Source organism: Pseudomonas sp. NPDC089741 (assembly GCF_044748825.1).
Taxonomy (GTDB): Bacteria; Pseudomonadota; Gammaproteobacteria; order Pseudomonadales; family Pseudomonadaceae; genus Aquipseudomonas; species Aquipseudomonas helmanticensis.
This window is the reverse complement of record NZ_JBIVGT010000001.1, coordinates 56761-112918: the sequence shown is the minus strand read 5'-3', so window position 1 is coordinate 112918 and position 56158 is coordinate 56761. Positions and strand designations below refer to the sequence as shown.

General features: G+C 57.5%; 56 protein-coding genes, 1 pseudogene and 1 riboswitch (2 of these 58 running past the window's edge). Of the genes and pseudogenes, 39 read left to right on the top strand and 18 right to left on the bottom strand.

The features are described from left to right. Both ACIPZE_RS00560 and sseB read left to right on the top strand, forming a co-directional pair. Positions 1-131, top strand: the 3' portion of a protein-coding gene (locus ACIPZE_RS00560; protein WP_283436286.1) for a hypothetical protein. 430 nt of this gene lie to the left of the window's left edge; only the last 131 of its 561 coding nucleotides appear in the window; its start codon lies off the left edge, out of view; its stop codon occupies positions 129-131. A 173-nt stretch (positions 132-304) separates the two neighbouring features. Then, positions 305-1105 carry an enhanced serine sensitivity protein SseB gene (sseB, locus tag ACIPZE_RS00555; protein WP_400770521.1) on the top strand — a complete coding sequence of 267 codons (801 nt, stop codon included), beginning with the start codon at positions 305-307 and terminating at the stop codon, positions 1103-1105. A gap of 233 nt (positions 1106-1338) precedes the next feature. Here sseB and ACIPZE_RS00550 read toward each other — a convergent pair whose 3' ends face one another. From ACIPZE_RS00550 to ACIPZE_RS00540, 3 genes are all read right to left on the bottom strand, one after another. Continuing rightward, the gene (locus ACIPZE_RS00550; protein ID WP_400770519.1) at positions 1339-1722 is read right to left on the bottom strand and encodes a DUF6124 family protein; all 384 of its coding nucleotides are present in this window, start codon (positions 1720-1722) and stop codon (positions 1339-1341) included. A gap of 193 nt (positions 1723-1915) precedes the next feature. Further along, on the bottom strand, positions 1916-2281 hold the full coding sequence (locus tag ACIPZE_RS00545; RefSeq protein WP_400770517.1) for a DUF6124 family protein: 366 nt from the start codon (positions 2279-2281) through the stop codon (positions 1916-1918). 971 nt (positions 2282-3252) lie between these two features. Beyond that, positions 3253-3597 (bottom strand): hypothetical protein, encoded by a 345-nt coding sequence (locus ACIPZE_RS00540; RefSeq protein WP_400771019.1) that lies wholly within the window; start codon positions 3595-3597, stop codon positions 3253-3255. A 560-nt stretch (positions 3598-4157) separates the two neighbouring features. Here ACIPZE_RS00540 and ACIPZE_RS00535 point away from each other — a divergent pair. Both ACIPZE_RS00535 and ACIPZE_RS00530 read left to right on the top strand, forming a co-directional pair. After that, positions 4158-5399 carry an AAA family ATPase gene (locus ACIPZE_RS00535; RefSeq protein ID WP_400770515.1) on the top strand — a complete coding sequence of 414 codons (1242 nt, stop codon included), beginning with the start codon at positions 4158-4160 and terminating at the stop codon, positions 5397-5399. Further along, complete coding sequence (locus tag ACIPZE_RS00530; RefSeq protein WP_400770513.1) at positions 5392-6051, top strand: HNH endonuclease; 660 nt, start codon at positions 5392-5394, stop codon at positions 6049-6051. The genes ACIPZE_RS00535 and ACIPZE_RS00530 overlap by 8 nt, the downstream gene beginning before the upstream one ends. A gap of 160 nt (positions 6052-6211) precedes the next feature. Here ACIPZE_RS00530 and ACIPZE_RS00525 read toward each other — a convergent pair whose 3' ends face one another. Beyond that, the gene (locus ACIPZE_RS00525; RefSeq protein ID WP_400770511.1) at positions 6212-8257 is read right to left on the bottom strand and encodes a P-loop ATPase, Sll1717 family; all 2046 of its coding nucleotides are present in this window, start codon (positions 8255-8257) and stop codon (positions 6212-6214) included. A gap of 300 nt (positions 8258-8557) precedes the next feature. Beyond that, a complete protein-coding gene (locus tag ACIPZE_RS00520) occupies positions 8558-9361 on the bottom strand; it encodes a 2OG-Fe(II) oxygenase (RefSeq protein WP_400770509.1) in 804 nt (267 codons plus the stop codon). Positions 9362-9628: 267 nt separating this feature from the next. Between ACIPZE_RS00520 and ACIPZE_RS00515 the strand changes: the two genes are divergently transcribed. Then, entirely contained in the window at positions 9629-10600 is a 972-nt protein-coding gene (locus ACIPZE_RS00515) for an AraC family transcriptional regulator (protein WP_400770507.1), read from the top strand. Between the two features lie 405 nt (positions 10601-11005). On the opposite strand, the gene ACIPZE_RS00510 is transcribed toward ACIPZE_RS00515, so the two are convergent. Then, the gene (locus ACIPZE_RS00510; protein WP_400770505.1) at positions 11006-12925 is read right to left on the bottom strand and encodes a tyrosine-protein phosphatase; all 1920 of its coding nucleotides are present in this window, start codon (positions 12923-12925) and stop codon (positions 11006-11008) included. Between the two features lie 732 nt (positions 12926-13657). Here ACIPZE_RS00510 and ACIPZE_RS00505 point away from each other — a divergent pair. Further along, entirely contained in the window at positions 13658-15172 is a 1515-nt protein-coding gene (locus tag ACIPZE_RS00505) for an EAL domain-containing protein (RefSeq protein WP_400770503.1), read from the top strand. Between the two features lie 112 nt (positions 15173-15284). Here the strand turns inward: ACIPZE_RS00505 and ACIPZE_RS00500 are convergent, their stop codons facing one another. Continuing rightward, entirely contained in the window at positions 15285-15521 is a 237-nt protein-coding gene (locus ACIPZE_RS00500) for a hypothetical protein (RefSeq protein WP_400770501.1), read from the bottom strand. A 179-nt stretch (positions 15522-15700) separates the two neighbouring features. Between ACIPZE_RS00500 and ACIPZE_RS00495 the strand changes: the two genes are divergently transcribed. Both ACIPZE_RS00495 and ACIPZE_RS00490 read left to right on the top strand, forming a co-directional pair. Further along, positions 15701-16141: a TspO/MBR family protein gene (locus tag ACIPZE_RS00495; protein ID WP_129394199.1), complete on the top strand. Its 441-nt coding sequence runs from the start codon at positions 15701-15703 to the stop codon at positions 16139-16141. Then, positions 16141-17121 (top strand): alpha/beta hydrolase, encoded by a 981-nt coding sequence (locus ACIPZE_RS00490; RefSeq protein WP_400770499.1) that lies wholly within the window; start codon positions 16141-16143, stop codon positions 17119-17121. The genes ACIPZE_RS00495 and ACIPZE_RS00490 overlap by 1 nt, the downstream gene beginning before the upstream one ends. Here ACIPZE_RS00490 and ACIPZE_RS00485 read toward each other — a convergent pair. Beyond that, positions 17108-17731 (bottom strand): TetR/AcrR family transcriptional regulator, encoded by a 624-nt coding sequence (locus ACIPZE_RS00485; RefSeq protein ID WP_283436271.1) that lies wholly within the window; start codon positions 17729-17731, stop codon positions 17108-17110. The genes ACIPZE_RS00490 and ACIPZE_RS00485 overlap by 14 nt on opposite strands. A 268-nt stretch (positions 17732-17999) precedes the next feature. On the opposite strand from ACIPZE_RS00485, the gene ACIPZE_RS00480 reads away from it, so the two are divergent. From ACIPZE_RS00480 to ACIPZE_RS00460, 5 genes are all read left to right on the top strand, one after another. Next, a complete protein-coding gene (locus ACIPZE_RS00480; RefSeq protein ID WP_129394202.1) occupies positions 18000-19136 on the top strand; it encodes an HlyD family secretion protein in 1137 nt (378 codons plus the stop codon). Continuing rightward, positions 19136-20599 (top strand): DHA2 family efflux MFS transporter permease subunit, encoded by a 1464-nt coding sequence (locus ACIPZE_RS00475; protein ID WP_400770497.1) that lies wholly within the window; start codon positions 19136-19138, stop codon positions 20597-20599. The genes ACIPZE_RS00480 and ACIPZE_RS00475 overlap by 1 nt, the downstream gene beginning before the upstream one ends. A gap of 19 nt (positions 20600-20618) precedes the next feature. Further along, the gene (locus ACIPZE_RS00470) at positions 20619-22085 is read left to right on the top strand and encodes an efflux transporter outer membrane subunit (protein ID WP_283436268.1); all 1467 of its coding nucleotides are present in this window, start codon (positions 20619-20621) and stop codon (positions 22083-22085) included. 21 nt (positions 22086-22106) lie between these two features. Beyond that, positions 22107-23057, top strand: coding sequence for an aldo/keto reductase (locus ACIPZE_RS00465; RefSeq protein WP_283436267.1), 951 nt, complete (start codon positions 22107-22109; stop codon positions 23055-23057). 85 nt (positions 23058-23142) lie between these two features. Further along, positions 23143-24078 carry a LysR family transcriptional regulator gene (locus tag ACIPZE_RS00460; RefSeq protein ID WP_283438616.1) on the top strand — a complete coding sequence of 312 codons (936 nt, stop codon included), beginning with the start codon at positions 23143-23145 and terminating at the stop codon, positions 24076-24078. Positions 24079-24122: 44 nt separating this feature from the next. Here ACIPZE_RS00460 and ACIPZE_RS00455 read toward each other — a convergent pair whose 3' ends face one another. Next, positions 24123-24380, bottom strand: coding sequence for a DUF2790 domain-containing protein (locus ACIPZE_RS00455; protein ID WP_400770494.1), 258 nt, complete (start codon positions 24378-24380; stop codon positions 24123-24125). A gap of 309 nt (positions 24381-24689) precedes the next feature. Between ACIPZE_RS00455 and ACIPZE_RS00450 the strand changes: the two genes are divergently transcribed. Then, positions 24690-25136 (top strand): thiol-disulfide oxidoreductase DCC family protein, encoded by a 447-nt coding sequence (locus ACIPZE_RS00450; RefSeq protein WP_283436265.1) that lies wholly within the window; start codon positions 24690-24692, stop codon positions 25134-25136. Positions 25137-25173: 37 nt separating this feature from the next. Here the strand turns inward: ACIPZE_RS00450 and ACIPZE_RS00445 are convergent, their stop codons facing one another. Beyond that, a complete protein-coding gene (locus tag ACIPZE_RS00445; protein ID WP_283436264.1) occupies positions 25174-25665 on the bottom strand; it encodes a DUF2269 domain-containing protein in 492 nt (163 codons plus the stop codon). A 1-nt stretch (position 25666) separates the two neighbouring features. Continuing rightward, positions 25667-26794, bottom strand: a complete 1128-nt coding sequence (locus ACIPZE_RS00440) for a saccharopine dehydrogenase family protein (protein WP_400770492.1) — start codon at positions 26792-26794, stop codon at positions 25667-25669. Between the two features lie 99 nt (positions 26795-26893). On the opposite strand from ACIPZE_RS00440, the gene ACIPZE_RS00435 reads away from it, so the two are divergent. Then, positions 26894-27472 carry an NUDIX domain-containing protein gene (locus ACIPZE_RS00435; protein ID WP_400770490.1) on the top strand — a complete coding sequence of 193 codons (579 nt, stop codon included), beginning with the start codon at positions 26894-26896 and terminating at the stop codon, positions 27470-27472. Positions 27473-27622: 150 nt separating this feature from the next. On the opposite strand, the gene ACIPZE_RS00430 is transcribed toward ACIPZE_RS00435, so the two are convergent. Continuing rightward, complete coding sequence (locus ACIPZE_RS00430; RefSeq protein WP_400770488.1) at positions 27623-29626, bottom strand: hypothetical protein; 2004 nt, start codon at positions 29624-29626, stop codon at positions 27623-27625. A gap of 15 nt (positions 29627-29641) precedes the next feature. Continuing rightward, positions 29642-30010, bottom strand: a complete 369-nt coding sequence (locus ACIPZE_RS00425) for a hypothetical protein (protein WP_283436260.1) — start codon at positions 30008-30010, stop codon at positions 29642-29644. A 157-nt stretch (positions 30011-30167) separates the two neighbouring features. Continuing rightward, positions 30168-30374, top strand: a riboswitch (cobalamin riboswitch). A 93-nt stretch (positions 30375-30467) separates the two neighbouring features. On the opposite strand from ACIPZE_RS00425, the gene ACIPZE_RS00420 reads away from it, so the two are divergent. From ACIPZE_RS00420 to ACIPZE_RS00395, 6 genes are all read left to right on the top strand, one after another. Further along, complete coding sequence (locus ACIPZE_RS00420; protein WP_400770486.1) at positions 30468-32405, top strand: TonB-dependent receptor plug domain-containing protein; 1938 nt, start codon at positions 30468-30470, stop codon at positions 32403-32405. Continuing rightward, complete coding sequence (locus ACIPZE_RS00415; RefSeq protein WP_129394214.1) at positions 32405-32764, top strand: ferredoxin; 360 nt, start codon at positions 32405-32407, stop codon at positions 32762-32764. Before ACIPZE_RS00420 ends, ACIPZE_RS00415 begins: the two co-directional genes overlap by 1 nt. Further along, the gene (locus ACIPZE_RS00410; RefSeq protein WP_400770484.1) at positions 32761-33681 is read left to right on the top strand and encodes an ABC transporter substrate-binding protein; all 921 of its coding nucleotides are present in this window, start codon (positions 32761-32763) and stop codon (positions 33679-33681) included. The genes ACIPZE_RS00415 and ACIPZE_RS00410 overlap by 4 nt, the downstream gene beginning before the upstream one ends. A gap of 50 nt (positions 33682-33731) precedes the next feature. Beyond that, positions 33732-33947, top strand: coding sequence for a PLD nuclease N-terminal domain-containing protein (locus ACIPZE_RS00405; RefSeq protein ID WP_129394216.1), 216 nt, complete (start codon positions 33732-33734; stop codon positions 33945-33947). Positions 33948-34028: 81 nt separating this feature from the next. Then, positions 34029-35126, top strand: a complete 1098-nt coding sequence (locus tag ACIPZE_RS00400) for an NAD(P)/FAD-dependent oxidoreductase (protein WP_400771016.1) — start codon at positions 34029-34031, stop codon at positions 35124-35126. 138 nt (positions 35127-35264) lie between these two features. Beyond that, positions 35265-36659, top strand: a complete 1395-nt coding sequence (locus ACIPZE_RS00395; RefSeq protein ID WP_400770482.1) for a PLP-dependent aminotransferase family protein — start codon at positions 35265-35267, stop codon at positions 36657-36659. Positions 36660-36665: 6 nt separating this feature from the next. Here the strand turns inward: ACIPZE_RS00395 and panB are convergent, their stop codons facing one another. Then, a complete protein-coding gene (gene panB, locus ACIPZE_RS00390; protein ID WP_129394219.1) occupies positions 36666-37481 on the bottom strand; it encodes a 3-methyl-2-oxobutanoate hydroxymethyltransferase in 816 nt (271 codons plus the stop codon). A gap of 283 nt (positions 37482-37764) precedes the next feature. Between panB and ACIPZE_RS00385 the strand changes: the two genes are divergently transcribed. The 6 genes and pseudogenes from ACIPZE_RS00385 to ACIPZE_RS00360 all read left to right on the top strand — a co-directional run. Continuing rightward, positions 37765-38250, top strand: a complete 486-nt coding sequence (locus ACIPZE_RS00385) for a GNAT family N-acetyltransferase (protein ID WP_400770480.1) — start codon at positions 37765-37767, stop codon at positions 38248-38250. Between the two features lie 112 nt (positions 38251-38362). Further along, complete coding sequence (locus ACIPZE_RS00380) at positions 38363-39904, top strand: class I SAM-dependent methyltransferase (protein WP_283436249.1); 1542 nt, start codon at positions 38363-38365, stop codon at positions 39902-39904. A 322-nt stretch (positions 39905-40226) separates the two neighbouring features. Next, complete coding sequence (locus ACIPZE_RS00375; RefSeq protein ID WP_283436248.1) at positions 40227-41135, top strand: alpha/beta fold hydrolase; 909 nt, start codon at positions 40227-40229, stop codon at positions 41133-41135. A gap of 67 nt (positions 41136-41202) precedes the next feature. Further along, a complete protein-coding gene (locus ACIPZE_RS00370) occupies positions 41203-41526 on the top strand; it encodes a gamma-glutamylcyclotransferase (RefSeq protein WP_283436247.1) in 324 nt (107 codons plus the stop codon). Positions 41527-41559: 33 nt separating this feature from the next. Then, complete coding sequence (locus tag ACIPZE_RS00365) at positions 41560-41709, top strand: DUF2986 domain-containing protein (RefSeq protein WP_129394224.1); 150 nt, start codon at positions 41560-41562, stop codon at positions 41707-41709. Then, positions 41693-41799: pseudogene (locus tag ACIPZE_RS00360) on the top strand (VOC family protein); the annotation flags it as partial. The gene ACIPZE_RS00365 and the pseudogene ACIPZE_RS00360, both read left to right, overlap by 17 nt. A 645-nt stretch (positions 41800-42444) precedes the next feature. Here the strand turns inward: ACIPZE_RS00360 and ACIPZE_RS00355 are convergent. Further along, entirely contained in the window at positions 42445-42846 is a 402-nt protein-coding gene (locus tag ACIPZE_RS00355) for a hypothetical protein (RefSeq protein WP_400770477.1), read from the bottom strand. Between the two features lie 264 nt (positions 42847-43110). Here ACIPZE_RS00355 and ACIPZE_RS00350 point away from each other — a divergent pair, with 264 nt between their 5' ends. Further along, positions 43111-43650 carry an AAA family ATPase gene (locus ACIPZE_RS00350; RefSeq protein WP_400770475.1) on the top strand — a complete coding sequence of 180 codons (540 nt, stop codon included), beginning with the start codon at positions 43111-43113 and terminating at the stop codon, positions 43648-43650. 168 nt (positions 43651-43818) lie between these two features. On the opposite strand, the gene ACIPZE_RS00345 is transcribed toward ACIPZE_RS00350, so the two are convergent. Beyond that, positions 43819-44271: an Lrp/AsnC family transcriptional regulator gene (locus ACIPZE_RS00345; RefSeq protein WP_129394228.1), complete on the bottom strand. Its 453-nt coding sequence runs from the start codon at positions 44269-44271 to the stop codon at positions 43819-43821. Positions 44272-44420: 149 nt separating this feature from the next. Here ACIPZE_RS00345 and ACIPZE_RS00340 point away from each other — a divergent pair, with 149 nt between their 5' ends. The 7 genes from ACIPZE_RS00340 (at position 44421) to ACIPZE_RS00310 (ending at position 52003) form a co-directional block, all read left to right on the top strand. Beyond that, entirely contained in the window at positions 44421-45038 is a 618-nt protein-coding gene (locus ACIPZE_RS00340) for a LysE family translocator (RefSeq protein WP_400770473.1), read from the top strand. Positions 45039-45079: 41 nt separating this feature from the next. Continuing rightward, on the top strand, positions 45080-45202 hold the full coding sequence (locus tag ACIPZE_RS00335; RefSeq protein WP_400770471.1) for a hypothetical protein: 123 nt from the start codon (positions 45080-45082) through the stop codon (positions 45200-45202). 245 nt (positions 45203-45447) lie between these two features. Continuing rightward, the gene (locus ACIPZE_RS00330; RefSeq protein ID WP_400771014.1) at positions 45448-46446 is read left to right on the top strand and encodes an ABC transporter substrate-binding protein; all 999 of its coding nucleotides are present in this window, start codon (positions 45448-45450) and stop codon (positions 46444-46446) included. 15 nt (positions 46447-46461) lie between these two features. After that, positions 46462-47079, top strand: a complete 618-nt coding sequence (locus ACIPZE_RS00325; RefSeq protein ID WP_400770469.1) for a glutathione S-transferase C-terminal domain-containing protein — start codon at positions 46462-46464, stop codon at positions 47077-47079. A 42-nt stretch (positions 47080-47121) separates the two neighbouring features. After that, positions 47122-48195 (top strand): AraC family transcriptional regulator, encoded by a 1074-nt coding sequence (locus ACIPZE_RS00320; protein ID WP_400770467.1) that lies wholly within the window; start codon positions 47122-47124, stop codon positions 48193-48195. Between the two features lie 129 nt (positions 48196-48324). Beyond that, entirely contained in the window at positions 48325-50670 is a 2346-nt protein-coding gene (locus ACIPZE_RS00315; protein ID WP_400770465.1) for a TonB-dependent receptor, read from the top strand. A gap of 7 nt (positions 50671-50677) precedes the next feature. Next, positions 50678-52003: an LLM class flavin-dependent oxidoreductase gene (locus ACIPZE_RS00310; protein ID WP_400770463.1), complete on the top strand. Its 1326-nt coding sequence runs from the start codon at positions 50678-50680 to the stop codon at positions 52001-52003. Between the two features lie 71 nt (positions 52004-52074). On the opposite strand, the gene ACIPZE_RS00305 is transcribed toward ACIPZE_RS00310, so the two are convergent. After that, entirely contained in the window at positions 52075-52731 is a 657-nt protein-coding gene (locus tag ACIPZE_RS00305; RefSeq protein WP_400770461.1) for an O-methyltransferase, read from the bottom strand. A gap of 112 nt (positions 52732-52843) precedes the next feature. On the opposite strand from ACIPZE_RS00305, the gene ACIPZE_RS00300 reads away from it, so the two are divergent. From ACIPZE_RS00300 to ACIPZE_RS00290, 3 genes are all read left to right on the top strand, one after another. Then, on the top strand, positions 52844-53485 hold the full coding sequence (locus tag ACIPZE_RS00300) for a TetR family transcriptional regulator (RefSeq protein WP_400770459.1): 642 nt from the start codon (positions 52844-52846) through the stop codon (positions 53483-53485). A gap of 149 nt (positions 53486-53634) precedes the next feature. Continuing rightward, positions 53635-54072, top strand: a complete 438-nt coding sequence (locus tag ACIPZE_RS00295) for a GNAT family acetyltransferase (protein WP_129394239.1) — start codon at positions 53635-53637, stop codon at positions 54070-54072. Positions 54073-54107: 35 nt separating this feature from the next. After that, complete coding sequence (locus ACIPZE_RS00290; RefSeq protein WP_400770457.1) at positions 54108-54569, top strand: hypothetical protein; 462 nt, start codon at positions 54108-54110, stop codon at positions 54567-54569. 74 nt (positions 54570-54643) lie between these two features. Here the strand turns inward: ACIPZE_RS00290 and msrA are convergent, their stop codons facing one another. Beyond that, a complete protein-coding gene (msrA, locus tag ACIPZE_RS00285) occupies positions 54644-55147 on the bottom strand; it encodes a peptide-methionine (S)-S-oxide reductase MsrA (RefSeq protein ID WP_400770455.1) in 504 nt (167 codons plus the stop codon). A 149-nt stretch (positions 55148-55296) separates the two neighbouring features. Here msrA and chrA point away from each other — a divergent pair, with 149 nt between their 5' ends. After that, a protein-coding gene (chrA, locus tag ACIPZE_RS00280; RefSeq protein ID WP_283436234.1) for a chromate efflux transporter crosses the window boundary here: on the top strand, positions 55297-56158 show its 5' portion. 338 nt of this gene lie beyond the right edge of the window; 862 of the gene's 1200 nt are visible here — the first part of the coding sequence; the start codon lies at positions 55297-55299; the stop codon falls past the right edge of the window.

Genomic DNA, 56158 nt, shown 5'->3' with positions numbered 1-56158 from the left:
TGCTCGACGTGATCATGATTGCCTTGCCGATCTGCGCATTTGTGGCGCGCTCGCGCAAAGCCTATGCGACCATTACTCTGCTCTACGTGCCCATCAACATCCTCGACACGCTTGTTTCGCTTGCCACTTGACCCTGCCGCCAATCAAAAACAATCCCGGTTCCAAGGGTTTAACCCGTTTGCGCTTTATTCGACTGCCGTTCCCGACGTACACGCGCGAGGCAAGCGCTGGATTCTGCTAGGGTGCAGCAGCGACTGACCTGCTCTGCACCATTCACTTACTGTCTGTTTTTATGGAACGATCGATGGACATCACCAATACCCAGGAAGAAAACGCCCTCGAGCACTCACTGCGCCTGGCGGCAGACGAGCCCGCGCACCGACCCGAGTTTTTCAAAGCCCTGTTGAGCTCGACCATCTACGTGCTCGGCACCACCGGCACCGGCGAGGGCCCGGCCCACCTTGAGGCGGGCAGCAACATCAGCATCGCCCATTGGCAAAAACCCGACGGTTCCCCGGTCATCCCGTTTTTCTCTTCACTGCAAACCCTGCAAAAGTCCATCGACAGCGAAGAGTCCTACATAGAAATTCCGGCCAAAGCGCTGTTTGAAATCACCTTGGGCGCGCAGCTTTTCCTCAACCCAAAGTCGCCTTACGGCAAAGAGTTTTTCCCGGAAGAAGTGCGCAACCTGCTCTCCGATGCGATCGGCCAAAAACCGACACAACGCACCGTCGAAAAAGACACCCAAGTGCTGCTCGGCCAGCCGTCGCAATACCCGACGCAGATGATCAACTCGCTCACGCAACTGCTCGCCAAACATCGCAACGTAAAACGTGCATTTCTCGCATTGATGCATGACGCCTCTACAGATCAAAAGCCTCACTTGATCATCGGCATCGAAGCGGACGGCGACATTGAATTGGTCATGCGCGAAGCCGGTAACGTCGCCGGGGACACCGCGCCGGATGGCGAGCCTGTTGATCTGTGCCGCGTCAGCGAAGGTGAAACCGGCCTGAGCGATTACTTTCTCAAGCAAACCGTGGCCTTCTATGAGCGGAAGTCGGCAGGCTGGCTGCGTTCATTGTTTGGTTTTGGCAAAGCATGACCGAGTTCAACACCGAACCAAGCGCAGATCAGGCGTGCGCAATCTGATGCCGGTGAAGCCGTCGTCATCGGCGTCGAAACCTGGCACATCGAAGCGGTGCTGAAGGCAGTGCGCAAGCGATTGAGCTGAGGGATTGCGCACGGGCGCCATCCCTCATTGAGTGGTCAAGGGCCGCTGCTCTTCAGAGCACGCGCAAGCTCCCTCGGCACACCTTGCTTTTCAACCATGCTGTTTCAACCCGACACAAGCCCCGGTGCCGGTTGCTTCAATTCGACGTTATCCAACGCCTTGTTCACCGCCAACTCCCCCAACATCACCACCTGCGCAATCCCCAACAACGTATTGCGATTCGGTCCTTCCAGCATCCCGGCAAAATCCCCCAGCATCACCGTCGCCGAGGCCAAAGACTCACAGGCATTGACCAGCAAGGTTTCGGTATCGGATTGCGGGTTAACCATGAACAAAGTGCTGGGGCTGTACGGCGTCGCCATGATCTTCTCAGGCGCAAGATAATGATCGAGCGCCCGCTCTGCCGCCGCGTGAAGCTTTCTCGAATCGAATGATTCATACGGCGACGCCGGATCTGTCACCGGCGGACTATTAGTGGTTTCAAACATCAACTGATACTCCAGCAAGCACCCATCAAGGCACTCCAAAAGAAATAACCACCGCAAAATGCCCCCCTGTAGGAGCTGCCGCAGGCTGCGATCCGTTGATCTGCTCTTCAACAATCAAAAACAGAATCAAAAGATCGCAGCCTACGGCAGCTCCTACACGGCGTTCGCGGTGCAACCGTGCATGGAGCCGCAACTAGTGCGGCAAGCGGCGTCCATCCAAGACTCGATTGACCATCAGCTCACTCAGCATGATCACCTGATGCAGCATCAGCATGGCCCGGCGCTGTGAGTGGTCAACGACATCGCCAATATCACGCGCCATGTCACTGGCAGCGGCTAACGACTCGCAGGCTTCGACGAGCAAGGTTTCTTCGTCCACGGCGGGATCGACGAGGAAGATTTTGCTGGTTTTGCGGATCGGGATTGAGAGCTTCAGTGAGCCGGGGTTGAGATAGAAATTGATGGCGCGGTCGGTCGCCTCTTTTATCTTTTGAGGTTCGAGCGATGGGTCGTACGGGATCGGATCGGTGTCCGGTGGGTTTGGTGTTGGTTTGAACATAGAGGACTCGCTACCTTATAAGAAATAAAGAGCCGTCACTCTCGCTACCAAACGATGGGTGGCGGCCATGCGTGGGTTGGTAGACCGGTCAAGATAGCAAACCCCGGCGCTCACGAATGAGCCCCACGCATGGCCACCATAAAAGCTGAGCCTCAAAATCGAGACGGCATAAGGTGTCGTCATACGGCTATCAAGAAGCGGGCTACCAAACCCGATCACTGTTTTGCAGTGACAGGCAAACGATATAGCCCGCCCCATAGCCGCGTATGCCGGCGGATTCTGTAGTAGGCGTAGGCAACGGCGCAAGGCGTTGTAGCCTTTGTGGCGTAACGGTTTGTGTAATTTAAACGCGTTTGTAGGGTTATGTTTACCCGTGGGAAATGCCCTAGCCCTAAATGGTGCTTTTCTACAAATTCAGCACGAACCACTTCGACCCAATGTAGCTCTTTGGAACCGCCCAATGCCAGAAACCTTGGTCACACCTAGGTTTCGATGTAACTAACTAAGCGCATGACGTCGCTCATATTTTTGAGCCGGACAGTGAACTCTCCGGACTTATTCTCTTTTGCGCAGGGAAATCTTCCAACAATTTCATCACGCGAAAATTTTGGTAGACGGAGGCATGGCTTCCTGAAATAGAACAACATCCACTTTTGGTTCGGAATGAACGCAAAATCGCAGTCATTGCCACGCAAGAAACGAAAATCCTTGATGTGTCCATGTGAGCTTGGGCAGCAGTTATAGCCTTTCAGCGTTGATGCCCAACCAACCATGTACAAGAACGCGTGTTTAGCTTCGGGAGTACGCAGGATCTCGTAGTATTCCCGGTAAACCTCACCGCTCTCAGCTCCGCGCAGCATCTCGCAATCTCCCAGTTTTCAGATAAATGCTGCCGTTTAGTGTGGAGAAGCAGCTGTAGTTGTCACCAGCCTTCAAGCTTCAGCGAGCCAAGCCACGTCAACCTCTTTTGCTCACAACCTACTGACGATTTCCTTCCAGATGTAGGCATAGTTGTATTTCAGCCAGCGCACCAGCACTTTGTCGAACTGCCGGCGAAACCAATTACGCTGTCTCGCGGCCAGCCTTTCCTCTATCGACTCTCTAAGTATTTCAGGGTCGAAGCTCGTCCACACCGGAGGTACAGCGGCCACAAGATTGGTGAAACACACAGGTGCGACCTCTGAATAGAGGATTTCGTAAAGGATTTCAGGATCGACGCCTCTGACCTTTCTCGCGACGTAGTCGTATTCGACGGGGAAGTCGTTGAATGGCTCCGAGAGCGCGGCTCTTACCTTGGTCAGTTCTGGCTCTGTCAAACGTCCCAATGCGAAAAATTCCTCCGTCTGTCATCCAATGAGCCTGCAACTGTTTTGACTGCGACACCGTCTGCGATTGTTGCGGTGATGAACAGCACTATCACGCAAATTAGCGCGGCAGGGACGCAAATATGCGGCCCCTCATCCGCAACTGCCGCCACCGGCAATGATGCCTTAGCGCGCCTCTCTCTTGAGGCAACCGGGCACAAATTCATTCTTAGAAAATAAATCCGTCCCCTTTGCGCTCCTTTGCGCTCCAAAACCTATTTTCAAGGTTCGCATTGGTTCGTTTGCGGTCCTTCCCGACAGGCAGAAATCGGCCAATTGCCGCCAATCGGCACCTGAAGAGTTTGGCTATAAATCATTGACAGTCGTGCGTGACTTATGGCTACTATTCCTGCAATTTAGGTCAGGTTTTACAAGAGGATCAGATGTTTATAACTATGAGGCCTTGCCGTATTTGACCAAGAGGGAAGACATGTGTTTTTTACGGTAAAAATAATAAATAGTGCTATTTTATTTGATGAGCACATAGCAAAGCCAAATTGGAGGGCTGAGGATTGACAAATAATTATCCAAATGTAACAACCATAAATGCGACGATCCCTGGAACAGAGAAAAAGTGCACAATCCATGCTAACGGCCGCAGCATTATCATTACAGGGATAAATGGTTCGGGTAAAACTCAGCTGCTTAAAAGCCTGCACAAATACTGTGAGCAACTTCTATCCGGCGAGGAGTCACTAGAGTCATTACAATCGCAGGTGGTCTACATAAATAATTTTTTAGCAACCAATTCACCCGCACATGCTAATTACGAATCTCATCTAGTGGCGCGAGAATTTGCCGAAAAAAAAATTGCGAATTTGAAGATGCCCCCTTTAGTGTTCACCAGCCAGAAAAAGCTCATAGAAGATTATAAGGCGGGTAAGGCCGTACTTGTTTTTTTTGAAGCTACTCGTCAGGCCAGCTTTAGGGAGGCTGCCTCTGCCACAAGTAAAGCAAAACTGATTCAACAAGCAGCAAGCACTCCTGAGGCATCCGGTCTATTTGAAGAATATCTCGTAAGCCAAATCACGCTACAGGCTTATGCTGAATCGCCTAATATAGGAAACGATCCGCTTTCAGCTAAAACCATCGTGAACTGGTTTGAAAAACTGGAGGGCGATTTTAGAAGTCTCTTTGAAGACCCAACTCTCCTCATACGGTTTGATTCAAATAAGCAATGCTTCTTTATTTACCAAGATCAAAAGACACCCTATCGTTTTCAGAATTTATCATCTGGCTTTTCCTCTTTGTTAATTATCTATGCTAATCTAATTATGAAGATTGAATTGCGTGACATTCCTCCTTCAGAATTATATGGCTTAGTTTTTATTGATGAGATTGATGCCCATCTCCACGTATCATTACAGCGAAAAGTCCTTTCGTTCTTGATGAATGCTTTCCCAAATATTCAATTCATAATTACAACCCATTCTCCCTTTGTCGTGTCCTCGGTAAGCAATGCTGTTATCTATGATATATCTACACTTGAGCAGATAGATGATTTATCAATGTATTCATATGAGTCAATCTTAAAAGGGTTATTCGATACGCCGCCCGTTTCACATATCGTGACAGGCAAGGTTGATCGTATTTTCGCTATTATAGAAAATAAATCCCCCGATCTCGAAGAACTTCAGAAGCTTCTGAAAATAGTTAGCAAGCATGAATCTGATTTGGACTCGGAGTCCGCAATGCATATTAAGAGAGCCAGGATAATTTTGAACAAAAGTTTAAGTGGTGATCGTAGTGTTTAATGCCACCCGAACTTATCCCGCTCCTGCATCGCTCGCACAAGAAAGATCGTATGATAGTGCCGATGTTTATACTGAACTGAGAAAAGTATTTTTTGATAAGTGCTATATCTGTGAAACAAACGATCCACATGACATAAATATCGAGCATTTTTTTGCACACGAGGGCGATGTTGGCTTGAAGTACGATTGGAATAATCTGTACTTTGCCTGCAGCAGATGCAATAACATTAAAAGCAATGCTTTCAATGAAATTATCGATTGTTGTGATCCGGAATACGATGCCTTTCGTTCCATCAAGCTTCTTCCCCCGATGACTCCACGCGGAAAGTCGGTAATGGTTAGCCCAACAAATCAAGATCCTCGGACCATTAAAACCTCAGAGCTGCTTGTAAAAGTATTCAATAGCGATCATACAGTAAATAAACGTATTTCTAGCGAATTCTTAAGAGACAAGGTTTTCAAGCAGTACAATTTACTTTTGGATCAAATGGATTCTTATTTCGATCCGTTAGCAATGGCAGATGATAAAAATAAATCTATTGATCGCATGCGAATGCTGATTCAGAAAAGGATGCCATATTCGGCTTTCATTCGCTGGTGCATTCTTGAAGACAATATTCTTGGCCCTCTTTTAGTAGATGACATGGATTAACAGATCTGCTAAGCACAGCGCGGCGAACGCGAATTGAGCGAAAAAACGACGAACGCGATAAAGTGAAGAAAACATCTCCCGTGCTAGAGAAAAATAGAATTGATCATTTGTCTGGGCTGTTAAAATAGGCCAACACCAAAAGTAGCCCTCACATCACAAGCTAAGATATCTGTCTAATAGTTTGATCATACTTATCCTGCAAGTGTGATTCTTTAAATGCCCCTTTTATTGCCTGCCTGAGAAAAACCTCTAAATCTTTTTGTGTTAGCACCACCACCATGCCTGATCTGTTCCGATTTATGATGTTCGATATATGGCGATAGTAGTTGGCCCTCATATCCTCGCCCCGAAACGCGATTATCCCAAATCTACCAAACGTATCATTTAAATAGTAATTTATTTGATGGAAGTCATCTGACTTCAACACATCATAATTCTTGCATTCCCAGACTATTTGAGTGGATCCGTACTTATTTCTTATCACCTCCCAAAATCCTTCAGGTGCTCGGTTTGACGCTACCCAGTCTCTGATCGTAGTTCCTTCAAGATCTCTCTCTCTCGGTTGAACATTCGTTAGTGATCGAAAAAAACATAATTTTATGATGCTTCCAACAATTTCTTCGAACTCCTTGGAGCCCGCATGTCCCTTGGGAAGGGTCCTTAAATTATCAAGAGTGTTTTGAAGTGCCTCTTTGTATTCGTCTCTATTAAAAGCATCTGGCAGATCTTCCAGAATGCCTTCGTTTTTTAACTGCGTTTCATCTCTTAGGTCTTTCAGTAAGAGCGGCTGCAGGTTCAGTGCTTCGTGGTATGTGGGATGGATATAGAAAGTAGAGCTATTATCGAATGATGGCTTTGCATTGGAATCTTTTCCTGACTCTTTGTATTCAACCTCTTTCTTCCTACGAATCCCCAAAAAACCTATCCCATATAAGACCTCAACAAATCTAAAGGGAGTTGTGTGATCGTAAAACCATGAGTTACAGTATTTGTTAATTGATTCTGTAACCAGTAATTTCTGTATAAAGTCTTCAATAGCTACTAAGGTATATTCGTTCCCAAGTCCAAAAAAATATTCCAAAACCAGGCTGATATTGGGGTAGTTTTCAGAGTATTCATCCCCCAAATCCTTTAGGCGACTTGTGCTATAACGTTTTGAGGCAACATCCATGTCGGCATCTTTGACTTTTTGGTTGCCGTGATTAATTGCTGAGTCGATGGCGTAACTCGCCAGCATCAAAATATCTCTAGGGCGATTTTGACAAAGACTCATTACCGAAAATGCACTCGTTTTCAAACCTTCAGAATCAAAGAAACACTCCCAAGCTTCCCCGCCTAACTTTGGTTTGGTTGTGAACGGCTTGACCAATCGACGCTCAACCAGTTCTGTCAATTTTTCAGAAGACCAATCCAAGAAAACTACAGATGTTTCTAGTCGAGAGAATTCATTGTCGAGCGAGCGTATTCGATCATAAATGTTTTCTCGAATAAATACATACGGTTTTATATGCTTTGTTGACGCTATTAGCCTAACTGTGGCATGCATTAACGCCATGAGGCAAATAATTGCTGAATTCGATCCGTCCCACGATTCATCTAATCGATCAATCAGTAATACATAATTTAACGGGCCGGTCGCAGATATTTGGTTTATTTCAGTGAGCAGATTTTTGCTGCGACTAATTTGCCGAAGCCAAAGCTTGTCATTGTCCTTGGTGTAAGCGTCAAATATTTCCTCGGTCAAGTTAAGCACCCGCTGATCGAAATCACAGTCTTCGATCAAACCTCTCTCCCGCCGAATCGTATCAGAGGTTTTGTCAAAGCTAAGAGCTCCCTCCGCTACCCATATCTTGATAACTTCATCAATCAACGCTCTCTCCATAGAGTGCATTAACGATTTGAAAGGACGCTGTCGTGTATCTAGAAACTGTTCGTGGTCTAAGGGTAATTTGAGAAGGTCGAATATTTGAGGGACGATATTTATCGTCCGTGAAAAACGGCGTTCCACCTCAAAGGTAATTGCAGTCTTTCCCGCGCCTCTCCGACCTACAAAAAAACAATTCGAGCTGTCCAAGTTTAACGCTGACAATGTAGCTGGCGTCGTGACAAATAGTTCATGGTCATTCCTAATGATGTCGTACTCAGCAAATGCCTGGCCGAGCTTGATCCGCTGTAACGCATCCTTAGGTAACTGAATTTTCGCCATGGTGAACTTCCCTTTGACAACCTGAGCAGCGCCTTTGCTGGAGTGAAGCTATCAAGAGGCTAGCTTCGATTTTGAAAGCGTCAAACCTGCTGCATTGATAAGTCATAGGGAGCAATGTCAGTCGTTACCTTACAATTGAAAAATATCCGTTTGGGCCGGTAGCTATCGCTCTGGAATGTCCGCGTTTGGCCGAAAGCCGCCCTTCGAGCATGGCCGCTTCTGACCGAAAGCAGCAGACCTAACTCAATCAACCCGCTCATCATCCAATACGCAAGAAAACTGAATTTACGAGTGCAAACCTCACCCCTTCTTCCTAAACACCTTACTCACGTAATACCCCAAACTCCAACGATCCTTCGGCCTCGGCTTATAATGCGTTTTATTCCTCTGCCCCAGCTCCCCACCCACCCCACTCGCCGTGTAGTAATAAAGCGCAATCGACCGCCGCGTAATCCCCTCCGGCGTAGTCAACGGCTCCGGGTGCCCGTGGTTACTGTCCTTGTCCGTATTAAAAATCACACACCGGTTATAAACCGGCAGCACCTTCTTCAGGCACTTCTTCATCCCCACATCCCAAAGCTCCAGGTTGCCGCCGTACGCCTCCTGCCAGTCCTCGGTCAGGTAAATAATCACGTTCAGCCGCCTCTCGACATTGAGCTTTTTGTTCAGCCGAAAATCCGAATGCACGCCCAGGAAGCCGCCGTTTTTGGTTTCGTGCAGGCCGCCGCCGGCGAAATAAGGATCGGGGATGAGCCCTTGTATGCCGGTGAGTTTTTCGAGGAATTCGAGCATGGGTGCGGAGTTGAAGGTGTTGAAGACGTTCTTCAGGTACGGGCTGCAGGCGTTGGGGCTGATCTGGCGTTTGAGTTGGCCTTTGTAGCCGCGCTCGTAGATTTGTTCGTTGTTGGTGGGTTCGACCGGGAAGTGTTCGCGGATGCTGGCGATGACGTCGGCTTCCAGGAAGTTGTCGATGACGATGTGCGGGAATGGCGTGGCTTGGGTGTATTCGGTGGTCAGCGATTCGCCGAAAGCGCTGGCGGCGTTTTGGTCGAAGTCGAGTTCCGGGGTCAGGGTGATGGGGAGTGTTTGCGTGTTGGCTTGCATTGCCGCTCCAATGATCTTCAGGACTTTCAGGGCGGGTCAAACAGGGCCTGGGGCTTGGCGCGGGGCCTGTGTTTGCTCGCTGAGTACAGTGGCGTGCAGGTTGCCATGTCGGCCATGGCCTGCCGAGTGTCCTTTGCTTAAACGTGGCCCGGCGGTGTTACGGCATGTTTCAGGCTGTCACAAACGCGTCATATTTCCTCTGCTAGTCTTCTCGGCGCGCTGCCCCACCCCCCTGTCCTAGAGCCCCCAACCGAAGGTGCCGCCAAGGTGTTTCCGTCTCCTGTTCGCCAGCAAATTATTCTGCGCTCCGACAATCTGCGTTCGGACGACTTCGGTGCACTTTTTTCGAAGTTGTTTGGTAATCGCTATGCGGACAATCCGCCGCTGCCGTCGAACATCATCATTGGTGGGGTTTATGGGCGGCATGAGGGTGTGAGTTTTCGGCGGATGCATTATCGCGGAGATTTCACCGTTGCCTTTCCCGACCCACAGGATGAGATCACGTTCGTCATCCCCACGGCGGGCAAGATTGTCTTCAACCACGCGACCGAGGCCATCGGCGTTTGCCAGGTTGGTTTGGCGATCGATAAGGCTGACATCCGCACGATGCGCTTTTTTGATGGTCACGCGCATCACGGGATGTCGATCAGTCGGCATCAGTTGACGGAGCGGTTGGCAACGCTGTTGGGTAAACCGATTCTGGAAAGGATTGTGTTTGAGCCGAGTGTGAATCTGGATTCGGCGGCGTTTCAGGGGATCAAGGCGTTGATTGATCTGGCGACGGGGACGGAGTTTGATTTGTTGATCAACAGCGGGACGTTGATGCCGTCGCGGTTGCGCGAGATGTTGATTGATGCGGTGCTGGAGGCGTGGCCGCATAACTTTTCCGAGGCGTTGCGGCGGCCGACGGCGATGGTTGCGCCGCGACATGTGAAGTTGGCGGTGGAGTTTATTCAGGCGCATCCGGAGCAGTTGGTGAGCGGTGTGGATCTGGCGCGGTTGAGCAATGTGAGTCAGCGGGCGTTGCAGGAGGGGTTTCGGCGGTTTGTCGGGACGTCGATTGTGGGGTATCAGCGGCAGGTGCGGCTGGAGCGGGCTTATGAGGTGCTGGCGCGGCGGGATTCGGGGTCGGTGACGGAGGTGGCGTTAAGGTTTGGGTTTAGTAATGTGGGGCGGTTTTGTCAGTATTTTCAGGGGGCTTATGGGGTGAGTCCGGCGGAGTTTCGGGCTCGGGAGTGATTGGGTAACAGGTTTGCCAGGTAACGTGTGGTGAGAAGATTTAGCTAAACGTCGCACCGCGCCGACGGGTCGCGAAGCGTGGGGATGGCACGCCGGCGCGGTTGATCGAGGAGTGGGCACGGAGGCGTTTGACCGAGTTCGCCAGTTGATTTTGCGGTGACTGCTTTCCCCTCACCCTAGCCCTCTCCCTAAGGAGAGGGAACCGAGCCGGGGATATTGAAGATCTACACCGACCTGAGCGTCTTGCTTTGAATCCATAATCGCCTCGATCTTTCAGGTCGATGCATGACGCAAGACGCCTCGGTCAGTCCCCTCTCCCTTCGGGAGAGGGTTAGGGTGAGGGGTTTTTGATTTGGGTTTTGGGGTGTTTGTTGGATTGGGGTCTTCCTTGACCCCGTGTGTTTCTTAGAAGGCGTAGCTGGCTTTTAGGCCGCCGTTGAAGCCGTGGCTGTCACCGCCGCCATTGGCGCCGACTTCTGCGCCCAGGCTCAGGGCGCCGAGGCTGGCCATGACGTTGACGCCGCCGCTGAACTGATCGCGATTATCAAAAGCCGCGCGCTGTTCGATGTCGAGGCCCAGCAGGTGGCTTTGGTTATCGACTTCGTTGTCGCCAAGTGCGCGTTCGTATCCCACTTGTACACCCGGCACCAGTTGCCAGGCGCCCATCGCCACCGGGGCGAAGGCGACGTTGAGGTTGGCGACGGCGCTGCGGCGGGTGGCGGTGTTGTCGTCGACGTCGAGTGAGAGTTCGCTGCCCTTCTCTGTGAAGCCGTTGAGGTCGAGGTGGCTGATGCGAAAGCCCAGGCTCGGCTCGAAGGTCATGCCGTTGACCGGGGCGCGGTAGCCGAGGGCGACGGTGGCGCCGGTGAGGTTGCCGTGGCTGTTGCCTTTCGCGGTGCCGAGGCCGCCGCCGAGGTCGCGTTTGCTGTCGTAATCGACGTAGCCGGCGCTGGCGTTGGCGTCGAGGAACAGGCCTTGTTCGAGGCTGGTGAAGCCGTAGCGGGCGCCGACATTGAGGAAGGTGAAGTCGGTGTCGGCTTCGCCGCCCGCACCGCCGACCGTGCCTTTGCTGTAGCCGAAACCGCCGCGCGCACTGAGTTGTTCGCTGAAGCGTTGGGTGATGCCGACCATCAGGCCTTGGCTGTGTTCGTTGCTGCTGTCGGCGTGGGATGAGCCGTCGGTGCCGAGGTAGCCGGCGAGCGCGGTGGTCCAGAGGCGGTATTGACCGACTTTGAGGTCGCTGCCGCTGGCGAACGGTGCGGCGGCTTGTTCGATCATCGCGTTCTGGCGCAGCAGGTAGCTGGCGGCGTCGGCGTGAACCTGGCCGCCGACCTGAGATTCGACACCGCCGAGGGTGCCGGCGTCGATGGCCGATTGCAGGTAGTAGTTGTAAGCGCTGTAGGTGCCGGACAGCTTGGTGTTTTGCAATTGGCGGAGCAATTCGGCGCCGGCAGCGGCGTTGCCGATCAGTCCGGCCTGGCCTGGCAGGCTGTTGTATTCGACGAGTTTGCCGCGCAGGACGTAGATGGTTTCCTGCGAGAGGCCGAGGCCTTGTTTGAGGTAGCTGTCCATGCTGCCGTATTGCGCGGTGACTTCGTCGAGGCCGGCTTGCAGGTAACTGGCCTGGACGCCGAGCAACGGGCCGTAGACGGACGCCATGCTGGCGGGCATCGCTTTCAACGTGGCGGCGACGCGGGCGGCGGTGTAGTCGTTGGTCGCGAGGTAGTTGGCCATGATGGTCGCGTTGTCGACGCCGGCGATGCTCTGCAATACGGCGGCGGTCCAGCCGGTGCGGTCCTTGCCGGCAGTGCAGTGGAACAGTTGCGCGCCGTCGGTGGTCGCCAGTTCGTTGAACAGCTTGCCGAACTGGCCGCGCATGCCGGCGTCGCTGACGAAGGCACGGTTGGTCTGCTCCATCATCGCGACGGCTTCAGCGGCGCTTTTGAAAGAGGTTGTGGTGATGTTCGCGCCGGAGGTGGTGCTGCCGATGATGTCAATGTTCTGCCAGGTGGCGCCGGTGATCATGGTGTCTGGTGTGCCGGCGATTTCGCTGGGCGTGCGCAGGTCGTAGACGGCTTTGATGCCGAGGCCGTTGAGGATGGCCAGATCCGACGCCGTCGGGGTCAGCGCGTTGGAGCGATAGAACACTCCGGCGCGCATGCTGCCGTCGTGGGCCGTGGAATACGCGGTGGTGATGCCGGCGACGTCACGGAAGTTGTCGATGCCTTTCAGGCGTGGGGTGTCGAGCGGGACGGACTCGGCAGCGTGGGCGGCGGCGATGGACAGACTCAATACGGACAGCGAACACACAAGACGTTGAAACACAGTGCAGCCTCATTCGGTAAGCGTTGGGCTGCCTACTATCTGCACTGAATTGAGACTGAATATGACAAATTCGCTGAGAGTGAAAATGCCTGCGCGAATGGGCCGTGGAGTGCGTGAATTGTCCATCTGCCTCTGGGTGGCGTGGGTGCGGAATCTGGTTTGAATGGACTATGGGATTTGGCTGGCAATATTGTGGGAGTGAATTTGTTCGCAAGTGCGGTGGGTCAGATTGAGATGGTGTTGGCTGGCAGTCCGCTATCGCGAGCAGGCTCACTCCTACAGGAGTTTTGGGGTGGCCCAAGGTCTCGTTGCTCACACAAAACCTGTAGGAGTGAGCCTGCTCGCGATGGCGTTGTGTCAGGCAACTGGTTGGCTATATGACCCACCGCATTCGCGAGCAAGCCCGCTCCCACAGGGATCTCGGCGTTGCTGGAGATCTCGGTCTTCACATAGAAACCTGTGGGAGCTGGCTTGCCAGCGATGGCGTCGTGTCAGGCAACGGTTGGGCTATCGCGAGCAGGCTCACTCCTACAGGGGATCGTGGGTCGGCAGTTATGTTGATCTGCGGCAATATTTGCCCGCCGCCGCAGCCTTATTCTGGTGTGGCTGGAAACAGCCGTGCTGTGCGCACGTCACAGGCCTTTTGGCCAAGGTGGCGCCATGAACAAAAAACGCATTGTCTGGGGGAGCATTCTCCTGGGCCTTCCGTGTGTCTTGCTTCCGGTACTTTTGATGGGTTATGTCGCCTGGATGTTGAATCTGGCGTCGGCCCAGCAACGTCTGGAAACCCTTGCAGCCGTGGCGTCCAGCCGCGCAAACGGGACGTTTCAGGAGGCTGCCGGGGCGCTGAAAAGCATCGCCGGTTCGCACCTCGCGCCCTGCACGCCCGCGAGCATCGACGAGATGCGTCTGCTGACGATCAATACCTTTTCCGTGAAGTCGGTCGGCTATGTCGAAGAAGAGGTGTACGCCTGCGGTTCGTGGGGCCCGGTCGGTCAACACGCGGCGCCTTGGCGCGAGGATTTCACCACGTCCGACGGCGTGCGCGTATCCCTCGGCGTGCAGTCGCGCATCGTCCCGGCGAAACCGATGATGGCGCTGCAATACGCGGCGTTCAATGTACTGGTCGATCCCGAGCAGTTTCTGCACGTGATGCTGGAAGATGATCTGCATCTGGCAGTCGGCACCGCTGCCGGCCAACTGGTCAGCGTCTCGCGACCGGGCGCGGAACACTTTCTCAGCCGCGTGCATTCCGGTTCGCATTCGGCGCTGGAGGACGGTTACCTCTACACCCTCGTGCACAGCGGCGACTGGGTGGCCATCGCCGCCCTGTCGCGGCATGAATTGATGCAGGGCCTGTTGCGCCGCGAAATGCTCTTGCTGCCCATCGGCGGGCTGTTCGCCGGGATGTTGGTGTTGATGATCGTCCGGCGCACCCGTCAACGTTTGTCGCCGCTGGCCGAGCTGAAGCTGGCGGTGCGCAATCGCGAGTTCGTCGTTCACTATCAACCGATCGTCAGCCTCGACGATGGCGCCTGGGTCGGCGCGGAAGCACTGGTGCGCTGGCAACATCCGGACGGCAGCCTAGTGCGCCCGGATACCTTTATTCCGTTGGCGGAACACAGTGGTCTGATCCTGCCGATCACCGACCAAGTGATCGATTCGGTGATGCGCGACCTTGGCCCGCTGCTGGTCAAGGATCGCAGCCTGCACGTGGCGATCAACCTGGCGGCCAAGGACGTCAGCAGCGGCCGTTTCCTGCCGAAACTCGAAGCGGCGCTGCGCCAGGCCAATGTGCAGCAGAAGCAGATCTGGCTGGAAGCGACCGAGCGCGGTTTTGTCGAGATCGACTCGGCGCGCACCACGGTCAATCATGCCCGCGCGCTGGGTTATCTGGCGGCTATCGACGATTTCGGCACCGGTTTCTCCAGCCTTCAGCACCTGCAACAACTGCCGCTGGACGTGCTAAAGATCGACAAGTCGTTCGTCGACAACATCGATCAGGATGCCGCGACCGGTTCGGTGACGTCGCACATCATCGAAATGGCCAAGAGCCTGCGTCTGCAGATTGTCGCCGAAGGCATCGAGACCGAGGCGCAAGCGGATTATCTGCGCGGGCGTGGCGTGCACTTTGGCCAGGGTTGGCTGTTCGGCAAACCGATGGCCGCCGAGGAGTTTCTACGCGTCTATGGGGAACGCATGAGTGTGCTCAGCGAGCAGAATGCGCAGGAACCGGCGGTCTGCTGAGGCAAGCAGATCAAGCACTCAGCACCTTGCGCATAAACACTCGGGCAAGCCCATCATTGGTCGCGCGCAGGCGCACAGCATGCGATGCGCGGCGCGCGTTGCCAACAGCGGCTTAGCGCGCCTGGTTTTTCACCTGAATCTGCGTCAGCCCTACCCGCTCGGCCTGTTCGAGGATTTGCTCGGGCGTCGAATCCGCCGTGGGCATGATCAAGCTGTTTTCGGCATCGCCCAGATGCAGCTCCAGTAGGTGCATCGCGGCCTCGTGCGTGGCCAATTGTGCTTGCTTGAGTTCGAGCAGATGGCTGCGCGGTTCGTTGTTGAAGCGGTATTCGATCAGGTATTTGTACATGGTCTTCTCCGTGGCTGAAGTTGAAGGCAACTGATTATCCTGACGCGTCAGTCAGTTTTTTAGTTCAACTGCATCTCGCCCCGAACAGAGAAAAGCGCGGCGTTGAGGCAAACTTTTCGCGTCAGCTGGCTGTCCTCTTCTTACACTCCCAACAAGCTGATCACAGCTAAGGACTGGCGATGACCTTTTTCATTTTCCTTTTGGCCTGCGCTGCGGCGGCCACCACTGGCGTCATGTTCAAACCGGGGCCTTGGTACGAATCGCTGGTAAAGCCGCGCTTCACCCCGCCGAATTGGGCGTTTCCCGTGGCCTGGACGATTATCTACCTGTTGCTGGCGTGGGCCGGTTATCGCTTGAGCCTGATCCCCGGCAGCCAAACCGTGCTGGCGTTATGGGCGGCGCAGATTGCCCTGAACACGCTGTGGACGCCGGTGTTCTTCGGCGCGCATCAGGTGTTCGCCGCGATGGTGATCCTCACGTTGCTGTGGCTGGTGGTGGCCGCGATGGTGGTGCTGGCGTTGCAACTGGACCTGATCACTGGCCTGATCCTGTTTCCGTACCTGGCGTGGTTGTGCGTTGCCGCCGCGTTGAATTTCTCCATCCTGCTCAAGAACCGCTGATGACTGATTCCAACTGGGGTAGCGCAACACCGTGGCCACAGGGCGAGCGCGAGTTGGCGCAGGTGCGCCCGTTCAACCGGAAACTCGCCTGGCTGCCGCGCTTCAAGATCCGCAATCGCCTTACGCCTCGGCTGATCCATGCGCTGCTGCGCGCCAGCCAGATCGGCAGTGCGGGTAAGTTGCGCAAACATGGGCTGACGGCCGAGCGGAAAATGTACGGTGCGGTGCCCGTGCGGATCATTCGGCCGCACGGCCAAGCCAAAGGTGTGGTGCTGGATTTTCACGGTGGCGGCTGGGTGATCGGCAATGCGCAGATGAACGACAACTTCAACATTGCCATGGTCAATACCTGCGAGGTCACGGTGGTCTCGGTCGATTACCGGCTGGCGGTGTCGACGCCGATTGAAGGCTTGCTGGACGATTGCCTGTGCGCCGCTCGCGGGTTGTTGAGCGATGCCGAATTTGCCGATCTGCCGGTGATCGTCGTCGGTGAATCGGCGGGCGGGCATCTGGCCGCAGCGACGTTGCTGGCCCTGAAATCATCGCCCGGTCTGCTGCAACGGATCAGCGGTGCGCTGTTGTATTACGGCGTCTACGATCTGAGCGGCACGCCAAGTGTGCACGCCGCGACGCCGCAGACGCTGGTGCTGGACGGCCCCGGCATGGTCACGGCACTGCGCCTGCTCACGCCGGACTTGAGTGACGCGCAGCGCCAGCAGCCCCCACTTTCGCCGCTGTATGGCGATTTCAGCGACTTCCCGCCCGCGCTGATGTTTGCCGGCGAGCTGGATCCGTTGCGCGACGACACCCTCGAACTGGCCGAGCGCTGGCGGCAGTCGGCGCCGGTCGAGATGTACCTGCTGCCCTCCTCGCCTCACGGCTTTATCCACTTTCCGACGGCGTTTGCCGAAAGCGTTTTGGCTTACAGTCGCCAGTGGATCACCGCGCGCATCGACGCACACGTTCTCAACCGCAAATAACCTTGATGGCATCGCCGGCCAGCCCCGCCAACTCGTCACGGGATTTACCCGCGCGCGCGCGAATCGAGATGCTGTGCAATAGCGAGGAGATCAGCACCGCCAGCGCCGCAGGATTGCTGTCGGTTTTCAGCTCGCCGGCATCAATTGCGGTTTGCAGGCGTTTTTCAAGATCGGCATCGAGCTGGCTCAGCCTGGCTGACAGCACATTACGGATTTCCGGGTCCTCGACGGCTTCGGTTGTTGCCGTGCCGATGGCAAAACAGCCGCGTGGCTGCCCGTCACCGGAAAAATAGATCGCTAACTGCCCTTCATAAAAACCGCTCAGTGCCTGCGCCAACGACAGGCTGCTGTCAGTCAATGCCGCCTGCATCGCGGCATGCGCGGTGGCCCAATATTGATCGAGCGCCTTGATATAGAGCGCGTGCTTGTCGCCGAACGCGGCGTACAGGCTCGGACGATTCATCCCCGCTGCGCTGGCGATGCTGTCCAGCGACGCACCGGAATAACCGGTATTCCAGAACACTCCCAGTGCCTGTTGCAGCGCTGTTTGCGGGTCGTAGGCGCGTGGACGGCCACGGCCTTTTGCTGCTGTCGGTTTATTTTGTGCCATCTCGTATAAATTCCTTGCAAGGGTTGAGCGTCGCTCATATTCTTACACCATCGCACAAAATTAAGGAACCAGAAATTCCTTGATCGGCAGGTTTGTTGTAACGCCACTCGAATCGGGTGTGACGACGAAGAAAAAGCGGCACGGAGCGATCCTCCCCCACCGCGTACGGATTTGATTTTTTGCAGCATTAATCACGTCGCGGTCACCGGTCATTGTCCGGCTCGGCCCGATTCCCGGTTCAGGTTCCAGCATTTGGAAAGAACAGATCATGACCCAGCCAATTGATCTCACCGCAGAACAAGCGAGCGCCCAGCGAGTACCCGGTTTCACTGACGCGCCGCCGAAAAAACCACTCAAGCAACGCTTGCGCCCAATATTGATGAGCGGCGTTCCCGCGCTCTTCGCCATCATTGGCTACAGCGAATACGTGGCGAACGAGCCGTTCGTCTCCACCGACAATGCCTACGCTCGGGTGGCCAAGTCTTCGATCAACGCGCGGATTTCCGGGCAAGTGGTCGAGATCGCTGTCGATGATAATCAACGCGTGCACAAGGGTCAGCTGTTGTTCCGGCTCGATCCGCAGCCCTTGCAGATTGCCGTCGACCGCGCCGAAGCGCAGTTGGGCAACGCGCGCCTGCGCATCGACGGGCTCAAGGCCAGCTATCGCCAGCAACAGGCGGAACTGCAATCGGCGAAAGCCTCGGCGGATTACGATCAGAAAGAATTCGCCCGCAAGAAAGCGCTGATCGCCACCGAGTTCGTTTCGCGTGCCCTTTATGAGCGCGCCGAAACCGACTTGAAGGTCTCGCGCCAACGCATCGCCTCGGTCGAACAACAGATCGCCAGCACCGTGGTTGCGCTCAACGGCAATCCGGACATCGCCATAGACCGCCACCCGACCGTGCGCGAGGCCAAGGCACAACTCGACGAGGCGCAGCTTTATCTGTCGTACGCCACCGTCACCGCGCCGGCCGACGGTATCGTCGCCAAAGTCGATGACTTGCAGGTCGGCAACTACCTCAACAACGGCGGCGCGGCCTTCGCATTGATTTCCGACCGGGAGATCTGGGTTGAAGCCAACTTTCGCGAGACCCAGCTCACTCATATGCGCCCGGGCCAGTCCGCGACCATCACCCTCGACACTTACCCGGATCGGCCGTTGCCGGCGCACGTGATCAGCATGAGCCCCGGTGCCGGCGCCGATTTCGCCCTGCTGCCGCCGGAAAACGCCACCGGGAACTGGGTCAAGGTGGTGCAGCGCGTACCGGTGCGGCTCGAGCTCGACGAAACCGACCCGACGCTGCCGTTGTTCTCCGGCACCAGCGCCACGGTCAAGGTCGATACCGGCCACCGCACGCCATGGTGGTATCCGCTGAAGTCGTTGCTCAGCGCAGGTAATTCGTGATGAACGCCGCCGCTGACAAACGCTGGTTGTACGCCGTTGCCCTGCTGGCGACCTATCTGCAATCGGTCAACCTGCCGTTGCCGAATGCCGCGTTGCGGTTAATCCAGGGCAGCCTGTCGATGACTGACGATCAGGCTGGCTGGATCTTCACCGCCTATCTGGCCGCAAGCGCGATCACGTTGCCGATTGCCCAGTGGCTGGCTGCGCGCTTCGGTTTGAAGCGGGTCTATCAACTGGCGCTGCTGGCGTTCGCCATTGGGCTTTGGCTGGGCACGCTGGCAAGCACGCCGCTGGAGTTCATCGCTGCGCGCATTCTGCAAGGCCTGGCCAGTGGCGTACTGGCGCCGCTGTCGATGGCCATTGCGCTGGAAACGCTGCCCGCCGAGCGACGTCCGGCGTTCGCTCCTAAATGGACGGCGCTGGTGCTGTTCGGCATCGTCAGTGGGCCGAGCATCGGCGGTGTCATCTGCGAGTACTTCGACTGGCGGCCGATGTTCTACCTCAGCCTGCCACTGCTCGCGTACATCTTCATGGTGGTGACGCTGCTGCTCGGCGAGAAAAAGGCCGATCAACGCCAAACCTTCGATTTCTTCGGTTTCGCCACCTTCACCCTCGGCATGATCTGCCTGCAAATGTGCCTCGACCGTGGCGAACGGCTGGACTGGTTCGACTCGGCGGAAATATGGATCGAGACGCTGGCCTGTGTGCTCGGGCTGTACCTGTTCGTGGTCCATCGGATGACCAGCAAGGCGCATTTCATCAGCAAGGCGTTGCTGCGCGACCGCAATTTCATGTTGTCGACGGTGATGTTCTTCGCGCTCGGTTTCGTGCTGCTGTCGACCATGGCGCTGACCTCGCCGATGCTCGACGAGATTCTCGGTTATCCACCCGACACCACAGGCGCGCTGACCATCCCGCGCGGTGTCGGCCTGGTCGGTGCGTTTCTGTTGATGGGCCGGGCGCCGGCGTGGGTCGACACCCGCGCGTTCATAGCAGTGGGCATTGCCCTGGTGGTGTATGCCAACTGGCTGATGCTCGGTTACTCGCCATTGATGGACTGGACGCCCGTGGCGGTGACCGGGTTCGTCCAGGGTGTCGGCCTCGGCATTCTCATGCCGGCACTGAGCAAGGCTGCATTCAGCACCATCAACCCGACACTGCGCCCGGAGGCCAGCGGCCTGTTCAACCTGATGCGCGTCTATGGCAGCACCCTCGGCGTGGCAGTAGTGCAGTTGTTTTTCTTCAACAACACCCAGGCGATGCACTCGGCGCTGGTCAGTCAGTTGACGCCCTATCGCGTGGCGCTGCCGACCTCGCTGCCGGCGCTGGAAGGTTTGAACCATCTGGTGACCCATCAGGCGGCGTTCGTCGCGGTGATGGGGCAATTCAAGATTCTGATGCTGGCGATGCTCGTGGTGAGCCCGCTGGTGTTGTTCCTGCGCAAACCTGCTGCGGCCAACTGATATTCGTGGAGTCTGCACAATGAAAACGTCTACGCGCTTCACCCGCTCCGCATTCCCCAGTGCACTCAGCGCATTGGCAATAATGGCGATGCTCAGCGCCTGCACCGTCGGCCCGGACTTTCAACGGCCCGCCGCGAGTTCGTCGCAACACTACGATCAGCAAGCCGAACGTCAACCCGCCGAACAGCGTTTCGACATGGGCCAGCGCATCAACGGTGATTGGTGGACGGCCCTGCGTTCGGCAAAACTCGACCAAGTAATGCGTCGCGCCATCGACGGCAATCTGCAACTGCTGGCCGCCGACGCAACCCTCCGCCAAGCTGCCGCCTCTGTGGCAGCGGCGGAAGGTTCGCTGTTTCCGCAGGTGGATTTCGCCGCCGCGGCCGGTCGTCAACGGACCCACACCGGGGCTGACCCGAGCATCGCCAATGTCTACGCGATCGGGCCTCGCGTGGCGTTCGACCTCGACGCCTTCGGTGGCCTCAAGCGCGAGGTCGAAGGGCAACAGGCGCTGACCGATTTGCAGAAGCACCGCTATGAAGCGGCTTACCTGACCCTGACCGGAGATGTCGCTCGCCAGGCGCTGTTGCTCGCGTCGGCCAACGCGCAGATTCAAGCGGTGCAATCACTGTTGGCCAACGACGCGAAAAACCTTGATCTGGTGCAGCGCGCCCAGCAGAGCGGCAGCACCACGCGGATCGATGTGTCCCTCGCCGAAACCCGCCTCGCCGAGGATCGCACCCTGCTGCCACCGCTGGCACAACAACGCGATGCGGCGCGGCATGCGCTGTCGATCCTCGCGGGCAAAGGCCCGGCAGACTGGATCGCGCCAGACTTTGCCCTAGAGGAATTTGCCTTGCCGGCGAACCTCCCGGTCAGCCTGCCCTCGGAAATGGCCCGCAATCGTCCGGACATCCTCCAGGCCGAAGCCGAGCTGCACACGGCCAGCGCGGCGGTGGGAGTCGCGACCGCCAATCTTTATCCGCGCGTCGAATTGTCGGCCTCGCTGGCACAAGCCGCGTCAGGCAATGGCGGCGCCGCACTGTGGGGATTGGCGGCAGGTTTGACCGCGCCGATCTTCAATGGCGGCACGCTCAAGGCTGAACGCCAAGCCTCGGTCGACGGCTACAACGCCTCGCTCGCGCGCTACCGGCAGACAGTGATTCAGTCGTTCGGCCAGGTGGCGGACACCTTGCAGGCGATCAATCACGGCGCTGAGCAAAACCGCGCGCAGGACGACGCCTTGCGCGCCGCCGGCAGCAGCCTGCAGCTCAACCAACAGGCTTACGCCCAAGGCGAAAACAGCCTGTTGCAAGTGCTCGAAGCGCAGCGTGCCTACCAACAGGCGCTGCTCGGGCAGATCCGCGCGAAGACCGATCGCTATCTCGACACCGTGCAATTGTTCGTCGCGCTGGGCGGCAATTCCGTCGGTGTTTTCGGGCAGAAACTCGCCACGCGCGAACACGCTGATCAACAACCGCTGTAACCACCGACACTGGAGAAAATCATGACTTACGAAGCCTTTCACGATGAGCTTCGCGACACTCGCTGGCCGTTGAACAATGGCGCAGGCTCGATGCCGGCCGTTGGTTTCGGCACACTGTTTCGCGATTTGAGTACCACCACCGCCGCCGTCAAATACGCCTTGGAAAGCGGTTTCCGGCACTTTGACTGTGCCGAGCGCTACCGTAACGAAGCGCAGATCGGCGTGGCGTTCCAGGAGGTTTTTGCTGCCGGCAAGATACGCCGCGAAGACGTCTTCATCACCACCAAACTGTGGAACACCAACCATCGTCCCGAACGCGTTCGGCCGGCCTTTGAAGCGAGTTGCCAGCGCCTGCAAACCGACTACATCGACTGCTACCTGATCCACACGCCATTCGCCTTCAAGCCGGGCGATGATCAGGACCCTAGAGACGTCTTCGGCCATGTCATCTACGATGGCGAAATCAGCTTGCTCGACACTTGGCGTGCCCTCGAAAGTCTGGTCGATGAAGGTCGCTGCAAGTCCATCGGCCTGTCCGACATCACCCTCGAGGCGCTGAAGGAGATTGTCGCCGCGGCACGCATCAAACCGGCCGTGGTGCAGATCGAAGCGCACCCCTATCTGCCAGAATGGGAGATGCTGGAATTTTGCCAACAGCACGGGATTATTCTTCTCGCGTTCGCCCCGCTGGGGCATGGCATGCAGCCGAACGTACTCGAAGATGCTGTACTGACGAGCATTGCCCGGAACGTGCAGAAAACCCCGGCGCAAGTGGCGCTGGCGTGGGCGGTGCAGCGTGGTACGGCATTTCTGACCACCTCGGCGACGCCGAGCCGTATTCAGGAAAACTTTGCTATCGCCACATTGCCCCAGCGCGCGATGCTTGAGATCAAGGGAGAGATCAGCACGCGAATCCGTTTCAATTCAGTGGTAGAAACCGGCGTACCCGGGTTTATTGCCCGAAAGCCATGACCCGAAAAGCATGACCCGCGAAACATCAGCGGCCTGCTCCAAGGCCGCTTTTTATCATCAACGACTCAACACCGAGACGACCACGATGGACGTTTTCCAGAGCATGCGTTGTTTCATCGCCGTCGCTCAGAGCGGTAGCTTCACCGCCGCCGCCGAACTGCTCGACACCACCACGACCAACGTCTCGAAAGCGGTTTCTGCTCTCGAAGCCCGACTGCACACACGCTTGATCAACCGCACCACCCGCCGCCTCGCGCTCACCGAAGCGGGACTGCGCTACCTGCAACGCTGTGAAAGAATCGTCGATGACGTCCGCGAGGCCGACGAAGAAGCCGGCACTGCGCAGACACTGCCCGTCGGGCGTTTGAAAATCCATGCGATGTCAGCCATCGGCAACCACTACGTGATCGATGCCATTGCGCGTTACCGCGAGATTCATCCGACGGTGATGTTCGACCTCACCCTGACCAATCGCGTCCCGGACCTGCTCGAAGAAGGTTACGACATGTCCATCGTGCTGGCCCGCGACCTGCCTGACTCAGGCTTCGTCGCGCAGCGCTTGGGCATGACCTACAGCATCCTCTGCGCCTCGCCCGCGTATGTGCAGAAACTCGGCATGCCGGATTCTCCCGCAGCGCTTAGCGAACATGAGTGCCTGCGGATCGTCAACACGGTGATGCCGGTCGAGCACTGGACGTTCGAAGGACCACAAGGCATGGAAACCATCACCATTCCGCTGTCGCCGTTCCATATCAACACGGCCGACGGCATGACCATCGCGATCAGAAAAGGCATGGGGATTGGTATTCAGCCGATTGCATCGGCCGTGGATGGCCTGAGGGCGGGAACATTGGTGCGGGTGCTGCCGAAGTATCGGCTGGAGGAGTTGAACCTGTTCGCGATCTATCCGTCGCGCAAGTTCGTCGATGCGAAGATCAGAACCTGGGTGGAATTTCTGAAACAGTCGATACCGCAATTACTGGCGTCGGATGAACGTGCTGCGCAAACTGCAGAAAACTGAGTGCAGCAGAGGCGGAGTGTCGACCCTCCACGGTCTGCAACGGCTCAACTGGAGCAGCCAGTTCCCATCACTTGATACTGCAGGACATGGCGTTCGCCCTGCGAATCTTCGTAAGTCATCTGCACCGGCACTGGCGCGCATTCGTTGGCCGGCTCGGTGATCGAGATCACGTGTTCGATGTCGAGTTTGCTCGAGTAGCCGTAGGTTTCAACCGGGGTTTCCTGGCCTTGCGAAGAAGCCGCATAAGCCTGCGCACCGAAGCTGCCAAGCACTAAAACCAAGGCGATTTTTTTCATGCTCATGATGTTCACCGTTCTCGTTGAGTGACCGCTTCAGCGTTAGTGCTGGCGGCTTGAGAACGATGCTATGGGATGACGCCGCGTGGAAAAATCGACCGAGGGGACAAACACTGTTGCCAAAATGGCGATGAATGCCCCCACGACGATTCACGGGCAAACGCTGATTTACTCGTTCAGATCCTTGACCAGATAACTGCCGACAATCTGCGAAAACTCGCGCGGGTTGTCGTCCCCGCGAGGAAAATCTGCTGAGCAATTGCGCCAGCCCACCGTTATGATCGTGAACAACCCCAACGCAACGGAACCCCGCCCATGGCTGCTCAGACCCGCCCTTCTCCAGCACCCCTGCTCAAACCCGGCGAGACGGTGGTGTTGTTCGATGGCGTGTGCAAGCTTTGTAATGGCTGGGCAAAGTTCCTGATCCGGCATGATCACCAGCACCGCGTGCGCCTCGCTGCGGTGCAGTCACCCGAGGGGCAGGCGCTGCTGGCGTGGGCAGGTTTGCCGATTGATCAGTTCGACACCATGGCGGTGATTCGCGACCGCAATTACTGGGAACGCTCGGATGCATTCCTTGAAGTCGTCAGCCAATTGCCCGCCCGTTGGCAGCCTTTCCAGCTGCTGCGCCTGCTGCCACGCACGCTGCGCGACTGGGCTTACGATCGCATTGCGCTGAATCGTTATCGGCTGTTCGGCAAGTACGACACGTGCCTGTTGCCGAGTCCTGATCATGAACAACGCTTTTTGAAGGCTCGCTAACGGCCTTGCGCGCACGCGCCGGGCTTCGGAAATTGCGTTAAAGCAACAACTCGAACAACTGCACAGGCGTCATCTTCGTCACCATCATCAGCACAATCACGAACATCCCGAGAAACCCGGCAACGCCCATCCAGAACCATTTCTGGTACACGTCGTGAAATTGCGCATCAAGGCCCGTCCCCGCCGCTCCCGCGTTCGACGCCATCACGTGCAGGCGCTTCTGCAGCAGCAAGACCGGCAGCCACAACGAACCGACGCAGAAGAAAATGATCAGCGAAGTCAGTATCCACTCCGTGGTCATCGGCAGCCCGGACAGCCTCATCAGCCAATAGCCGCTGATGATTTGCACGCAACCGGCAGGTGTAGTGATCCACGTATCGAAGCGCACGACCATGCGCGCCACGTGCGCAATCACTTGCGGATTGCCTGTGCGGCTGGCGGCGATCAAGTACAGATAAGAGCCCATGCCGAATCCGAACAGAAAAATCGCGGCGATCACATGCAGGTATTTCAGGCACAGGTAGAGCATTTCAAATCTGCCCGTCGGAGAACTGCACGGACAAACTCAGGTTGTCGGGATCGTTGATCGCCGCCAGGTATTCAGCGACGCTGACTTCGCCCACGCACGGTCGCGCGCCGGCTGACGGCAGATAACCCTGGGCCATTTTTGCTGCCAGCGCCACGGCAGCACAGCTGGGGATCTCCGGGCCTTTGTCGTTGAGGGCGGTCAGTTGCGCGGTCATCGTCAGCGGTTTGCCCTCGACGCCAATGCCCTGAACGTCGATGTACATCGCGCTTTTACCGTCGCCAAAACGCTCGAACCACGTCCCTAGCCGATGCAGCCTGGCGGCCCAACTAACGTGGTCGCGGAGCAGACCAATCTTCAATGCCTGAGCCAGCAAGCCGTTGGCGACACCGCCGAGTTTCAGACCCGCGCCGGCCTTGAAGCTCAGAGTTTGCGCGCCATAGCGGCGGGCAAAGATGTCCATGTCCGGGACGTCGACATTGGCCAGCAGACGCGTGCCCAGTTGCGGCATCTTGCGCAAGGTCAGGTCTTGCCAGCCGAGCACTTCATGCACCTTGCCGTTCTTCAATTGTTTGATCGGCTTGCCGGCGTAAGCGAGTACACCCTCGATGGTCGACAGCCCCGGCATCTTCGCCGAAGAAGAAATGCCATGCTCGATCGAATCGATGCGCGAAAAACGCTGGCGTTGTTCGTCGATGATTGCCGACGACAGCGTTGGCACCGAACTGCAACCACTGAGGATCGCCACGCCGGCTTGCCTGGCCCGAACATCGAGTACGCCAATGCCGTTGACGAACGTTCGGCAGTCGGACAGGTCGCAGTAGTTGACGCCGGCCTCGATGCAGCTCTCGGCCACCGCATAGGATTGCCCCTGAAACGGGCCGCCAGTGTGGATGACCAGTTGAATGTTCAGCAAACGCAAAGCGCAGCCAAACTCGCTACCCATGGCATCGCCGCACCAACCTTCGACGACGCGCCCCGACTGACCATTCAATGCATCGACTTTACGCTGTAACTTGCCTGGATCGCGGCCCGAGATCACCAGCGCCACATTGGCCATTTGCGCCAAATGCCTGGACACGATGCTGCCGAAGTTACCGTAGCCACCGACCACCAACACCCTGAATGCCATGAAACGCTTCCCTGACTGACTTGACCGGCACCTGCGATGCCGTTGCGAGCTTTTGATTATTCACGATAATCCACGGATAGCCCATAAGGATCTCTGCCCATGAACCATCGCAATGTGCGAATTGTCGCCCAGCATCTGCTCTCGGATAACTGGTACATCCTGAAAAAGATCGACTTCGAACTTCAGCGCCGCGACGGCAGTTGGCAGGCGCAGACCCGCGAGGTGTATGACCGCGGCAATGGCGCGACGATCGCGCTCTACAACCTGGCGCAACGCACGGTCATCCTCACCCGACAATTCCGCATCCCGGCCTTCGTCAACGGTCATGACGGTTACCTGATCGAAACCGCTGCCGGGCTGCTCGATAACGCCAGCCCAGAAGAACGTATCCGCCTCGAAGCTGAAGAAGAAACCGGCTACCGCGTCAGGTCAGTGCGCAAGGTCTACGAAGCGTTCATGAGCCCAGGCTCGGTCACCGAGCGTCTGCACTTTTTCATTGGTGAATACCATCCCGAAGATCGCATCAGCGCCGGCGGCGGCCTGGCCGAAGAAGGTGAAGACATCGAAGTGCTGGAGCTGCCATTTGACGAGGCGCTGGCGATGGTCAATGACGGCCGGATCATGGACGGCAAGACCATCATCCTGTTGCTGCACCTCAAGCAATTAATGAGCGCCTGAGTTCGCTCCCGCAATGCTCGGCGTGGCTAGAAGTTGATCTTGAAGCCGAGCATCGCGTCATAGCCGTGGATGTCGCCATCGAAGCCTTGCCGGTAACCCGCTGAAGCAGTGAACGTGGTGCGTCAAAGGGTTTACGGAATTCAAAACAGCTCAGGTGCCTAACCCCCTACGTTGTTTTTTTATTACTTCCCCCTCATCTTGTGCATTACTGCTTCGAGATTCGCCTGCGTTGAAAACTTCATTTTTTAATATAATATCCATCACCACAATTCGGTGATCACTGATAAATTTTCTATGAAACAAAGCAAAAATCTTTGCTTTGCAACTGACCACCTCATGATAGACAGCAAGCGCATTTTTCAACCGCACGTCTTCTATTTCTTGCTTCTTCAGTTGCGCACTTAAATTTTTAGACGCTGCAATATATTCATCACCTTTAAACTCATGAGAAAACGTTGCACGACTAGCGGCAGTTAAAAAAACATTTTCCCACTCACTGTAACGTCTAAGTTTGAACAAGTCGGTCACACACGACAACTTCAGAACCAGAAGTTCTAAATACCAGTTCTTGACATGCTCGTTACTGCCCAGAGCCTCATTAAAAATGCCATATAGCTGCTCATCAAATGGATAAGAAACACTGGTAAGAAAATCCTCGACGGTATCTTTGCGCTGATAAACCGCATCGTATGGCTGATTAAAATATTCGGAAGGGGCGCCACCAGACTTATACAGTATGGTAGTTTCTGCCTTAAGTGTGGTTTTTACTCCTCCAGACATATAGCCATAGCCCACAGCTTTCATCTTTCCGATAGCATCTTCCAAATGACTGGTCGCGATATTAGTATCCCCCATAATAAAAACAGGTGGATATTCAGATTTATTGGCGACATCCGCCTGCGCAATCAACGTCCGGACACGCAATTCATTAAGCGTTTCACTGATGACTTTCCCCTCATCCTCCTCGAGAGCTTGCTCAGGTGCCATTTCGACGTCTTCAGTCACATCATCCATGGCAGTTGGCTCACTCCGTATTTTAGTTGTGGCAATACCAAACATGGAGTGAATCAAATAAGCACTGACCTGTTTCCCTCCTACAGAAAGATTGAAAGCCCATGCCTGGCGACTGTTGGTCTTTTCGCCTATTTTCCACACATCGGAATAAACCAGTTTATGGCTAATTGACGACTCAGTCAGCTCAGTGCGAAAAACACATCCATAGCGTTCATAATATCCGTCGATCACCTTGAAATATCGGAGCGCGACAAACAATCCTTCTTCTGGCACAGGGTGAATCGCTTTCAGCGTAAGTTCCAGCGTTCCTCCACGATGTGCAATTGCAATGGCAACCGCCGTATCAGGGGCGACACTGCACGTGCTGTCACAGTCGATTATTCTCTGCTGAATATCTCCCACATTTGATGGGGCCGCGGTCAGCATGTCGGACAACATCTGATGCAACGGCTTATCTTTCTTAACGTCTTTTAAAAACTCTTCAAGCTTCTTGATAGCATTCGCTTCAGCATCAGGCGAACAGCCGTTAGCGATTTCCTCGATACTTTCCAGCGCTTCCCTCACCTCCGAATTGAAGTCAGCATCGAGTTCTCTATGCCCACGAATACGCATTTCCAAGCCAGCCATCGCACCAGCCTCGAAATGAGTGACATCGTAGTGCTTTAGCGTCAGTCTCAACGAACTCAACTGTCTTTCGTAATCCTTATAAGTATAGATATTGATTTTTATGAGCTTAGGGTATTCAAATCTGGCGCCGCTTTCCAGACTGAAGGTACTGTTCCACACTCCCTCTTTTTCCGCATTCAACTTCTCGGTAATGCCCCTCATCACTGTCTCGCCGTCTGACCCCAACTCCATGAGAGCCAACGCATCCAGATTCAGGGTTTTAATCGCTTTGGCGATAAATTCTATTCGCACCTGATTTCTCGGCGCTGACAGTGGCGTCTTGGTGACGTTCTTGCCATGCCGGATTAAATCTCCAGTGAAATTCTGCACGTTCCAGAATGCGAGCTTTAGCGGCACTCCTTTTTTATAAGGACATATCTCAACCGGCACAACCGCAACGCCGTTTGAATCCTGTGCGGCGGCAGCGGAGAACGCCGGATGCGGCTCACCCACTGTTTTCCTTTTTTGACCCACGATTCCCGACTCCTTTCAAGATTCTTCCTGATCAATAGCCAGCTTTCCAAGCGCCTCGCTTTGCGCCATGTTCATCCTGGCTGACATATCTCCGAACGCTTCATCATTCAATACATCCACCAGCCACTGGCACTGGGCATCGCTCTCGAACTCATTGCCGTACAGGCACAATAGATTCAGCATTTGAAAAGTGGCACGCCTCGACAGCTGCCACTGCCTGGAACGTGCTATCGCAGCCTGCACGATTTGCTTCACGCCGGCTCGTCCATGTTCCTCTGCATAAGAAGGGAGATGCGCATAAACATGCTGCTCCATGTCCTCCGACAGACGCAGATCAGAAGCCAAGGTAAGGGCTTCATATTGTTTTGCAGAAATTTGAATCATCCCGGATCCCCTCCCACACCCCTGCCCTGATGGCGAAAAACCACCACTGCTCTCCGCTGTAGACCTTAGTTGCTCTTGCAAAAAACGCCGCAGATTGTTCTTTCAAGATTTATCGAGGTTCTCTCGGGCAAGTTGACGAACGGTCTTTCGAATGTTCAGATGCCGCCCAGTTTCAGGTGTCCCATGCCGCCGTGCATGGGGTGAAACGGGAAACCGGTACGTTCTTTTCGAACAAGTCCGGTGCTGCCCCCGCAACGGTATGCGCGTGATGCTTTCGATACACCACTGTGGCCAGACGGCCATGGGAAGGTGAAAGCCTCGATACGCGCGAGCCCGGAGACCGGCCCGAAATATCTGTTTGGCAAAATCCTGCGGTGGGCGGGCATGGGCCGGTGTCGGCGTGTGCGCGATGCCTTCTCCTGCATGCTCTTCTGCGAAGTTTCTTTTCGAGAAGACAATGATTCGACCTTTCAACACCTCTGCTCCAACTGTGTTTTTCGGCTGCCTGTTCAGCCCTCTGCTGCTGGCCGACAACGCCCCTCTGGAACTCAATCAGCAAATCGTTTCCGCGCCCTCGGTGGAGTCCACCACTGTCGCCGACATGGCCAGATTCGGCAGCAAGGTCGACATCGTCACCCGCGAGCAGATCGAGCGCGCCGGCCCCAGCGCCGATGTCAGCCGTGTCATGCAGATGTTCATTCCCGGTCTGTACGTGGCGCCGAAAAACGGTCCGTTCGACTACGGCACCTACTCGCTTCTCGGCGGGCGCAACGACGACACGCTGATCCTGCTCGACGGCGTGCGCCTGAACAATCGCCTGTACGGCGGCCTGTATCTGGACACCCTGCCGGCCAACGCGATCGAACGCATCGAAGTGCTCAAGGGCGGGCAAAGCCTGCTGTTCGGCACGCAAGCGGTGTCGGGGGTGATCAACATCGTCACGCGCAGCCCGCAGTCTCGCCAAGCCGCTGGCGAAGTGAACATGGGCGTGGATACTTTCGGTGGCACCACCGAGGATGCGCGGGTCGAAAACATCTTCAGCAATGGTTTCGGCGATCTCGGCTTGCTCGCCTATGTCAGCCACAACGTGTCCGACGGTTATCAGCCGTTTCGCAATCGCGACATGAAAAACGATTCTGCGAAGAACCGTGCCTACGAAGTGACCACGTTGGGTGGCAAGGCGATTCAGTCGTTCGGCGATGATTCGCGGCTGGAACTGTTCTACCAATACGCCGACGCCAACCTCGATTTCGCCCGCCCGGTCGACAACCACAAAACCACCAACGACCGCGTCCAGCAAATCGCCACGGCGACCTTCGAACAGAGCGTCAACGAGCACCTGAGCTACTTCGTCAAAGCTCATATCAACGACTGGGACACGCGCTATACGCGCATCAACAACGTCGCGGGCGGTGGCACCAAAGTCATCAACCACAACGACTATTGGGGCTTCACCGATTGGGGTGTGCAGGCCGAAGGCAAGGCCGAACTGGCGGGCGGCCACGTGCTGGTGTTCGGCACCGACAACCAATGGTTCAAGGGCCAGGACGATGTGTTGATCATCGACAACGACAAGGCCGAAGCCCACGCCGTGTATACCCAACTGCGTCCGCAGATCGACGCCCTGCCCGACTGGCACCCGAGCATCGGCGTTCGCCACGAAGCCATGGCCGGTGGCGACAGCGCCACGGTCGGCATGCTCACTTCGCTGTATGACCTCAACGAGCACTGGGCCCTGCGCGGCCAGTACGGCACCGCGTACAAGCTGCCGAACGCCGAACAATTGTTCGTCAACGAGCCGGGCGACGAGCTCGGTAATCGCGACCTCAAACCGGAGAAAAGCCGCAACGCCGAACTCGGCGTCGACTACAAAGGCTTGCTGCTCGATCGCGAATTCAACGCCAGCGTGACGCTGTTCAAGCGCAAGATCGACGATCTGATCACCCTCGACGACATCCAGTGGGTCAACGGCCAGGGCCAGATCCAGATGCGCGGTTTCGAGGCTGACGCCAGACTGACGCTCAACGAGCAATGGAGCCTGCAAGCGGACATGACCCGCAACCTCACCGAATCACGCACGGGCGTGACCCTCAACGACATTCCGAGTTTCTTCGCCCGCTCGCGTGTCGGCTACGAATCGGAAAACCGCCTGTGGGGTGCCGGCGGTGCGATCCGCTACATCCGCAATGTGATCAGCTCGAAACAGGTCGAGTACGGCAACTACACGGTGGTCGATGCCGACCTCTATCGCTACCTCGACGGCGCGCATCAGCACCGCGTGAGCCTGCTGGTCGAGAACCTGTTCGACCGCGATTACGTCACCAGCCGCGCAAGCAACGTCGACAACCTCGGCCGGCCGTTCACCTCCGAAGTGCGCTACACGTACCGTTTCTGATGAGTGACATCAAAACCATCGACGGCGTCGACAGCCACCCGGACTGGTCGCAGGTGCCCGCGCACGCGCACCACGTGTTTCTCTGCACCGGCCCGCGCTGCACCCAGCGCGGCGCCCTGCAATTATGGAAGACGCTGCGCCGTCATCTGCTCGAACATCAGCGCATTGAAACGCCGGGCGGTGTGTTGCTGACGCGCACCCACTGTCAGTTTCCGTGCAATCTGGGGCCGATCGTCACGGTGTATCCGCAACGATGCTGGTACGGCGTGCACAACAAGGACGACGTGCAGCGCCTGGTTGTCGGGCATCTGGTCGGCGGCGAGGTGGTCGAGGATTTGCTGATCAAGGCGCATCCATGAGCAGGTTGGCGTTGCTGCTGTGCGCCCTGCTCTGCTCGGCAAATGTTGTCGCCGAGAGTTATCGCAATTGTGGCGAAGTCTGGCGCGCGGAGCAGCCTTCACGCATCGTCGCGCTCAATCAACATGCGGCGGACATTGTCCTGGCATTAGGCGCCGGCGCGTCGCTGGTTGGCGTCGCGTATCTGGATGACACCGGTTCCGCTCAGCGGCAATCCGAGTATGTCGGTGTGCCGGTGATCGCCCGGCAGTACCCGTCCAGTGAGGTGCTTTACGCGCAGAAACCTGATCTGGTGATCGGTGGCTTCGCCACGGCGTTCGGTCACGGCGTGAGCTCGCGTTCGGGCCTGGCGAGTAACGGTGTCGGCTCGTATTTGCTGGAATCGGCGTGCAACGGGCATTCGCTGGATTACTTCGGGCATGTGCGCAATGACCTGCTGACCTTGGGCACCGTGCTGCAAAAACAGCAAAAGGCCCAAGCATTGATCGATGCCATGGACACTGATCTGGCCAGTGCCAAGGCGTTGATCGGCCAGGGTAAACCGCTGTCGGTGTTCTACCTCGACAGCGAGGTCAAAGGCCTCGACTCGGAAGGCGGGCGTGGTTTTGTCACGCCGTTACTGGCCGCTGCCGGCGCGCGCAATGTGTTCGCCGAGATCAATCAATACCGGGTCACCGTCAGCAGCGAAACCTTGTTGGTCAGCGACCCGGACGTGATTCTGCTGGCCGACGCCGAATGGTCGCCCGCCAGCCGCAAACGCTATCTGCTGAACCACGACCCGGTCCTCTCGCAACTGCGCGCCGTGCGCGAAAACTGCCTGATCGACATCCCCTTCACCCACCTCTTGCCGACACTGAACAGCGGCCGCGTCGCCCTCGACCTGGCGCGCCAACTCGCGGCACTGGATAAAAAGAAATGAACCCGTCGCACCACACGCCACCTAACGCATAGACCATCAGGAGGTAGCCAATGCAAATCGAAACCGTGTGGATCGTACTGGCGGCAGTTCTTCTGCTCATCGAACTTTGGGCCATCAATCGGGTGCGCAAGAGCGAGGGGAAATCGAGCAACAAGGGCGTGTGGATTGTGTTGATCGTGTTTGTGCCGTTGTTCGGGTTGATTGCGTGGGCGCTGGCGGGGCCCAAGCATGTCGCTCATGGCACGGTGTCGAATTCGGGTCGCTAACAGAAAACCGTGGCGAGGAAGTTTGCTTCTCGCCACGGTTACAGCCTGTTTTTTGTCGCGTATTCTCGGCAGGAGCCAACGATCAACGACAGGGAGTCGAGAATGACAATTGCAGCCGGCAAGCGCGTCGTAGTGGTCGGTGCCGGGATCGTCGGCGCATCCCTCGCCTATCACCTGTCCCGCAAGGGTGCGCAGGTGACGCTGATTGAGGCGCAGGATATCGCCAGCGGCGTCACGGGACGCTCATTTGCCTGGATCACTGTGGCGCATCAAGGGCTTGACCCGATTGCGCCGCTGCGCAGTGCTGCCATCGAGGCATACCACCGCCTCGAAACCGAGCTGCCCGGTCTGCGGATCGAGTGGACAGGGGCTTTGTCTTATAGCGAAAACACCCGCCAGACCACAGCGCAGCGAAATTCGGCGGCGCTGTTATCACGCGCCGAGATTATTGCTCGCGAACCCAACCTCAAGCATCCCCCACCTTATGCGTTGTACCGTGCGGAAGAAGGCGCGCTGGATGCCGTGCAGGCCACTCATGAATTGATTGCCGGCGCCCAGGCGCTTGGGGCGAAAACAGTTACGCAGACGTCGGTGACGGGTTTCGTAACCTGCAACGCTGTGGTTCGCGGCGTTGTGACCGCGACGGGCACCATCGAGGCCGACGTTGTCGTGCTTGCCGCAGGGACTGGCATCAGCAAACTGACCGAAATGCTCGATGTCTCCCTTCCCATCAACGCTTCTCCGGCCATTTTCATCCGCTACGAAACCGAACCAAACCGGGTGCAAGGCATCATCTCCAGCCCTGCGATGGAAGTTCGGCAAGCCGTCGACGGCACGTTGCTGGCCGCTGAAGATTACCTCGGCGATACGCCGGGCAACCTGCCGGCCGACATCGCATTGCGCACCGCCGCAGCCATCCGCAACGAACTTAACGGCGTCGTCGCCATTGAGCCGCAGACAGTAGCTGTCGGGCTCAGGCCCATGCCCGCCGATGGCGTGCCCATCATTGGCTACGTGCCCGGGGTCGCCGGTCTGTATGTTTGCGCGATGCATCCCGGAGTGACTTTGGCGGCGATAGTCGGACGTCTGGCCAGCGAGGAGATCATCGACCACAAGATGTCCCCTGCCCTCAGCGCCTGCCGCCCCCAGCGTTTTTTTCCGACAGCAGCCAAATCGTGATCCGCCCTCGAAGATGATTTAAGCTCCCGCGCTTGCAGCAAGGGATTTGCACCTGCAGCGCATCGTCATTCCGGGCAACTCGGGCAACGGAAAATCACCCCTCGCCCGTGAGATGGCTGACTATCAAGGAAAACAGCGGTGACAGGACACAGGGATACCTCGTTCGCCTATCAGGCGGTCTACCACTACCTCATCGGTCTGATCGAGGCAGCCTCCGGCGCCGGCGAGCAGAAACTGCCGTCTTTGCGCCAACTGGCGTTGCGCCTGGGCGTTTCGGTGTCGACGACCAAGTACGCCTATGCGCTTCTCGAAGACGAGGGACGGATTTATGCCAAAGCCAAGTTCGGCTATTTCACCCGCGCAGTAGCGTCAGCGCCGCTAAGTGCCACTTCGGCCAGCCTGCTCGACAGCGTGTTCGCCAGCGCCCGTCAGCCTGGCATGCTCGCGCTGAGCAGCGATGCGCCGGCGATGCTGTTGTCGCTGCAGAGCCCACTGTTGATGATCGAGCGCGAACTGACTCGCCAATACCCGCAGTCTCACGCGCCGCTTTATCAGCCATTCGGCGAGGCCGAATTGCGCGCTGCCGTGGCCGAACGCTACACCCGCTCCGCTGAAAATTACTGGCAGGCCGAGCAGGTGTACATCGGCGCGGATTTGCGCAGCGTGTTCGAGATATCGCTGACTGCGTTGGACCTCAATGGCAGCGTCGCACTGGTGGAATCGCCCTGCTCGTGGGCGATTTTGCGTCAGTTGCAGGCCGCGAAGATTCGCGTGATCGAAATTCCCCTCGGCGACGACGGGCGCTTCGATTTGCCCGCACTCAATGAAGTGCTCACGCGCGAACCGGTGCGCCTCGCCGTACTCTCATCGACGGTAAATATCCCCCAGGGCGGGCTGATGCCGGCGCAGGATAAACAGAAGATCTGTCGATGGCTGGCCGAGCGCGAGATCTGGCTGTTTGAAAACGACACCTGGGGCGAGTTCTGCTTCTCCCCCTCAGCCCCGCGCTATCGCGACTTTGCCGATCCGGACAGACTGTTGGTGTTTTCGACCTTCGATAAGATCATCGGCGCCGAAGCCCCTTACGGCTATGTCCTGTGCCGCCAGCAAGGGCCGCAATTGCAACGATCCTTTCTTGAGCGCGGCTTTCGTCTCTCGACGATCCGACAGAAAGCCATCGCCAGGCTCTACCTGTCCAAACGCATCGACCCGCACCTGAAAACGCTGCAGACGCTATTGCTGCAGCGCATGCAACAGATGCAGGCGTTGCTTGAGCAACACGCCAATGGCCGCTGGCAAATGGTCGTCCCGCACGGCGGTGCCAGTTTCTGGCTCAAGGTGTTGCGCCCGATAGAGATGCGGCGAGTGTTCGAGCGCTTGCTGGCCGAGCGCATCGTCATCGCCCCCGGGGAAATCTTCAGCCAGCAAGGGGCGTGGCAGCAGCACCTGCGCCTGAGCTACACCCTCGACTGGGACAAGGACATTGCCCAGGCGCTGACAGCACTGGCTCAGGCTATCGACGCAGCAACCTAGCCGCGCTCACAATCCATAACAATGCCGCGCCTCCGGAAACCGGCCATCGCGCACATCGTCGGCAAAACGCGCACACGCATCCCGAATCACCGCGCCGACATCGGCATATTGTTTGACGAAGCGCGGCGGCTGCTCACCGCTCAGGCCGAGGACATCTTCGGTGACCAGCACCTGCCCGTCGCAGGCTGGCGAGGCGCCAATGCCGATGGTAGGCATTTTCGACTCCAGAGTGATCTGCCGGGCCACCCCTTCAGCCACGCCTTCGAGCACCAGACTGAAGGCGCCGGCGTCGAGGTTGGCGCGAGCGTCTTCGGCAATCAGCGCGCCGGTCTCAGCGGTCAGGCCCTGTGCCTTGAAGCCGCCCATGACGTTGACGAACTGCGGCATCAGCCCAACGTGCGCCATCACCGGAATACCGCGCGCCACGAGAAATTCAACGGTCGACGCCAAAGCCTTGTTGGCTTCCAGCTTGACCGCATCGCAACCGGTGCGGGCCAGCACCTGCGCGCAATTGCGAAACGCCTGCTCATGGGACTCCTGATAACTGCCAAACGGCATGTCGGCAATCACGCAGGCCAGCCGCGTGCTGTCGACCACCGCGCGGGTGTGGCCGATGATTTCCTCAAGCTGCATGCTCAACGTCGAGGGACGGCCGTAACCGACCATGGCCGTGGAATCACCGACCAGAATAAAGTCGACGATGGGATCGATCAGCTTGGCGATCGCGCTGGAATACGCCGTCAGGGAAACGATTTTCTCCTGGCCTTTCATCGCCACCAATTGCGGCACGGTCAGGCGCTTGGTGCGCAAATGAAGGCTCATGCGCGCCTCCCGAAGTCGACTGCCTGTGAGTCGCGATCAATGCGTAGAGTGTCCATACAGTGCCCAATATCCAAGATATTCGAGCGCTCGATTATTGGTTTATCGCAGCAGGATTCAATGTACAGATTGGCCTGAAAAAGCAACCCAGGTGCAGGTCACTGCGCGTCTGTACCTGCTGACTTGCAACCTTGCTAAAGTGCTGCCAATAAAACAGCTTGAATACGACACAAGCCCCCTGCCCTAGTGAACGAATCCCCTACATTGCCAAGGAGCGTTACCCGTCATGGATGAAGTCATTACCTACCGAGCCGCCACCGTCGAAGATGCGCTGTCGATGTGTGAGCTGGGCCAATTGCTCAATTCGGTCCACCACGCCGCCCGCCCCGACATCTACGCCGCCGCCACCGAAGATTTTTCCCGTGACTTGCCACACTGGTCGGGAATTTTCGAGAAGCCGGGGAGCGTGGCGTTCATCGCCCATGTCGGCGAGCGGGCAGCGGCGTTCATTACTGCGAATCTGTCGGCCAGTGTCGGGCCGTTGATGCAGCCGCAGAACGTCGTGCGTATTGGCTCGGTGTGTGTCGCGGAACAGTTCTGGGGCCAGGGCATCGGTCTGGCGCTGATTCAGCGGGTGAAAGACTGGGCCGTCGAGCACGGGGCCAGCGATTTGCGCCTGACCGTCTGGCCGTTCAACGAACGCGCGGCACGCATTTATACCGAGTTCGGCTTCGAGACGCGTGCATTCGAGATGGGCATGCGTCTGGCGTGAACGGGTCTGCCCACTGACCGCTGACTGCACAGGCGCAGATTTTCTGCTTGTCGTGCGCAGCCACAACCCCTTATAAGAGCGACTTTCACTTCCAATACAAGAGTCTGCAACCATGAGCAACGCCTGGAACGAAGGCTATTTCACCGACGAAGGCTACACCTACAGCTATAGCCGGGAGATCAATCCGGTGTTCCAGCGCTACTGCTTGTTGTTGCGTGGTTTTGCCAGTCTGGACAGTGCCGACGGTTATCACTGCGAACTCGGTTTTGGTCAGGGTGTGTCGATCAATATCCACGCCACGGCCAATCCGGGCGGCTTTGTCGGCACCGACTTTCATCCGGGCCAGGCCGCCCACGCCGTTGAGCTGGCAAACCTCGGCAACAACGGTGCGCAGCTGTACGACGACAGCTTCGAGCAACTGCTGGCGCGCGATGATCTGCCGCAGTTCGACAGCATCAGTCTGCATGGCATCTGGACCTGGGTCAGCCGTGACAATCAGAAGCTGATTGTCGAGTTCGCCCGGCGCCACCTCAAGCCGGGTGGTCATCTGTACGTCAGCTACAACGCGTTTCCGGGCTGGTCGCCTTCAGCGCCGTTGCGTCAACTGTTCAGCCTGCACGACCGCTTTGCCAATCACTCGACGCGCGCCGATCAGCGCATCGATGCCGCGCTGCAATTTTCCGAAGCGTTGCTGGCGGCCAACCCGAAATACGCCATTGCTGCACCGCATCTGGGCGCCAGGCTGCAGACCATCAAAGGCCAGGATCGCCAGTACGTCGCCCACGAATATTTCAATCGTGACTGGAATTGCATGTATTTCGCCGACATGGCCGACGCGTTGGCCCCGGCCAAGCTCGATTACGCTACGACGGCGACGCCGCTGGACTCGGTCGATGCACTCAACCTGAGCGCCGAAGGCCTGGCCTTTCTTGAAGGCATCGAGCATCCGCTGATGCGTGAGCAAGCGCGGGACTACTTCGTCAACCAGTCTTTCCGTCGCGATCTGTATGTGCGCGGCGCCAACCGGCTTAGCACCGTCGAGCGCCGCTCGCGCATGCTCGATACGCGGTTTATCCTGTTGCGCCCGGCAGAAAGCGTCGCGTCCAGCGTCACCGGCCCGGCGGGCGAAGCGTCACTGCAGCCAGAAATCTACGGCCCGCTGCTCGACGCACTGGCGGCGCAGATGTATGAAGCCAAAACCATGCAGCAGTTGCTCGCCGCGGTGGCGCCGATGGCCTATGACGATCTCGAGCAAGCCCTCGCCATTCTGGTCGGCATGGGCGCGGTAGCCCCCTGCCAGAGCGAAGCCATCGAGGCGCGGGTGTACGAACGCTGCGCCGCGTTCAACCTGCAACTGTGCAAACGCTCGCTGTACAACGCCAACATTCAAGTGCTGAGCAGCCCGGTCACCGGCGGTGGCGTCACGGTCAGCCGCTTCCAGCAACTGTTCCTGATTTCGATCCGGCAGGGCAAACAGCACCCGTCAGAGTGGGCGCAGTTGGTGTGGAGCGTCATCGCCGAACAGAACGAAGTGCTGATCAAGGACGGCAAAACGCTGACCACGGCCGAAGAAAACATCGCCGAGCTGATCGAACAGGCCCAGGCCTTTGCCGAGCAATCGCTGATTATTCTCAGTGCGTTGAAAATCGTCTGATCAAAGTGGATTGCGCGGGGACGGCGGCAGGAAAAAACAGCCGCCGTCCCGCCCAGTTGCCGCGATACGACCCTTCTGCCAAGGGACTTCCCATGGACTTGAAGTTCAACCCTATCGACGTACTGGTCAGCAACCTCGAAAAAGCCTGCGCCTATTACGAAACGGCCAGTGAGCACCCGAAAATCCTCACCCCCCCATAATGCGTCTACGCTGATTCTGTCGAAACCTCACCGGCAGCCTGTCGCCCGTGTTTTGCGCCGCCGAGAGTTTGTCGAGCCATCGAACGAAACCCATCGCCCTCGCACCGTCCGGAGACGTAACCATGCCCCGTCGCTTGCTGACCGCTGTTGCTCTGCTCGTCTTGAGTATTCAAGCCCACGCAGACGTCACACCATTTCCTTCATCTTTCAAAACCCAGGACATCAAAGTCGAAGGCGCAACAATGCATGTCCGCGTCGGCGGTAAAGGCCCTGCCGTGGTGCTGTTGCACGGTTTCGGCGACACCGGCGACATGTGGGCACCGCTGGCGGCGGATCTGGCGCGTGACCACACGGTGGTAGTGCCGGATCTGCGCGGCATGGGTTTGTCGTCGATTGCGCAGGATGGTTACGACAAAAAGACTCAGGCCGCTGACATTCGCGGGGTGTTGAGCGCGCTGAAAATCGAACACTCAGTGGTGATCGGTCACGACATCGGCACCATGGTCGCCTTCGCCTATGCCGCGCGCTATCCGCAACTCACCGATCGGCTGGTGGTGATGGACGCGCCCGTGCCCGGCATCACGCCGTGGAACGACATCGTGCGTTCGCCGATGCTCTGGCACTTCGACTTCGGCGGCGCCGACATGGAGCGTTTGGTAGCCGGGCGCGAGCGCATCTACCTCGACCGCTTCTGGAACGAGTTCGCCGGCACCCCCGCCAAGGTCGACGAAGGCACCCGTCAGCACTACGCCAAACTCTACGCCCGCCCCGGAGCGATGCACGCCGCCTTCGCCCAGTTCCGCAGCATTCGTCAGGACGCCATCGACAATGCGCCGGTTCTGCAACAGAAACTGACCATGCCGGTGCTGGCTGTCGGCGGTGAGAAGTCCTTCGGCAACAACGAAGCCATCGTCATGCGCAACGCCGCCGACAACGTCACCGAAGTGGTGATCCCGGCCGCCGGACACTGGCTGATGGAAGAAGCACCGACCCCAACCATCAAGGCCGTACGCGACTTTATCGCGATGTGAGCAATTGACGTTGCCTGAACCCGATCCATGCGTCAGGATTCGCCCCTTTTGATCGGAAGGAACACACGTGGAGCATCTATTCGTTTATGGAACCCTGGGGCCGGGGCGACCGAATGAGCACGTCATGTTGAACATCGGCGGCACCTGGCAATCGGCTTCGCTCAAGGGTCGTCTGGCGCAAGCGGGCTGGGGCGCGCAAATGGGCTTTCCGGGGCTGGTGTTGGCCGACGATGGCGATGTGATTGAGGGCTTCGTGTTTTCTTCCGGGAATTTTCACGCTCATTGGGCGGCGCTTGATGAGTTTGAAGGGGCTGAGTATCAGCGTGTTTTGACGCAGGTGACGTTGGCTGATGGTTCGGTCATGGAAGCCTGCGTTTACGCCCTTCGATAGTCGGTTTTTAAGTTTGCTTACTGAGTAACGTAGATGAATCGTCAGAAGAAATTGAAGCAGTTGTTCAAGGAAAAGGCCAAGAAGGCCAGCGCGAAATTGGCGCCGAAGAAGCCGAAGTACATTAGTAAGGCTGAGCGGGCGAAGATGGAGGCTGAGGGGCTGGTGGTGGAGTCGGGCCAATGATGTAGAAGTGGCCAGCGCGAATTCATCGTCAAGGACCCCGACGGGTATCTCGTCAGTTTGGTAGAGCGGTTGAATGAGAGACCGGCTTGATCACGCTGAATCTGAGCCGAGCCGTCCGCTGCCTGTCGCGGGCGTATGCGACTACTGCCAGAAGCGATGAACCACCCGGACTTGCATTAATTTATTAGCCAATTCAGCCCGAGCGTTTCAGGGACCTCGGATCGAATGACACATTGGCCATACTTTGAGCATCAGGCACTGGCTGCCACTCAGCAATGCTGGAGTCGATCTCGCGCAGAGTCCATTGCTCGGGGCCCGACCAGGACAGTGCTATGTAGGGGCCTTCAAGTACTGCGTTCGCTATTAACATGTCGACTTCGTCGGCAGGTCCCGGGAGCATGCCGCCGACAGCAATGGGCACGCGCTGACGCAAAAGGCTGTTGAGCATGCACAACAACTCGGCACGTGATGTGTACTGAACTCTGCACTCCCCGACTTCAGTACAGGCAAACACCAGGCTGCCAGTAACGGAGTCTACGGAGCTGATCAAAGTCAGATGCGTCGGCGGCAGGCCTGCGCCCTTTGAATAACGTAGTTTGATGACTGCACCCCATCATGTATTTCGCTTTATGAGCTCGGCGAGTTTCGCAGTTTCATTGCGTGATTCATCGAATCGTTCGTTCCGTGGGCGGCAGCGATCGGTCAAGTGCGGTCCTTTGAGGGCTCAAGCCGAACCTACTTCGAAAGGCCGCGTGCGCCGTCGTCGACCTCACACAAAATTCTCTCGAGTTCAGGCCGCGTCCACTTCTCCCAAGGAAATACATCCCGGTCATCGTCGCTGTGCCAATACTCGCCTGCATCAAATGCTTGGTAGATAGAAAATGCCGGCTGGGGCATATCCGTGTGCATGGACAAGTCGACGATATCGCCGATGACAATATTCATCACCTCATCACAGTAATGAAAATCGCGAGTACCAGTAAGAAACAGTCTGGCTACTGAGATCGCCAATTGATTCAGAAGATCGCGACTGTCGATTTGCAACTGTTCACACATCACACTTAATTCCGTGTTTGGTGCATTTTCAATGACCGCAAGTACGTAATCCAGGTTGGCATCATTCAGACCTTTGCTCATGGGATGAAAGTACTCGCCGATTCAATTGTGTGATGAATTCAGGACAGGCTTGTCAAAAAACATAATGCCAGATGTGCTGCCATTCGTGACCGGCAGCTTTCGGCCAGATGCGGTGTTTACCGCTGACTTCTCTCGACCTGCAGTTTGCCATTCATTCTGGGCGAAAGTTGCCTGTCGTACTGACCACTTGTTGTTGACCGAGATAGGCATTGACGTAAAATCGCCACCCCCAAAAATCAGCTTGCATGGCGAGAAGGAGCTTCGATGCAACGGGTGATGATTGTCGGTCAACCTGGGTCAGGCAAAAGCACTTTGGCACGTGAGCTAGGTCAGCGCACGGGCTTGCCGGTCGTCCATATCGACACCATCCACTGGCAGCCAGGGTGGATCGAACGAAGCCGGGACGAGAAGACGCAGCTTTGTCTGGATGTAGAAGCCCAAGATTTCTGGATATTCGAAGGTGGACATTCAGCCACTTGGGACAACCGGATGGCCCGTGCTGATCTTTTGATCTGGATTGATCGTTCGGCGACGCTTCGATTCCTGCGCGTACTACGTAGAACGCTGCTCCAACGCGGTCAATCTCGGCCCGATTTGCCGGAGAACTGCCCAGAGCGACTGGCGAACCTTCCGGAGTTTTTTAAATTCATGTGGCGGACGAAAAAATCAGCGCGAGAAAAGATGCAGCAACTGGTGGCAACAGCGCCAACAGCTTGTCGCGTGGTTTGTCTGCGGTCTAATCGAGATACGGGCACTTTTCTCGCGAGCGTGGGAAATTCGACTGCCCAGGCTCCGCGAGATTGATCGGAACGCTTGAAGGACCGAACCGCCCCCCCTTGCTCGGCATTGCCCAAGTGGTGAGGCAGGGGCGCTGGCGGTGAAGCAGGCATTCGATAATGTAGTGCCAAAGGAGGTTCAATAGGCAGGAATCTGGGGATGTGCATCGGCTATTCGGACTAAAACCGTAGCTTTTTACAAGGGCAGCAGCCGATCCTGCACCACGCGTTTCATCACTAGCGTCGACGTCAGTCGTTGCACATTGGGCAAGGTCGAAAGGCTGTCGTCGTAGAGCCGCTGAAACGCCGGCAGATCCTGGGTAATCACGTGCAGCAGGTAATCCGGTTCGCCAAACAATCGCTGAGCGTCGACGATTTGCGGGATCTGCACCAGCGCCGCTTCAAAAGCCTCGACCGCCGCATGATCACCCTCGCGCAGGGTGGCAAACACCATCGCCGAGAAATTCAGCCCCAGCGCAACCGGGTCCAGTTGCGCGCGATAGCCGAGCAACACCCCGGAGTCTTCCAGTGCCCGCACCCGACGATGACAGGGCGACAGGCTCAAGCCCACGCGCTCCGCCAGTTCCGTGACGGACAAGCGGCCGTCCTTTTGCAGCTCGGCAAGAATATTCCGGTCAATTCTATCCATTCAGTAAAACCTTCCAATTTCAGGTGCCATGGCGACAATCTTTGAAAGAAGATTCTAGCGGACTTTCATTATTCTTCCCTTATCAAACACTGACCGGGGAAAGACATGTTCAAACCAGCCACGATAAATCGCCGACCAAGGGTTACGCCATGAGCTTCAGCACATTGGCTGCGTTCTGGGCGGTATCGATATTGTTCGTCATCACCCCTGGCGCGGATTGGGCCTATGCAATTTCCGCAGGTTTGAAGCATCGTGTGGTTCTGCCCGCCGTGGGCGGATTGTTATCCGGTCATTTACTGGCGACCCTGATCGTCGCCGCTGGCGTCGGCACGTTAGTCGCCAGCCATCCAGTAGCATTGTCGGTACTGACCTTGACTGGCGCGGGTTATCTGCTGTGGCTGGGCGCCAATCTGCTGGCCCGCCCTACTACGCCGCATGCCGATAACAGTCAGGCCAGCGACACCTCGACACGCTGGGCCTTCAAGGGATTTTGCGTCAGCGGCCTGAACCCGAAAGTCTTTTTGCTGTTTCTCGCATTGCTGCCGCAATTCGCCGACACCCACGCAGCGTGGCCGGTGCCCTTGCAGATGGTCGCCCTCGGGCTGGTGCATACCGTGAGCTGCGCGGTGATTTACCTGCTGGTCGGCTTCGGCTCGCAAGTGGTGTTGCGAGCGCGCCCTGCCGCTGCGCGCCGGGTCAGTCAATGGTCTGGCGGATTGATGATCATCATTGCGTTGGCACTGTTGATCGAACAACTGTGTGCCTGACCTATGCTGTCAGGCAGATATTTCCACTGCGGAGGATCTTTATGAAAGCCGAGGTCAGCGTGATCAATGAAGAAGGCGTTATCGTGCTGCAGGCGACAACCACAGGCGTGTTGCCGGATGCGGCGGAACGAGAATGTCTGAAGCGCCTGCTGGCGCAACACTAGATAAGCTTGCCCGCTTCGACGCATATTTTTTATGCCTTGCAGGCATCGTCCGCGCAGCCGGTGATCCATCGGCCATATGCCACAAACGAATAAACAGCATATTTTTAAGTATTTTATTTCTGCATCAACACGCCGCTATACCTGCGTCTTCGATCCGGCACCACGCCGGCATTTGCAGGAGCAGACGCGTGATTCGAACCCCTTCGTTATCCTTCCCAAGAGCGGCGCTCACCCTCGCCGCACTAATGGTTTCCAGCCTGGCACTGGCTGAACCTGTCAAAGAAATCCGCATCGCCGTGCCGGACATCAGTGCCGGCCCAACGCCCAGTGGCGCCGGGGTCGTCGATGTCTTGCGTGATCGGCAAACGCTGGAGAAAGAGTTTGAGAAGGACGGCATCAAGATTCGCTGGGACTTCTTCAAAGGCGCAGGGCCGGCGATCAATGAAGCGTTGGCCAACAATCAGGAAGACTTCGCTTACCTCGGCGATTTGCCGGCAATCATCGGCAAGGCCGGTGGTCTCGACACGCGTTTGCTCAGTGCAACCGCCCGTGACGTGAAGCTTTATCTGGCGGTGCAGCCGGGTTCGGGCATCACCACGCTCGAAGCGTTGAAGGGCAAGCGTGTGGCGATCTTTCGCGGCACCGCCACCCAATTGTCGTTTGCTTCGGCGCTGGCCCATCAAGGTTTGAAAGAGAGCGACTACAAGGTGGTCAACCTCGACTACAACGCCGCCAACGCGGCGCTGGCGGCCAAACAAATCGACGCGACCTGGTCCGGAGCCGGGGTGATTGCGCTCAAGGCACGCGGTCTCGCCGAGCTGCCGCTGACCACTGTCGACCTCGATGGCGCCGGCAGCATGCAAGCCGTGCTGTTGGGGCGCGGCGCGTTTGTCGACGCGCACCCGGAACTGGTCGCGCGATTGATCAAGGCACAGCAACCGGCGATCACCTGGTTGCGCAACGACGAGCACAAACAGGACTACATTAATCTGGTGTCGAAACTGGCCAGTTTCCCCGCAGACATCCTTACCACCGATGCCAAAGATCAGTCGCTGGTGAAAATCTTCGCGCCGCAGCTCGACGCGCCGTTCCTCGACAACTTGCAGCGCAGTGTGGATCTGGCGCTCAACGCAAAACTGATCCGCAAAGGTTTCGAGGTGAAGAACTGGGCGCAACCGAGCTTCATCAACGCCGCACTGCAATCAACCGACGCCGCTTCGCAAACCCCACAAGCCAGCCGTTAAAAACAAGGACTACCCATGACCACCCTGTTCATTTTTCCTGGTGCCTGCTCGTTCGCCGCCCATGTCGTGATTCACGAATTGCAACTGCCGATCGACGTCGAGCGGGTGACGTTCGGCGACCCGGACTCGCCATACCGGCAGATCAACCCGACCGGCCGCGTACCCGCGCTATTGCTCGATAACAAAACCCTGCTGACTGAAAATACCGCGATCCTGCCGTACCTCGCCGATTTGAAACCCGGTACGGAATTGTTTGCGCCGGCGGGTTCAGTCGAGCGTGCACAGATTCAAGGCTGGCTCGGTTACGTGGCAACCGAGGTGCACGTCGGCGCGTTTCGGCCGATCAATCGGCCCGAGCGTTACAGCGCTGATGAGGCGGCATTCCCCGGGATCCGCGAGCGCGCGTTGCAACAACTGGCGAACGCACTGAAGCCGATTGAGGCGCATCTGGCGCCGGCGGATTATCTGGTCGGCAATCGTTTTACCGTGGCGGACGCCTACCTCGGCGTGTTCCTCGGTTGGAGCGCCCGCGTCGGCGTGTTGGGCGACTTCCCTGCGCTGCAAGCCGCGCTCGGGCGCTTCCGTGCACGCGAATCGGTGGTGCAGACACTGGCTGCCGAAGGCCTCGCCTGAGTCACCCCGAGGACAGATAACCGAGCTAACCGGAGAAACAGCATGCCAAGCACCGATACCATTGCCACCTGGGCCCAAGTCATCGCCCGCACGCTGGAAGCACAGGGCATCGACGCTGCCCCGCTGCTGCGCGAGGCCGGTATCAGTCGTTGTCATCTGCATGATCCCGACCAGCGCATCGCCCTCCCCGTCATGAGTGCATTCTGGCGGGCGGCGCGGCGCGTCAGTAATGACGAATGCTTTGGCTTGCAAGTGGCGCAGTACAGTTATCCAACCGACTTCCATGGGCTGTTTTTCGCCGCGCAAAGCAGCTCGACGGTGAACGAGGCATTGCAGCGTGGCGTGCGTTTTGCGCCGGTGATTACCACCTCGGCGGCGATGAGTCTGGTGCGCGGCCCGCACACCACGCGCATGGTTTACGGGGTGGCCGTCGGCGCCGAGGTGGAGCAGATCGCCACCGAAGCGTCGATTGCCTGCGCGGTACGCTTCACCCGCCAGACCTGGGTCGATCTGCCCATCGTGCACGGCGTGCGTCTGGCTCGCCCGGCGCCACAGGACCCGCAGCGCTGGACGCGATTGCTCGGTTGTCCGATCCGCTTCGATGCCGGCGAAAACGCCATCGAATACAGCAATCGCTGGCTGGATGCACCGCTGACCACGGCCAATCACGCCGTGGCCCAGGGACTGGACAGCGTGCTCAACGCTTACCTTGAACGCCAACGCCGCCTGAACCTGCCGGAGCGGGTGCGCGGTGCGATTATTCGCTACCTGCCGCTGGGCGAAGTGCAGCAAAGTCGAGTCGCCGATGAACTCGGCATGAGCGTGCGCAACCTGCATCGACACTTGCTCAAGCACGACAGCAGTTTCAAGGCATTGCTCGACGATTGCCGCCGACAACTGGCGTTCAGTTACCTGCGGCAGACCGACTGCTCGATCAACGAAATCTGCTATCGGCTGGGCTTCAACGAGCCGAGTAGTTTCAATCGCGCGTTCCGGCGCTGGACAGGCGAAAGCCCCGGTAAATGGCGCCGTGATGATGTGCCGTCGTTACCAGAACGCTATGTGCCACGGCCGACTGTCTCAGCCTCTGAGCGCGCGATCTCGATAGCCGTTTGAATCAATTGTCTGCGGCGGACCACAGGTTGTCCGCGCAGGCCCCTTTTCCCCTCTTCACACGCTCTAGCATGGCACTCCTACCGAGCCCGACCGATAGCGTCGCGCGGCAAAACAAGGAGCTTTGCGTCCATGCTGTTACGTTACCCGGCCACCACGGCCCATCGCCTCAAGCCCCTGGGTTTTTCCTTATGGCTGGCGCTGCCCGCTGTCCTTTGCTCGACCATGGGCGTTGCCGCCGATCAACGCGAAAATCCAACGGCCAACGCCGACGACGCCGCCCCGCGGCTTGAACAGGTCACCGTGACCGCGCGGCGCCGCGAAGAACAGTCGCAGGACGTACCGACACCGATCACCACCCTCAGCGGCGCCAATCTGGAAAGCCAGCGCATCTACAAGATTCAGGACCTGCAACAGGCGTTGCCCAGCGTCAACGTCGCTTACGTTCACGCACGGGTTTCCAGCTTCGCGGTGCGCGGGATCGGCAATAACCCGGCCAGCGATGGACTGGAAGGCAGCGCCGGGATTTATCTGGATAACGTCTATCTGGGCCGTCCCGGCATGGCCGCGTTCGACATGCTCGACGTTGAGCAACTGGAGCTGTTACGCGGGCCGCAAGGCACGTTGTTCGGCAAGAACACCACGGCCGGTGTGCTCAACATCACCACGCGCGGCCCGACCTTTACGCCCGAACGCAGCCTCGAAGTGTCGGGTGGGCAGGACGGCTACTTTCAGGGCAAAGGCACGGTGTCCGGGCCGTTGACCGACACCCTCGCCGCGCGCCTGTCGTTCTACCGCACCCGCGATGACGGTTATTTGAACAACCGGCATGACGATCGCACGTTGCTCGGCGGTGAACGCGAAGGCCTGCGCGGGCAGTTGCTGTTCAAGCCCAACGATGATTTCAGCCTGCGCTGGATCAACGAATACAACACGGAAAACTCCAGCAGCGGCAGCAGCGTGATCTATGGCGCCGGCCCACTGTTCTGGCGCCGGGCGGCATTGGTCGGGGCTAATCCGCAAGTGGGCGAAAGCAACATCGACGGGCGACAGAATGTCAGCGTCCACCAGAACGCCAGTTCCGTCGAAGCCAACTGGAACCTCGCCGGCGGTTATACCCTGACTTCCATCAGCGCCTATCGTAGCTGGCACTTCAACCCGGCCAACGACGCCGACCAACTGGACGTCCCGGTGATCAACGACTTCGGCTACGAAGTTCATGATCGGCAATTCTCCCAGGAAGTGCGTCTGGCTTCGCCCAAGGGCGAGTTTTTCGACTACGTCGTCGGCGCCTATGCCTTCAAGCAAGACCTCGGCAATCGGATTTTTACCAATCTCGGGCCGCTGGCCGATCTCAACCTGATCGGCGCCAATCTCAATGCGCTGAACAACGTCAACAGCAAGGTCAACGGCAAGATCGACACCGAGAGCTACGCCCTGTTTGCCCAAGGCACCTGGCACTTGAACGAGCGCCTGGATTTCAGCGCCGGCATCCGTGGCACCTATGAAGAAAAAGACGCCAACGTGCAACGCTTCGCCCCCGAAGGCGGTGGCGCGCCGGTGGTGATTCCGGGTGTGGTCAACGGCAACGCGGTGCGCGCGAGTCAGGTCGGCGCCTATGACACTGGCGACCTGCACATGCACAACGCGGCGCCATCGTTCCTGACCAGTTTGAGCTATCACTTCAGCGATGACGTGCTGGGCTACACCTCGCTGTCCCACGGCGAGAAATCCGGTGGCGTCAACCTCGCCGTCGGTTCGGCGCCGAGCGCTGGTGCCGAGTCGTTATTGGTTGGCCCGGAGCGTGCGAACGATGCTGAGCTGGGCATTAAAAGCCAGTTGTTCGACCACCGTTTGCAACTCAACGCAAACGTGTTCTGGACCGGGGTGAATGGCTATCAAGCCACCACTTATTACCAGCCGCCCGGTTCTTTGACCGGCTATCAGTTGCTGACCAACGCCGGCACGGTGCGCTCGCGTGGCGTCGAATTCGAGGCGACCACCGTTCCGGTGCGCGGCCTGACGTTAAACGTCAACGGCTCGTTCAACGACGTGACTTACCTGTCATTCAAAGACGCGCCCTGCCCTTCGGAAAATCCGGGGCAAACCAACTGCGACCTCAGCGGCCAGCGCGTAGCCGGCGCCTCGCGCTGGATCGGCAACGTCAACGGCGAATACAAATGGCCGCGCATCGACGGCATCGAACCCTACGTCACCGGCAGCTATGCCTACCGCTCCGACAGCGAAGGCACGCTGGACAATTCCGACCTGGCGAAGATCGATGGCTACGGCCTCGCCAACTTCTCGCTCGGCGCACGAGTGGACTATGGCGACGGTTTGCTCGACGCCTCGCTGTGGGTCAAAAACGCTTTCGACCGTGAGTATTACCTGGCTGTTGGCAGTGGTTCCAATGGCCTTTACACCGCCTCGCCAGGCCAGCCGCGCACCGCCGGCGTGACCTTGCGTTATGACTTCTGAGGACACTATGAAAACAGCACAAATGAGCCTTGGCGCATTTCTCATGAGCAGCGGCCATCACCTCGCCGCGTGGCGCCATCCACGCGCATGGTCGGGCGGCGGTCTGGATTTCCAGCACTTCAGGAAACTCGCCACTACCGCCGAGCGTGGCAAGTTCGACGCGATATTCTTCGCCGACAATCTGGCCCTGATGGGCTCGCCGGAACTGGGCCAATTCACCACGGCCGGCGACGTCTTCGACCCGTTGGTGCTGCTTTCCGGGCTGGCCGCAGTGACCAAACGCATCGGCCTCGTTTCAACGGTGTCGACCAGCTACAACGAACCCTATCTGCTGGCACGCAAGTTCGCTTCCCTTGACCATTTGAGCGGCGGGCGCAGTGGCTGGAATCTGGTGACCTCAGCGACCGATCTGGAAGCGCTGAACTTTGGTCGCGACAAGCATTTCGAACACGGTGACCGTTATCAGCGCGCGGAAGAATTCATTGATGTCGTCACCGGTCTGTGGGACAGCTTTGATGACGACGCCTTCGTCCGCGACAAAACCAGCGGAGTGTTTTTTCAGCCGGACAAACTGCATGTACTCAATCACCATGGCGATAACTACCGGGTACGCGGCCCCCTGAACATTCCTCGCACGCCCCAGGGTTATCCGGTGCTGATCCAGGCCGGCTCGTCGGAGCCGGGCAAGGCACTCGCCGCCCGCACCGCCGAAGTGGTGTTCACCGCACAGCAGACGCTGGCCAACGCCCAGGCCTTTTATGCCGACGTCAAAGGTCGTCTCGCCGGCTACGGACGCCGCCCTGAGCAATTGAAAGTCATGCCGGGGATTTCGCCAGTCATCGGCCGCACGCAAAGCGAGGCGGAAGACAAATACCAACAACTTCAGGATCTGGTCGAGCCGCGTGTCGGGCTGGCGATGCTGGCAGGCATGGCCGGTGGTTTTGACCTCTCCGAATATGATCTGGACGGCCCGTTACCGGAGCTGCCACCGAGCAATTCGATGCAGAGTCGTCAGGCTTTGTTCATCGATCTGGCGCGGCGCGAGAATCTGAGCATTCGCCAGTTGTACCTGAAAGTCGCGGGCGCGCGCGGCCATCACACGGTGATCGGTACGCCAAAAACCATCGCCGACACCCTCGAACAATGGTTCGTCGAACAGGCCGCCGACGGTTTCAACATCATGCCCCCGTTCCTGCCTGAAGGCCTGGATGAATTCGTCGATGACGTGGTGCCTTTACTGCAACAGCGCGGGCTGTTCCGCCATGAATACAGCGGCACCACCCTGCGCGATCATCTGGGGCTGGAGCGGCCGGACAACCGTCACCAGCGTTAACTTCGATCCGAAGCACGCCTTGATTACGGCCTTCAGGGACCACCCATCGGTGGTCCCTGAAACGGTTGGTTTTAGCCCAGGCGCATTGACAACTCGATGTCGTCGGCAAACGGCACGGACAGGTAACCGTTCTCCGGTGCACGCACGTACGCCAGGTATTCCGGGCAATAGTCGGTGTTGTCGGCCACCACCAGTGCGCCGGGTTTCAGGTGCTTTTCGAGCAGGTTCAAGACATCGCCATACAAGGCCTTGGCGCCATCGAGCAGGAGCAAGTCGACAGATTCCGGGAGATCACTGGCCAAGGTGATCAGCGCATCGCCCTCGCGAATTTTCACCAGATCGCTGACACCGCCGGCAACGAAATGCTGGCGCGCCAAGTGGATTTTCGCCGGCTCGAATTCACTGCCGATCAGCACCCCTCCACCGTTGTCGCGCAGCGCGGCGGCCAGATGCAAGGTAGACAGACCGAACGATGTGCCGAACTCGACAATCGCTTTGGCCTGGGTATTGCGCGCGAGCATGTAGAGAAGCTTGCCGGTGTCGCGGGAGACCGGCAGCCACAAGTCTTTGAGCAATCCGTAGAGTTTCAGGTAGTCGGTTTTGCTGTGCATCAGGCGATCGCGCTCTTCGCCGGATACATCGTTCAGCGCCGGGCTGGTGGCGGCGCTGGCTTGGCTGTAAAGGCGTTCGATCAGGCTCGCCATTGGTCCAGAGGTCAGGGTGGTCATGATTGTTTTCCGTCAGTTGGGGACTAGAATGCGAGTGATTCGTCGCGTTTAAATGATGCGAGTGATTCGCCTCCTCCGCTATTCGCATTCCCCAGGACCTCCGAGACCGCCCATGACCGACCGCCAGACCGCCCGTATTTCCTCGCGCAAACAGCCACAACAGGCCCGTTCGGCGGATCTGGTCGCAGCGATTTTGCAGGCGGCTATTCAGGTTTTGACCGAGCATGGCGCCACCCGCTTCACCACCGCACGCGTCGCGGAAAAGGCCGGCGTGAGCATCGGTTCGCTGTACCAGTATTTCCCCAACAAAGCGGCGATTCTGTTCCGCTTGCAGAGTGATGAGTGGCTGCACACCACACAAATGCTCCAGCGCATTTTGCAGCAGGAACAACCGCCACTGGATCGCCTGCGCACGCTGGTGCAGGCATTCATTCGTTCGGAGTGCGAGGAAGCGCAGATGCGCGGTGCGCTCAACGATGCCGCGCCGCTCTATCGCGATGCGCCCGAGGCCCATGAAGTACGCGCGGCAGGACGGCAGATCTTCGCGGCCTTCATGCTCGAACTGTTGCCGCATGTCACAGATGCAATCCGCACAGCGGCCTGCGATTTAATCCTGACCACGCTCAGTTCTACCGGAAAAGACTTTTCCGCCAGCCCACGCAGCGAGCAGGAAATCAGCGTGTTTGCCGACGCGCTGGCAGACATGTTCAGCGCTTATGTTGTGTCGCTGAATCAGCCGCAAGCTTTCGATTAGACGGCGCCGGGGTTAAAGAAATTGTTCGGGAAAATTCTGTCGCCGGAGGCTGATGCGATTGAGTTGCCGGGTTATGACAAGAACGCAGGAAAGTGGACAACCACCGGCACAGCGCGATAGCGTCAGCCACTCAAATCGGAGGCTGCGCCATGGATGTGATTACCCACTACTCGGATCAACACCATCGAACCTCTGTGATGGCGCTGTGGGAAGCTGTTTTCGGTTACGAAACCGCGCATAACAGTCCTGGCCTTGCTATCGACAAGAAACTGGCCGTCAACGACGAGCTGTTTTTTGTCGCATTGGCAGGAAATGAAGTTGTCGGGACCGTTCTCGCCGGATACGACGGCCATCGTGGCTGGCTGTACTCGGTTGCGGTGCACCCAGCGTTTCGTAGAAAGGGCTTGGGCGCAAGGCTTGTGCAACATGCCGAAGCAGCCTTGACCGAACGGGGTTGCATGAAGATCAACCTGCAAATCGTCAGTACCAATGCAAGCGTCGAAGCCTTCTATCAATCGCTGGGCTACGTGACCGAACCACGCATCAGCATGGGGAAAAAGATCGAGTCCAATATCGAGGCGCCATAAGCTCAGGGCCGTCAGATATAGCAATGGAGTGCGTGATGAAAATGATCGCTGTCGTCGCTATCTATCTCGCCGGAGGGATTGCGCTGTTTCCTTTCATCGAGTTTTTACGCCCGGTCGGTGTTGCTCTCGACAGTCTCTATTCGTGGCTTTCGATGGGCTCCGGCGTCGATACAGCACAACGTTTAAGCCTGAGCTTTATCTACGCAAGCCTGTTCCATCTGTTCTGCTCGGTTTGTTCTTCAGCGTCAGCAAGTCGCTGGGTGTCCGCGATCAGGATCAGAGATCTTTGCACTCGTGCCTTATGGTGCCTGGGTTCATTTTCGATCAGCCTGCTGACGCTCGGACTGGTTGGATTAACCACGTACAAAGTGCCCAAAACGGACTTTGCTCATTACTTTACTTATCTGGTTATCTGCATGCTGTCGGGTGTCTGGGCGTGGTCGATCAAGGACTTTCTGCTGGCTGTTATTCGTTACGCTGAAAGAAAACCCCTATGAGCTACAACGAAAAAGCCCCTGATCTCAGGGGCTTTTTGTTTTGCGGCGCAGTAAACGCGCCCTGCTGAAGTCTCTCAGCGCTTCGGCAGTTTCCAGTCTGGGCGGATGAAGTGGCAGGTGTAGCCATTCGGGATACGTTCGAGGTAATCCTGATGCTCCGGTTCCGCTTCCCAGAACGGTCCCGCCGGTTCGATTTCGGTCACCACTCGGCCTGGCCACAGGCGTGATGCGTCGACGTCGGCGGCGGTGTCCTCGGCGATATCGCGTTGCGCTTCACTGAGGTAATAAATTGCCGAACGATAGCTTGGGCCCTGGTCATTGCCCTGACGGTTGGGCGTGCTCGGATCGTGGATCTGGAAGAAGAACTCGAGGATCTGCCGATAGCTGATCACCGCCGGATCGAAGACGATCTCGATGGCTTCGGCGTGATTGCCATGGTTGCGGTACGTGGCATTCGGCACATCGCCGCCGGTGTAGCCGACGCGGGTTTGCAGCACGCCCGGATAACGGCGCAACAAGTCCTGCATGCCCCAGAAGCAGCCGCCGGCGAGAATGGCAGTTTCGGTTTGACGGGTCATGATCTGTGCTTCCTCTCGGTATGCATTGGCTGTAGGCATTGTAATGAGGGCGTATCCGGAAATTCCAAGGTAGAAAATCCCGAGCGAAGCATTTCGCTTTACGGGAGTACGCTATCGTAATCCGATTATTGAAGCAGGAACGCCGGTAGATGACAGAACCTCATACCGCTGAGCAAAACAGTGCCTGGTCGGTGTTTCTGATCTTTCTGCGCCTTGGGTTGACCTCATTCGGCGGGCCGATTGCGCACTTGGGGTACTTCCACAACGAATTCGTCACGCGACGGCGCTGGCTGAGCGAACACAGTTATGCGGATCTGGTCGCGCTCTGCCAATTTCTGCCGGGACCGGCAAGTAGTCAGGTCGGCATGGCCTTGGGTCTTTCGCGAGCGGGATATCGCGGTGCGCTGGCAGCATGGGCGGGTTTTACCCTGCCGTCGGCCACCATCCTGATTGCGTTTGCCCTCGGCATCGCACGTTATGGCAGCGCGATTTCGCCCGGTGCCTTGCATGGCCTCAAAGTGGTCGCTGTCGCAGTGGTGGCGCAAGCCGTGTGGAGCATGGCGCGCAACCTTTGTACCGACGGGCCGCGGGTGGCCCTGATGGTGATTGCCGCCTTTGTCGCGTTGCTTGCACCGTCGGCATGGGGACAGGTAGGCGTGATTGTCATTGCCGCCCTGGCTGGCCTGGTGCTGTTCAAACCCAGGCAACGTGTCGAACCTGACGCCCTGCCGATCACGATCAGCCAACGAAGCGGAGCAATCTGCCTAATACTTTTCCTTGTGCTACTCGTGGGCCTGCCATTCGTGGCCGAACGGCTCCCCTACCAAAGCGTGGCGCTGGTGGACGCTTTCTACCGCGCGGGCGCCTTGGTATTTGGCGGTGGCCATGTCGTTCTCCCCCTGCTGCAGGCCGAGGTTGTGCCTGCGGGCTGGGTCGGCAACGAAACGTTTCTCGCCGGCTACGGTGCAGCGCAAGCCGTGCCGGGGCCTTTGTTCACGTTTGCCGCGTTTC

Coding starts and splice junctions, on each gene's coding strand:
- sseB (WP_400770521.1), top strand. CDS start 305: ATGGACATCACCAATACCCAGGAAGAAAACGCCCTCGAGCACTCACTG.
- ACIPZE_RS00550 (WP_400770519.1), bottom strand. CDS start 1,722: ATGTTTGAAACCACTAATAGTCCGCCGGTGACAGATCCGGCGTCGCCG.
- ACIPZE_RS00545 (WP_400770517.1), bottom strand. CDS start 2,281: ATGTTCAAACCAACACCAAACCCACCGGACACCGATCCGATCCCGTAC.
- ACIPZE_RS00525 (WP_400770511.1), bottom strand. CDS start 8,257: ATGGCGAAAATTCAGTTACCTAAGGATGCGTTACAGCGGATCAAGCTC.
- ACIPZE_RS00520 (WP_400770509.1), bottom strand. CDS start 9,361: ATGCAAGCCAACACGCAAACACTCCCCATCACCCTGACCCCGGAACTC.
- ACIPZE_RS00505 (WP_400770503.1), top strand. CDS start 13,658: ATGGGTTATGTCGCCTGGATGTTGAATCTGGCGTCGGCCCAGCAACGT.
- ACIPZE_RS00500 (WP_400770501.1), bottom strand. CDS start 15,521: ATGTACAAATACCTGATCGAATACCGCTTCAACAACGAACCGCGCAGC.
- ACIPZE_RS00495 (WP_129394199.1), top strand. CDS start 15,701: ATGACCTTTTTCATTTTCCTTTTGGCCTGCGCTGCGGCGGCCACCACT.
- ACIPZE_RS00490 (WP_400770499.1), top strand. CDS start 16,141: ATGACTGATTCCAACTGGGGTAGCGCAACACCGTGGCCACAGGGCGAG.
- ACIPZE_RS00485 (WP_283436271.1), bottom strand. CDS start 17,731: ATGGCACAAAATAAACCGACAGCAGCAAAAGGCCGTGGCCGTCCACGC.
- ACIPZE_RS00480 (WP_129394202.1), top strand. CDS start 18,000: ATGACCCAGCCAATTGATCTCACCGCAGAACAAGCGAGCGCCCAGCGA.
- ACIPZE_RS00475 (WP_400770497.1), top strand. CDS start 19,136: ATGAACGCCGCCGCTGACAAACGCTGGTTGTACGCCGTTGCCCTGCTG.
- ACIPZE_RS00470 (WP_283436268.1), top strand. CDS start 20,619: ATGAAAACGTCTACGCGCTTCACCCGCTCCGCATTCCCCAGTGCACTC.
- ACIPZE_RS00465 (WP_283436267.1), top strand. CDS start 22,107: ATGACTTACGAAGCCTTTCACGATGAGCTTCGCGACACTCGCTGGCCG.
- ACIPZE_RS00460 (WP_283438616.1), top strand. CDS start 23,143: ATGGACGTTTTCCAGAGCATGCGTTGTTTCATCGCCGTCGCTCAGAGC.
- ACIPZE_RS00455 (WP_400770494.1), bottom strand. CDS start 24,380: ATGAGCATGAAAAAAATCGCCTTGGTTTTAGTGCTTGGCAGCTTCGGT.
- ACIPZE_RS00450 (WP_283436265.1), top strand. CDS start 24,690: ATGGCTGCTCAGACCCGCCCTTCTCCAGCACCCCTGCTCAAACCCGGC.
- ACIPZE_RS00445 (WP_283436264.1), bottom strand. CDS start 25,665: ATGCTCTACCTGTGCCTGAAATACCTGCATGTGATCGCCGCGATTTTT.
- ACIPZE_RS00440 (WP_400770492.1), bottom strand. CDS start 26,794: ATGGCATTCAGGGTGTTGGTGGTCGGTGGCTACGGTAACTTCGGCAGC.
- ACIPZE_RS00435 (WP_400770490.1), top strand. CDS start 26,894: ATGAACCATCGCAATGTGCGAATTGTCGCCCAGCATCTGCTCTCGGAT.
- ACIPZE_RS00425 (WP_283436260.1), bottom strand. CDS start 30,010: ATGATTCAAATTTCTGCAAAACAATATGAAGCCCTTACCTTGGCTTCT.
- ACIPZE_RS00420 (WP_400770486.1), top strand. CDS start 30,468: ATGATTCGACCTTTCAACACCTCTGCTCCAACTGTGTTTTTCGGCTGC.
- ACIPZE_RS00415 (WP_129394214.1), top strand. CDS start 32,405: ATGAGTGACATCAAAACCATCGACGGCGTCGACAGCCACCCGGACTGG.
- ACIPZE_RS00410 (WP_400770484.1), top strand. CDS start 32,761: ATGAGCAGGTTGGCGTTGCTGCTGTGCGCCCTGCTCTGCTCGGCAAAT.
- ACIPZE_RS00405 (WP_129394216.1), top strand. CDS start 33,732: ATGCAAATCGAAACCGTGTGGATCGTACTGGCGGCAGTTCTTCTGCTC.
- panB (WP_129394219.1), bottom strand. CDS start 37,481: ATGAGCCTTCATTTGCGCACCAAGCGCCTGACCGTGCCGCAATTGGTG.
- ACIPZE_RS00385 (WP_400770480.1), top strand. CDS start 37,765: ATGGATGAAGTCATTACCTACCGAGCCGCCACCGTCGAAGATGCGCTG.
- ACIPZE_RS00380 (WP_283436249.1), top strand. CDS start 38,363: ATGAGCAACGCCTGGAACGAAGGCTATTTCACCGACGAAGGCTACACC.
- ACIPZE_RS00375 (WP_283436248.1), top strand. CDS start 40,227: ATGCCCCGTCGCTTGCTGACCGCTGTTGCTCTGCTCGTCTTGAGTATT.
- ACIPZE_RS00365 (WP_129394224.1), top strand. CDS start 41,560: ATGAATCGTCAGAAGAAATTGAAGCAGTTGTTCAAGGAAAAGGCCAAG.
- ACIPZE_RS00355 (WP_400770477.1), bottom strand. CDS start 42,846: ATGAGCAAAGGTCTGAATGATGCCAACCTGGATTACGTACTTGCGGTC.
- ACIPZE_RS00350 (WP_400770475.1), top strand. CDS start 43,111: ATGCAACGGGTGATGATTGTCGGTCAACCTGGGTCAGGCAAAAGCACT.
- ACIPZE_RS00345 (WP_129394228.1), bottom strand. CDS start 44,271: ATGGATAGAATTGACCGGAATATTCTTGCCGAGCTGCAAAAGGACGGC.
- ACIPZE_RS00340 (WP_400770473.1), top strand. CDS start 44,421: ATGAGCTTCAGCACATTGGCTGCGTTCTGGGCGGTATCGATATTGTTC.
- ACIPZE_RS00335 (WP_400770471.1), top strand. CDS start 45,080: ATGAAAGCCGAGGTCAGCGTGATCAATGAAGAAGGCGTTATCGTGCTG.
- ACIPZE_RS00330 (WP_400771014.1), top strand. CDS start 45,448: ATGGTTTCCAGCCTGGCACTGGCTGAACCTGTCAAAGAAATCCGCATC.
- ACIPZE_RS00325 (WP_400770469.1), top strand. CDS start 46,462: ATGACCACCCTGTTCATTTTTCCTGGTGCCTGCTCGTTCGCCGCCCAT.
- ACIPZE_RS00320 (WP_400770467.1), top strand. CDS start 47,122: ATGCCAAGCACCGATACCATTGCCACCTGGGCCCAAGTCATCGCCCGC.
- ACIPZE_RS00315 (WP_400770465.1), top strand. CDS start 48,325: ATGCTGTTACGTTACCCGGCCACCACGGCCCATCGCCTCAAGCCCCTG.
- ACIPZE_RS00310 (WP_400770463.1), top strand. CDS start 50,678: ATGAAAACAGCACAAATGAGCCTTGGCGCATTTCTCATGAGCAGCGGC.
- ACIPZE_RS00305 (WP_400770461.1), bottom strand. CDS start 52,731: ATGACCACCCTGACCTCTGGACCAATGGCGAGCCTGATCGAACGCCTT.
- ACIPZE_RS00300 (WP_400770459.1), top strand. CDS start 52,844: ATGACCGACCGCCAGACCGCCCGTATTTCCTCGCGCAAACAGCCACAA.
- ACIPZE_RS00295 (WP_129394239.1), top strand. CDS start 53,635: ATGGATGTGATTACCCACTACTCGGATCAACACCATCGAACCTCTGTG.
- ACIPZE_RS00290 (WP_400770457.1), top strand. CDS start 54,108: ATGAAAATGATCGCTGTCGTCGCTATCTATCTCGCCGGAGGGATTGCG.
- msrA (WP_400770455.1), bottom strand. CDS start 55,147: ATGACCCGTCAAACCGAAACTGCCATTCTCGCCGGCGGCTGCTTCTGG.